A 57,466-nucleotide genomic window follows, 5' to 3' on the forward strand; every position below is an offset into this window, starting at 1 on the left:
CGTTGTCATTATGGATGGTGCGGGATGGCATACTGAAGATATTGCGGATAAATTTGAGAACATTAGCCTCATTAAACTTCCACCCTATTCGCCAGAGTTAAATCCAATCGAACAAGTGTGGAGTTGGTTAAGGCAACACTGTCTAGCCAATCAAAGCTTCACAGATTACGGTGACATTGTTGATGGAACCTGTTTTTGACGAGTCCCCAAAGGGTATCAAAAATGTGTTCAAGAGAGTGGATCAACCTGACCAGTTAATTTTCCAGTTTGGTATTACTGCAATATCTGCCTTGAAACAACGATTTTTCCAGCGCAAATACTTGATCAACTACTTATCCAGTTTGGTATTACTCAAAAGTAAATTTTGAATCGCCAGATAAACAAAAAGCGCCGCCCGAGGGCAGCGCTTTTGCAAAGATTGAAACAATCTTACTTCTTGATGCGAAGAACTGGAGTTTCACCCACAGTTGTTGCGCCAGAAAGCTTGTTCAGCTCTTTGATTTCGTCCATGTTAGAGATAACAACTGGAGTAAGAGTTGATTTCGCTTTCTCTTCTAGAAGTGCTAGATCGAATTCGATAACAGTGTCACCAACTTTAACTGTCTGGCCTTCCTCTGCGATGCGAGTGAAGCCTTCACCTTTAAGCTCAACAGTGTCGATACCGAAGTGAACGAATAGCTCGATGCCGTCGTCAGACTCGATAGAGAAAGCGTGGTTTGTTTCGAAGATCTTGCCGATAGTACCGTTTACTGGTGCAACCATTTTGTTGCCAGCAGGTTTAATAGCGATACCGTCACCAACGATTTTCTCTGCGAAAACAACATCTGGCACATCTTCGATGTTTACGATTTCACCAGAAAGTGGTGCGATGATTTCGATAGCACCAGTTTCAGCGTTGTCATCAGAAACCAGCTTCTTCAATTTGTCAAACAGACCCATATCGTTGCTCCTAAGCGTTTTTATTCTATCTGCAGCTATATTAGCAGATGGTCTTTTCTGCGATGAATTTTTCTACGTGAGCTTCAATTTCAGCAGCAGTCGGCATAGCAAGCGCTTGCTCAGCCATTGCTTTAACATCAGCGAAATTAGCGTTGCGGATAATCTTTTTAATACGTGGAATCGAAATTCCGCTCATGCTGAATTCGTCCAAACCCATACCTAGAAGCAGTAGGGTTGCACGCTCATCACCCGCTAGCTCGCCACACATACCTGTCCATTTGCCTTCTTTGTGAGAAGCGTCGATAACTTGCTTGATCACAGTTAGGACTGCAGGTGATAGTGGGTTGTAAAGGTGAGAAATCAGCTCATTACCACGGTCAACAGCAAGAGTATACTGGGTTAAGTCATTAGTACCAATACTAAAGAACTCAACTTCTTTTGCCAGGTGGTGAGCGATTGCTGCAGCAGCAGGTGTTTCAACCATTACACCGATTTCGATGTTTTCGTCGAATGGCAAGCCTTCAGTGCGAAGTTCTGCTTTGTATTCTTCAATCGCTGCTTTTAGTTCGCGGATTTCTTCAACAGAGATAATCATCGGGAACATGATGCGGATCTTGCCGTGCGCAGATGCACGTAGGATACCACGAAGCTGGTCACGTAGGATTTCGCGACGGTCAAGACTGATTCGAACCGCACGCCAGCCTAGGAATGGGTTCATTTCTTGTGGCAGATCCATGTACGGTAGATCTTTGTCACCACCGATATCCATAGTACGGATGATCACTGGCTCGCCATGCATTGCTTCGGCAACGTCTTTGTATGCTGCGTATTGCTCTTCCTCGGTAGGAAGTGCATCGCGGTCCATGAACAGGAACTCGGTACGGTACAGGCCAACACCTTCACCACCGTTACGATTAATACCGTCACAGTCTTTTACTGTACCGATGTTACCGCAGACTTCCACTTGCTTGCCGTCAAGAGTGATAGCTGGCAAATCTTTCAGTTTTGCTAGCTCTTCTTTCTCGGCAATGTTTGCATCACGGATCGCTTTGAATTGGGTTACTTCAGCGTCAGATGGGTTGATAACAACCTTGTTGTTGATTGCATCAAGAATCAGCATATCGCCGTTCTTAACCTGAGCTGTAATGTCGTTTGTACCTACGATAGCAGGTAGCTCTAGAGAACGGGCCATGATAGAGGTGTGCGAAGTACGACCACCGATATCAGTGATGAAGCCAAGTACGTAATCTAGGTTGATTTGCGCAGTTTCAGAAGGTGTCAGGTCGTTTGCAACCAGGATAACTTCTTCATTGATTGCGCTTAGGTTGACGATGCTGATACCCAGTGCGTTTTTCACAAAACGGTTACCGATATCGCGGATGTCGGTAGCACGTTCTTTTAGGTATTCATCATCCAATGACTCAAGCGTTGCTGCTTGCTCTTCGATAATGCTGTAGATAGCAAGATCAGCAGAGGCATTGTTTTCTTTAATGAAGGCTATGATTTCTTCTTCTAGCTCTTCATCTTCCAGCAACATGATGTGGCCTTCAAAGATGGCTTCCTTCTCTTCACCGAAGGTCACACGTGCTTTTTCTTTGATAACTTCTAGTTGCTCAGAAGATTTTTTTCGAGCGTCGAAAAAACGTTGAATTTCGCTCTCAACTTGGTCCGCAGTGATTGGCGTTTTGTTTAGAACAATCGCTTCTTCCTGCAAAAGTAGTGCTTTACCAAAAGCAATACCAGGAGACGCCAGGATACCTGAAATCATAGCCTTACCTTAAAATATACTTGAAACTAGGGGAAGTAATAAACAGACTGCGTATTAGTGCAGTTCGTCCATTAGAGCAACTAGGTGGTCAACAGCTTGTTGAGCCTGAGCACCTTCAGCAGCGATAGTTACTACTGTGCCTTTAACTAGACCTAGAGTCTGAAGCTTGAATAGGCTCTTAGCGCTTGCACTTTTGCCGTTTGAAGTCACTGTGATGTCAGCGTCGAAAGATTTTGCTTCTTTAACGAACTGAGCAGCTGGACGAGTGTGTAGACCGTTTTCTGCAGTGATCTCAACTTGCTTCTGATACATTTTTCACCCCGATATAGATATTATTTATTTAATATTAACGTAACTGAAAGTAAGCTTAACCTGTTTACGCTAAGCTCGCTAACTGGGATTATAAACTACCCAACAGTTCGGTGTTTGAGATTAATCCAAGTCAATTTTTAGTGACTTTTCTCGCTTTTCTAACTTCGGCCAGTTTGTTTTTTGACCTTTTATTTTGAAGCTGGAAATAAACACAACGGATTTATATTAAAGCTACGACCAAAATGCAACAAAAAGCCCCCCCGTAGGGAGGCTTTTTAGGCGAATTTGGAGTGGTAACACCTAAAAGTGTGATCACTGTTGGGTTTCTTTGTCGGTGAAGATACCGGCAAACAATGCAGTTGAAAGGTAACGTTCACCTGAACTTGGTAGCACAACAACGATGTTTTTGCCGGCAAATTCCGTACGTTCGGCGATGCGATTTGCTGCTACCACTGCCGCGCCAGAAGATATACCAGCCAAGATGCCTTCTTCTTCCATTAGGCGGCGTGCCATATCAATCGCATCTTCTGAGCTCACAAGCTCAACTTCGTCAATCAAATCAAGTTCAAGGTTGCCAGGAATGAAGCCTGCACCAATACCTTGGATTTTGTGCGGAGCCGGTTTGATCTCATCACCATTAAGCGCCTGGGTGATAACCGGTGACTCGGATGGTTCGACAGCAACCGTCGTAATCGCCTTGCCTTTCTGCTGTTTGATATAGCGGCTAACACCGGTCAGTGTACCGCCGGTACCGACACCTGAAACGAACACATCAACGTCGCCTTCGGTCGCATCCCAAATTTCAGGACCGGTTGTTTTTTCGTGGATTTCAGGGTTGGCTGGGTTATTGAACTGCTGAAGCAACAGGTATTTATCAGGGTTGGAAGCGACAATTTCCTCTGCCTTCTCGATAGCACCTTTCATGCCTTTTGGTGCTTCGGTCAGAACAAGGTTTGCACCTAGCGCCTTTAGCAGCTTACGGCGCTCAAGGCTCATGCTCTCTGGCATGGTTAGCGTTAGCTTATAGCCTCGGGCTGAAGCAACAAACGCAAGAGCAATACCTGTGTTACCACTTGTTGGTTCAACAAGCTCAACACCTTCTTTTAAAATACCTTTCTTCTCGGCGTCCCAAATCATATTGGCACCGATACGACATTTAACGCTGAAGCTAGGGTTACGGGCTTCAACTTTAGCCAATACGTTTCCTTTACTGACTCGGTTAAGGCGAACGAGCGGAGTGTTACCAATTGTCAGGGAGTTATCTTCGTAGATCTTGCTCATTGTTGTCGTTCCTTCGTAACGCGTTTAAAAACATAAGACACGTTAAGCATAACCTTTAAACGACGTTTGCAAAGTAATTTGTAGTTATATCTTATTGTTATATGGGACTACTAGGAATGACAAACTGGTTTCTAGAGAAGGAGAGGAAAGTGGGATCCTAGGAACTCTATATCGAGGAACTAGGACCCAACGCTTTTCTTAATAGTGACGGTGCAGCTCGCGGTAGTGGTCGACCCACATGGCGGTTGCGCCACACACCGCAACCGGCATTACAAACAAGTTGACGATAGGGGTCATGGTGCACACCATGACTAAACTACCAAAGCTCAATGATGTACCGCGTTTGGTTTTCAATGCGTCGCGCATGGTCGTGAAAGGGACCTTGTGGTTGTCAAACGGGTAATCGGCGTACTGGATACTCATCATCCAGGCACTGAACAAGAACCACAGTATCGGGCCAACAGTCTGGCCTACGGCGGGGATCCACAGCAAAATGAACAGCCCGAGTGCTTTGGGCAGGTAATATTTCAGCTTGATCCATTCACGGTGCATGATCCGCGGAAAATCTTTCATTACCTCGGTGATACCAGTATCGGGTGCCTTCTGGCCTGTCAGCTTGGCTTCGAGGTGTTCGGCGAGGAGTCCATTGAAGGGCGCGGCGATCCAGTTGGCTATTGTACTGAACAGATAGGAGAAGGTGACCAAGGTCGCAATGGCAAGCAGTGGCCAAAGTAGGTAGGACAGCCAATCGAGCCAGCTTGGCAGCTGGTTCATCCAACCGTCTATCCATGTTCCTAACTGGCTTAGCACTAAACCAAATGCCGTACCGAACAGAACGATATTAATCAGTAGAGGGAAAAGCACGAAGCGTCGTGTGCCTGGTTGGGTTGCCAGCGAAATTCCACGAAAGAAATAACCGGCACCACTCAACGGGGCTGAAAGTTGGGGGTGGGGCTGCCGGGACGATTGCATATTGGCTCCTTGGCAAATAATCAGAATACAGACATAAATGATCAGTGTTGGCAGTGATAGTAACGGTGATTAATAGTTATAAGCAAATTAACGCCGCATAGCGTCGGCTGGATATTGGCAAAAACGGTCAAAGCTTGTTCATTTTTGTGCTCGGTAGCACTATCTTGCACGAATAACGACATTCGTCTTCTCATTCTGATTTGAGTTTTGATACATTAGAGTAAAGTTAAGTCCATAATGAATGTTGTAAACGACTTCACTGAAGGACTGTCGTTGGTTTTTTAATTTGCACTTTATTGTCATAATGTCATGTCAGTTTGTGATAAAAAGTGCCAAGCTAAGTCGTTGAGGTTACACACTGGCTTGCCAGTGGATGTAATCCAGATATTGATTTGCCCGGTTATGGGTTACAAGTAAATTCAGAGTATTCATATGCAGGAATTGCGTCTGGTTCTTATTATTGTCGGTGCGCTCGCTATTGCAGGATTGTTGCTTCACGGATTGTGGAGTAGTCGGAAGGAAAAGCCTGCAAAATTTGGTGAGAAGCCACTGGGTAAGTTGAACAAGGCTTCCCGAGATTCGGAAGGTTTTGATAAGGATGGTGTAGGCAGCGTTAGGGTCTTAGGCTCTGAAAATGCGTCTGCTGAAGCGCCTCGTCAGGAAAGGAAAGAGCCAGAATTGCACTTTGGTGCGAAGCTGGATGCTGACCCGCTATTGGACGGACAAGTCGTTGCGACTCCAGCACCTGCGCCTGTACAAAGTGAAACGACGTCTGTTTCTGAAGCTAAAAACATGCCAGCCGAAGAGCCTGTGGTAGAAAAAGTGGTTGTGCCTGCGTCTTTGGATAATTCGGTGCCAGCCGAACCACAGTCTCATGCTCAAACTGAGCCGCAAGCCTTGAAGCAAGAGCTGATCGCGCCACAGCCTCCTATCCAGCAGCAGCCTAACAAGAAGGCCGCTGAAAAGGTCGAACCTGTTTTAAATGTTGAAAGTGCTGAGCAAGTTACTTTTGATGAAACTGCATCCATTGAGTCAATCGAAAGTAATCAGCAAGTTGTTCAACACACAGTTAGTTTAACTGAGCAAGAGCAGAATGTTTCTTCTGCAGAGGTTGAGGTTGCAGCCCCTGAATTGAGACAGCCTGCCGATACAGTTGAAATGGCAGCGCCTGAGCCTGTCGTTGAACCGACTTTAGAAGAAGCCTCGAAGCCAGTCGAAGAGCCAAAACAACCAGCGGAGGCCGAAGTACTTCCTCCTGACTATCTGGTGCTGAATATCCATGCTCGAAATGGTGAGTTATTCCGCGGTAGCCGACTTTTTAACGCTTTTGAGCAAAACCACCTGATTTTTGGTGAGAACTCAGTCTATCATCGCCATGTTGATGCGGCTGGTACAGGGCCTGCGATCTTTAGCGTTACTAACATGGTCCATCCGGCGCATTTCCCTGAAGGCGGTAGTGATAGTTTTGAAACGCCGGGAGTTGCATTTTATTTGATGCTTCCTTGTGCGGTTGGTCGGGCAGATCAGAGCTTTAACATTATGTTGCAAACCGTTCAGCGTATTGCGGATAGCCTTGGTGGTGATGTGCTTGATCATGAGCGTAACCTGATCACCCCCCATAGGATCAGTGGCTATAGAGATAAAGCCCAGCGCTATACTGTTAACTGATCCGCTATAACCACATTGAGTGGAACGAATACAAATTGGCCCTTTATACGTTTTGGTATAAGGGGCCTTGTTTTTTTATATCCTTTTCCGAGCTAGCCCTAGAGGGTAAAGCGACTTGGTATTAGAACAGGTACATATATGAGTCACGACATTCAGCAGCAACTTGACGAGTTGCGTGAACTTCTCGCCTATCACGGTCACCGCTATTACGTAGAAGACAACCCGGAAATTCCTGATGTTGAATACGACCGTATGATGCAGCAGTTGCTGGCACTTGAGGCTGAATCTCCGGAGCTTGTAACTGTGGATTCCCCAAGTCAGCGAGTCGGTGGCAAGCCGCTTGACGGCTTTACCCAGATCACCCATGAAATTCCGATGCTGTCGTTGGACAATGCGTTCAATGATGATGACCTTCATGCCTTTGAAAAGCGAATGTTGGATCGCTTGTTGTCGGAATCCTCGCTGACTTACTGCTGTGAGCCGAAACTAGACGGCTTGGCAGTAAGTTTGATGTATGAAAATGGCGTATTGACCCAGGCTGCCACCCGAGGTGATGGCGCTACGGGGGAAAATATTACTGAGAATGTGCGTACTATCCGCTCGATACCGTTGAAACTTCGCGGTGAAGGTTGGCCGGCTCGTCTTGAAGTACGTGGCGAAGTCTTCATGCCGAAAAAAGGTTTTGAAGCGCTGAATGAAAAAGCGTTGAAGAAAGGCGAAAAGGCTTTTGCCAATCCTCGTAATGCAGCGGCAGGTAGTTTGCGTCAGCTTGACTCAAAGATCACCGCGACTCGCCCTTTGAGTTTTTATGCCTACTCCGTGGGTGTCGTTGAAGGTTTGGAGTTGGCACCAAGTCAGTATGAACGCTTGGTCCAGCTTAAAGGATGGGGTCTGCCGATGTGCCCGGAAATTCGCCAGTTGGCCAGTATGGATGAGGTGATCACTTACCATCAGATGATCGGCGATAAGCGTGAAGCCCTGCCGTATGAAATCGACGGTGTGGTGATCAAGATTGATGATGTTGCGCTTCAGCAGAAGCTAGGTTTTGTCGCTCGTGCTCCTCGCTGGGCCATTGCCTATAAATTCCCAGCTCAGGAAGAACTCACAATATTGAATAACGTCGAGTTCCAGGTGGGTCGAACCGGTGCAATTACCCCGGTGGCAAAATTAGAGCCCGTCTTTGTTGGTGGTGTGACTGTCAGTAATGCAACGCTACACAATGCCGATGAAATCGCCCGTCTTGGCGTAATGGTCGGTGATACGGTAGTGATCCGCCGGGCCGGTGATGTGATCCCACAGATTGCCTCTGTTATTGAATCCCGTCGTCCAGCCGATGCAAAGCCGATTGTTTTTCCTGAATCTTGCCCGGTGTGTGATTCAAAAGTTGAGCGAGTGGAAGGTGAAGCGGTTGCTCGTTGTTCTGGCGGTCTATTCTGCCAGGCACAACGAAAAGAAGCCTTGAAGCATTTTGTATCTCGTAAAGCATTGGATGTGGATGGCTGTGGCGTAAAAATCATTGAACAACTGGTTGATCGCGAAATGGTGGCAACGCCTGCTGATCTGTTCAAGCTATCAGCGGGTGTCGTCACTGTGTTAGAAAGGATGGGGCCGAAGTCTGCACAGAAGCTAGTGGATTCACTGGCTGCCTCTAAGCTAACCACACTTGCACGTTTCTTATATTCGTTAGGTATTCGAGAAGTGGGCGAGGCAACAGCGGCTAACTTGGCTGCTCACTTTGAAACCTTGCCAGCGATTGAAGCCGCAAGCAAAGAGCAGCTAATTGAAGTCTCAGATGTCGGTGAGATAGTTGCTGCCCATGTTTATAACTTCTTCCGTGAGGCGCATAACCTGGCTGTGATTGAGGATCTTATTGCGGTAGGAATCCATTGGCCGGCGATTGAAAAGCGCGATGATGATGTTGAATTACCCCTAGAAGGGAAAATCGTTGTTTTGACCGGCAGCTTGTCGCAGTTAACGCGTTCAGATGCGAAGGCTGCACTGCAAAACCTGGGTGCCAAGGTAACCGGAAGTGTTTCTAAAAAGACGGACCTACTGGTTGCTGGTGAAGCTGCAGGGTCAAAATTGACCAAAGCTCAAGAGCTTGGCATCGAAATCTGGGATGAACAGCAGCTTGTAGACTTCATGGCTCGTTAAAAACGTTAAAATATAATTTATTGACGGAATTAACGTTAAGCAGCTCTAAGGCTATGTCCTTAGAGCTGTTTTTTTATGGTTATAGTATTTTTTTGTAGTTATTTTTCGTCTCGAAATCAGAGGGGCTTTTCAGCTGTTATGGGACTGTCAGAAAGGATGTAATCAATTACAAAGGAATGTGTCAAAAACATCCCCAAACAATAAACAACAAGAGGTAATGCAATTAAGTGTTTGTTTTTATTGATTTACTAGTTGTTGCTTGCTTTTGAATGAGCTGGGTTGATCCGGATCACTAATCGCCCCAAAGTTTGCACTGAGTCATATTTTTTAAACAATAAATTAAGTTCTGTTTGATGTTTTTTGCTGTGAAAGTAGTCTTAGGGGGGAAGTTAGACAGCAGTTCAGCTTAAAACGAAAAAATATGAATTGGTCGGGAAACTACCCGGCTAACATATCGGGAGAGTTACTTGTTGCCCACGGCGGCCAACCTTTTGGGCACAAGTAAACACAGCTAGTATTTTTAGGAGTTTATTCCATGGATAAGATGTTCAAACGTTCTCTATTGGGTGCGGCTATTGCAATGACCGCAGTAGCAGGCAATGCGAATGCAGCAATCGAACTTGCTGGTGAGAGCGTAGTGCTATACGGTCAGGCAGCAGGTAGTTTGCAATTATGGCAAGCTGATGCAAAAGGTGCAGAAGACAACACTGTTGTTGAAATCGAATCTCGTCTAGGCCTACGTGGTAAAGTTGCCTATGACAACTTTGGTCCTGCTTTCATCTACCAGATTGAAACAGGTAACGCTTGGAACCGTGAAGGTAACGGTGATGGACAAGGTTCGTTTGGTGGTCGTGATACATACCTAGGTCTAGAGTTTGATAACTTCGGTCAAATTAAAATCGGTCGTCAGCTAGTCGCTGCTTACGATTACGTCGATTGGCCTCACTCAAACCCAGGTCTTGGTAACGTGTTCGATTGGCACAATGCTATGGACGTTGGCTTCCAAGACCGTGCTAACGACGTTGTCCGCTACGACTCAGCTAACTGGGGCGGCTTCAAGATGCAAGCGACCCTAAGTGGCATGACAGAGACAAACGATGCACTAGTATCAAGTATCGCTGCAGGCTACACCACAGACATGTTCAATATCCATGCGGGTTACTACAACCAAGCATCGTACACGGACAGTGATGGCGAAAAAGCTGGCGATGTGTCTTATGCAATCCTTGGTGGTACTTTGTGGGTCGGTGACTTCCAATTCACCGCGGCGTATAAGCCAATGTGGGATGATAAGACTGACAATCAGCAAGACGCCTACTCTGCAACTGCACAGTACATCATGAACGATAAGTGGGTATACAAGCTGGGTTATGCTGCTACAACGGATGCCGATAATGCTATAGACCTTGAAGATGGTCGTGGCCTCACAAAAGACACTGCATCTCAAGCAATCACAGGTCGCCTAGGTTACTTACTACCAAGCACTTACCTGTTCTTGGATGTTCGTAACTACGACATGTTTGGTAATAGCGATGAGCATGACGGTACACGTATTCTATTAGGTGCTGAATACTACTTCTAAGTCATCTTAGACATGGTATAAACACAACTGCGAGCATCGGAATCAGGTGCTCGCTTTTTTCTTCTAGGGGTAGATATGATAAACACACTGAAAACCTTTATTGCCACTACTGCTTTACTATCTGCTGGAATAGCCAACGCGGCAGTAGAGGTAACATTTGATAAAGACTTGGAATTGCTGGTGGCCAATGGGGAGTCGATGGGACTTCTTGCCAAAAGCCCTGAATCAATAACGTTGGATAATGGCGCTAATCAATTAGTGGTCCGAGTATCGAAGCTTGTGTCATATAGCGGTGAATATAAAAAGCTCATTTCAGAACCCGTCGTGCTGACGTTTGATGTTGAAGACACTGAATTATCAGTCGGCCCAACCAGGCATATTGTCCGTGACCATCAAATCAATGGCTTTGATAAAAATCCTGTGATGAAAATTGATGAAGGAAGCCAATCTTTTGACTCTTTTCATCAAGGTATTCTACTTCGCACGTCAGGTATGATGCGCGATTATGTCAAAGAGCTTGACGATTATAACCTTGCTCAAGGCTTTGTTGCTAAAGATGTAAGACCACAGTTACTTCTAACCAGCGCATCAGGGCCAGCTGTTGCGACTAAGCCACAACAAATCCAGCCTGAAGTTTCATTAGCGGTAAATGATAACGCTTTGATCCTTCTGCAGGCCGATTATCTTCGCCTGACGGCTGAACAGAAACAAACCTTCCTGCATTGGGCACAGTCTCAGTAACTGCAGAAAAATTCTACGGGAGTGGGGGTATGATTACCACTCCCTATTCAAAGTGCTATTTAACTTTGCCATTCTTCTGAATCTTGCAAATCATCAGTGGCATATACTCAACTTTACCATCGGGCAGGATACAGTCGATCCAAGGGCCAGCAGCTGAAGAGGCTTTTGCACCACCAGAGCTTGAGTTAGCCATTGCATTACCTGATAAAAATAAGAATGTTGCCATTGCTATAGCAATTACACTTTTCATAATAACCTCAACTTTATTAGATGAATTAGAGTAAGCCTTCCATTGCTTAAATTCAGATAATTAACTCCGTTGCTTATCTCTCCAATTCAGTTTATGTATAGGATAAGTGAAAGGTCAAAAAAATTTCGAAAATTAACCTAAATTTATACAAATAAATAAGTCTGGCGATTTATTTTTGTTTTGTCCTTATAGATCAATCTCTTATGTCTTTGGTTTGTTATCGGTCAAACCTATTAAAATAGATATTCTTATTTTTAAGATGTGATTTTTTTTGTCGTTTAAATTTTATTTATTCGTTTATTTAGCTTGACGAGTATTTTTATTAAGTAAATTAACAAGGAAAAATAATAGTTAATTCATACTCTTTCGGTTGTTAAATAAAGTTTATGAAAACTGCATGTTATTTTGTATTTGGTTTTTCCTTTAAAACACCAGAGATCCGTTTTTGTCATTAGCGATAGCAGAACCTTAAGGTTTATTAGATCTTGTAACCTTTTCTTTACTGTTTTGCCTGCGGGCATGTGGCTCGACACGCTTATGTATGGTCAGGGTTGATAGAATCGCCCCTCCAGGTGAGCTTGCAGCCTATTGAACTACGCTGAAGAGATAAGATTGTAGATTTGCTTAACAATGATAGAATATCAGCCATATTTTTTCGCAGTGGTACGCTTTCGGTACTGCTGCTCCTTCATAAACTAGGTAATGTTCAATGACGGTTAAAACTCGCTTTGCACCGAGCCCAACAGGCTTTTTGCACGTTGGTGGTGCTCGTACGGCTCTTTATTCTTGGTTGTTTGCTAAACATATGGGTGGCGAATTTGTTCTTCGTATCGAAGATACTGACCTAGAGCGCTCTACACAGGAAGCGATCGACGCCATTCTTGAAGGTATGGAGTGGCTGGGTCTGAATTGGGATGAGGGGCCTTACTACCAGACCAAACGTTTTGATCGTTACAACCAGCTTATTGATCAGTTGATGGCTGAAGACAAGGCGTATAAGTGTTACTGCCCGAAAGAGTTACTAGACGAACTTCGTGAAGAGCAGATGGCGGCAGGTGTAAAACCTCGCTACGATGCAAATCATCCAAAAATTGTCGCGGCAAATGCTGCAGCAACGGAAGACTCGCCATTTGTTATCCGTTTCCGTAACCCGAAAGAGGGAACGGTAGTATTTGATGACCACGTTCGTGGCCGTATTGAAATTGCTAACAGCGAACTGGATGATCTTATCATTCGCCGTACCGATGGCAGCCCAACCTACAACTTCTGTGTGGTTGTTGATGACTGGGATATGGGTATTACTCAAGTTGTACGTGGTGAAGATCACATCAACAACACGCCTCGTCAGATCAACATCTATGAAGCGCTTGGTGCACCGGTACCAGAGTTTGCTCACTGTGCAATGATCCTGGGTGATGACGGTGCCAAGCTTTCTAAGCGCCATGGTGCGGTAAGCGTGATGCAATACCGTGATGAAGGTTACTTGCCTCAGGCCCTTCTGAACTACTTGGTTCGCCTGGGTTGGTCTCACGGTGATCAGGAAATCTTCTCGCTGGAAGAGATGATCAAGCTATTTAGCCTCGATTCAATCAGTAAGTCTGCCTCTGCATTCAATACCGACAAACTGTTGTGGTTGAATAACCACTACATCAAGACGGCTGAACCAGAGTACGTTGCAGAGTATCTGCAGTGGCATTTGGATCAAAAAGAAATTGCTATTACAGACGGCCCAGCAATCACTGACGTGATTAAGTTGGTGGGTGAGCGTTGTAATACGCTGATTGAATTAGCTGAGCAGTCACGTTACTTCTACCAGGACTTCAGCGAGTTTGAAGCTGGTGCTGCGAAGAAGCACCTACGCCCAGTTGCTAAAGGTGCGCTTGAACTGGCGCTGGCAAAAGTTCAAGCACTTGAAGAGTGGACGACTGAAAACCTTCACAATGTGATTAAAGAAACCTGTGAAGAGTTGGAACTTGGTATGGGTAAAGTGGGTATGCCATTACGCGTATCGGTTACCGGTCAAGGCCAGTCACCATCTGTTGATGCCGTTATGCAGTTGATTGGTAAAGAGCGCGTTGCGGCTCGTATCAAGATGGCACTGGCATTTATCGCAGAGCGTGAAGCAAACAGCTAAGCTTATTTTTCTGTCACAAAGATTAAACGGAAGGGTTATGGCCTTTCCGTTTTTCTTTGTGCCGAATGGGTTAGTTATGGCTATAAGAAATTTGGTGTGACAAAAATCACGAAACCATGATTGAAGTGACAAACTCCCAAATGCATCTATTGACATGATTTAACTAAGTTTTTATTATCAATTCCACAATTTGGGGCTATAGCTCAGCTGGGAGAGCGCTTCGCTGGCAGCGAAGAGGTCTGCGGTTCGATCCCGCATAGCTCCACCAAATTTTAAAACCTCGCTTAGGCGAGGTTTTTTCGTTTTAAGACTTCTTTGTTACTCCGCTTTATACCAACCTGGATAAGTAATTGATCTATGTATTACGCAGGAAAAATGGTTGTTATCAAGGCAGAGATTGCAGTAACTAGTGGCTCTAATTACAAAATCTCTAACATAGATAGCAGCGATTTTAACCAGTAAAACTGATCAAATACTTATTTAGGTTGGTATTATACCAATCTGGATTAGTAGTTGATCTTGGATTTGCACTGGAAAGAGTATGAGTTGGGTAACCTATACATCAGTATTGATTTTACGATGTAAACAACAAGCTAGAATGAAAAAGGCCCAGCTACGTGATGGTAGCTGGGCCTTAGAATATGGCGCTCCCTGCAGGAGTCGAACCTGCGGCCTTCCCCTTAGGAGGGGGACGCTCTATCCAGCTGAGCTAAGGGAGCAACAAGCATTGCTTGATTCCACCATTATACAAAAAAATACCAATAAATTAAGTGATTACTACTAATCATCAATCTGTTTGGTTAGCAAATCACCAGGTTGGATGCTGTTGGCAAGCTCAGCTTGCTCAACGCTTAGCTCTGCTGACTTCTCGTAAACCCGATCTACCACCAGAGTGATATCAGTTTGGACCATACGGTTTCTTGGGATCCCGTTCTGATCAATAAACCCAGCGCTGTGCCATAGAGCGAGTTGATCACCTTGCTTGACGCCATGCTTGCGGCCTTGGTTGATATGAACGGTATTACCATGGTTACGCACGACTTCAGGCAAGTTGGTGCGGCAGGCTAGATTGCTTTCAAGATCCAGCATCATGTTCTGACTGACTCGCTGTACAGCTTGGCCGTAAGCCGATTGCCAGAAACGTGCACTACCGGTATCGACTTGGCTGGTGCGTGAAAACGGCCAGTTGGCGACTTCACGGTATTGGTTCTGCATGAGTATCTCGCCAGTCTTGCCATCAAGTAGCTGAAGCTCGGCAGCAAATTGCCGATTGATTGTATCGCTACGCAAAAGATTCTGATCCAAAGTGGATGTAAGATCAGTGATTTGGCCACTGATAATGTATTGGGCGTCATTATCTTCTGCAAGCATGACCATTTGGCTTGGGTAGCCTGGGTTGATTTGAACGCGGGTAGTGCCTGAGACCACAAAACTTTGTGAGCGGGTTTCTAGTTGCCGCTTCAATACAGAGGTAAAGTTGTCTCCGAGTTGGTAGATCCCGCCAAGTGAGGCATGCTGCGGTGAGCGGATATCAAACTCGCCCAGTAGCAAGCCTTTTTTATATTGTACCTTGTGGCAAGTTCTTGCCGAGGGGAATACCTCGACTTGTGCCGTTAGGTAAAGGTTGCCGCTTTTCTTATTCGTTTTAGTTACCGTAATTTGACGCAGCTCACTACCACTGAACTGGTAATGTTCACGGCTGTTTTTGAGGTAGGGCTTAACGCGATTGAAGGAGGAAAGATCGGCACCGGCATAGCGGATCACCTGTAACACGGCATCTTCCAGTGCGCTCTGTCGGGCTTGATCCTCGCTTTGCAGGACAACGGCTGAGCCGGTAACTTCATACCATGCGGCATTGACTGGCAGGGTAATGACTAACCAGAGACAGCTTAGGGTGAGGAGGATCTTTTTTCTCATGTCTTCCACTTTAGGTATAATAATTGCTTATCTACTGTAAGTTGAATGCGTACAAGTAGAAGCGAGAGTGCCACTATCGGTAACGAGATTGAATGGCGGCTTTCATAGTATTCAAAGGGTAATGCAAAGAGCATTCCCGAATTTTTGACTTTAACAATAAAGTTTTTGTTTGAGCCTACGATAACAAGCTATGGGTCTGAAGTCTCTTTTCAATTGGAGCTGTAAATTATGAAAAAGTGGGCAATTGTGTTGATGGCAATGTTGGTAACATCATGCGCCTATTCTCCCATTTACAACGGTAAAGAACCTTATACAGGTAACCGGCACAGTTTGGATGAGATGCCGCGGCATACCATGGACTTCTTTATTGAGGGGATGGCGACCAAACTGATTGAGTCCAACCAATATTTAACTGCTCGCACACCGTTGGCCGTGACATCGTTTGTTGATCTCCAAGACATGGATGAGACCAACTGGCTAGGCAATACTGTCTCAGAAGGTCTGATTTATCAGATGCAGCAGCGTGGTTATACCGTGGTGGACTATAAGGTCACGGGTGGGATCAAAGTAACCCCTGATGGCGATTTTGCACTCAGCCGCGATTGGCAGCAATTACCCTCTGAACAACCAGTCGATTACGTGCTGGCTGGGACTATGTTACGCCAATCGGCAGGTGTGCTGGTAAATGCCCGTATTATCGGTATTCGCTCTCGGGTGGTGATTGCCTCGGCACAGGGCTTCTTGCCGGCAGACCGAATTGGCCGTGATCTTGATAGCTTGAACAGAATGCGAATGGATAATGGCTGGATCATCCGCGATGAAACGCTGTCCCACGACAGAAATACCATTGTTATTAAACCTTAGGAGTAGAAATGCGTTATTGGTATCTGTTGGTTTTATCTTTTCTTGTCGGGTGTCAGCCTTTGGTTGAAACACGCAACACAGATATTATTACAGCAATTGGCTATGCATCGATCAGCGAGCAATCTGGTAAGAACATAGAAGAGAAACGGATGCGTGCAATGCGGGCATCAAAACTCGACGCCTACCGCGAGCTGACTGAGCAGGTGTACGGGATCCGTATTTCTGCCCGTTCCGAGATGGATGACCAACAGTTGAATTTTGAAAGCAATGATAGCTCGGTCGATGGAAGTATCCGTGGAGCTGAGGTGATCCGAAGTTATCCGCTGGGCGACAATTATGTGACCGAAATGCAGCTGGATATCAACAGGATGGAGCGATTAAAGGGAAGTGCAGAAATTTATGCTGTTCCCCAAAGCCAAGAGATCATGTTCTAAGCGTGTTCTGCAGACATGATGTATTGGGTTTAGGCTTTGAGATCGGTGCCTAGAGTGCGGGTATTCTGGGTGGCCCCTTCGCTGTTGTAGGTCATTTGGTGCTTGCCGCGGCTTTGTTGCAGCAAGTTGTTGAGCTTGTGGAAGCTGAGCTGGGCACGCATTAGGGCTTCACCATTGACCTCGTTAGTCGACTGGCAATCATTGGTTTGGGCCTTCAATGACTTAACCGTAGTCGCCAAGTCTCCACCTTCCATAAGCCTTGCTTTGTCTGGGTGAACAGAAAGCTGATGATCGACCAGTTTGATATTGTTGATTAGCGCCATTTTTTTCTCGGCACACTCAAGGATCTGCTCGGACTGGCGTTCGACAATTGCTTTTTGCTCCTGTTCAAGCAGGGTAGCCAAAGAGGTAAGGTTCTTCTGTTGCTGTTCAAGAAGTTGCTCTATAGAAGTAGACATACACTCTCATCCGTTCCTTAAAGGCCTTTTAAATCGTCTTCTAGCTTAATCATATTAGCCGCTAATTTATCGGCATCAATAACGTAGGAGCCATTAGCAATGGCTTCTTTGATCGCGTTCACTTTCTCATTATCAAAGGATTCTTGAGTCGCAAGCTGCTGGTGGATCTGGCCCACAGATTGGCCTTGGCTACTCAGGGAGACAGAATCCGAATCGGTAGCGCTGGTTTTGGCTTCAGCCGTCGGTTTGCCTTTGCCCGTTTCGGCATGGCTAACATTGCCGCCACTGGTCATTGGCTGGTTAGTACGTATGTTGTTGATAGTAGGCATTAGAAACTCCTTGAACGTGCAGTTTGGCTCTATAGCTACTGTATTATCGACAACGATAGCAAAACCTTTAGGGATTGTACGTAAAATTTCGGTAATTAATACTTCACCTTTTCGCTATTTAATACCTGACGGTGACTTCACCGACAGCACTCACCACACCGGTTATCACTTTTTTCGAGCGGTTGTTCTGTACGCGGATCTGCTCACCCAGCGAACCATCTGAAAGTGCCTTTCCTTCTGTGATAATGGATAGCCCATCATTTCCGGCTTTAATTAGCACCGTATCATTTCGACATACCAAGCAGATGTCGCTGGCCAATATGATTTCCCCTAGCCGGACAGGGCGCTTTACTTTAGAACCAATGAGTTGCTCGGGAGCCGAGAACGAGGCACCTCGCTGCCGTCTTAGTTCAATCTCTTCGACATTGATATCAGCAGCGGTAATGACGCTGCCTCTTGGTAGCGGCGCTTTAGCGACGACCCGGTTGAGGACTTGCTGGACACGGACCGGAACGTAGATCTGCCAATTTAACGGCTCGCAGCGCACCAGTACCGACACCGTACCGCTGAGTGAGTTGGAGTTGGGAATATCGGTTACCAGAGGCTCGGGGCACTCAGGCAGGCGAAGGCGGTTATCGAGGCTAGGGGGGGTGATGGTATAGCGACCGTTGGCTTGCTCGGTTAGGTGAGCGACATGGTCTTGTGCGGCTTGGCTGATCGCTTCGGGTGCCATGGTGGCGGCCTCCTGGCTGGCCAAAACCGGACGAATACCGCTAAAGAAAAAGAGCTGAAGGCCGATAAAACAAATTATATGAATGTTAAGCCACTTGCTAAGCACGTAATTATCTCTTTAATGTCGCTAGTCACAATGGGATACTGCGTCACACCGTAGGTGTTTCAGAAAAGCAGTTTTAATTGGCTATGATATGTGATTTAACCACCTGTTTCTCTAGTAAACACGTATCAAATTATAAAAACAAACAACAAGGAGACGTCTAAATATGTCGGGGATATTGGATTCGGTGAATCAACGTACCCAACTGGTTGGTCAAAACAGGCTAGAGTTGCTCACTTTCAGGCTTAATCGACGTCAACGTTACGGGATCAACGTATTTAAAGTTAAGGAAGTGCTTCAGTGCCCGAAACTCACGGTGATGCCCAACCTGCATCCGTTGGTGAAAGGGATTGCCCATATCCGTGGGCAAACTATTTCCGTTATTGATATGAGCCTGGCAACCGGTGGCCGTCCTATTGACGATCTTGATAACTGCTTTGTGATTATCTCGGAATTCAACCGTTCGATTCAGGGCTTCCTGGTTTCCTCGGTTGAACGCATTATCAATATGAACTGGGAATCAATCCTTCCTCCGCCGAAGGGCGCGGGTAAGGCCAATTACCTGACGGCAGTGACGGAAATCGATAATGAGCTGGTCGAGATCCTCGATGTCGAGAAGATCCTTGATGAAATTTCCCCGGTTAATACCAATATTACCGCAACGGTGCTGGAAGAGTTGATTGAAGATCTGCCTGATATCAGAAGGATACTGGTTGCTGATGACTCCAGTGTGGCGCGCAAGCAGGTACAGCGAGCTATTGAGGCGATCGGTTGCGAGTGTGTTCTGGTCAAAGATGGTAAAGAGGCCATTATTAAGCTGCGCGAAATGGCTCAGGAAGGGGATATCTACAAGCAGTTGTCATTGGTGATTTCGGATATAGAGATGCCGGAAATGGATGGCTATACCTTAACTGCAGAAATCCGTAATGATCCTCGACTTAAGGATCTACATGTTATTCTTCATACCTCATTGAGTGGGGTCTTTAACCAAGCCATGGTTGAGCGTGTTGGGGCTAACGCCTTTATTCCTAAATTTAATCCTGACGAACTCGGTGCTGCGGTGAAAGCGGCAATGCCAAAATAAAAAGCATACTCGAGCACAGAATAACCATACTAGAGCAGTAGATGACAGTTATAACAATAAACGATCAGGAATACCGTGAATTTTGCCGATTCCTCGAAGCCCAGTGTGGCATTGTCCTGGGCGACAGTAAGCAGTATTTGGTAAGAAGCCGGCTCAGTCCTTTAGTCAGTCAATTTTCATTATCTTCATTATCTGAACTGTTGCAGGTGGTTAATACTGGGCGTAATCGGGAGCTGCGGGTGGCGGCAGTTGATGCCATGACAACCAATGAAACGCTGTGGTTTCGTGATATATACCCTTATACAGTGCTGTCCGACCGTATTTTGCCAGAACTGGCGGCGAATAAGCGGCCGATCAAAATTTGGTCGTCTGCCAGCTCATCGGGGCAGGAACCATACTCTATAGCGATGACGGTTCTGGAGACCCAGAATCGCAGGCCGGGGATGTTGGCGAACCCAGTACAAATCACCGCGACCGATATCTCCCAGACCATGCTGGAGACCTGCCGTTCCGGGGCTTACGATAACTTGGCTCTTAGCCGCGGGTTATCAATGGAGCGCCGGCGGATGTTTTTCGAAGACAATGGCGATGGTCGGCTGAAGGTCAATGACAAGGTCAAGCGGATGGTGAACTTCCGTCCTCAGAATCTCAAGGACAGCTATGCGTTGCTCGGCAAGTTTGACGTGATTTTCTGCCGCAATGTCTTGATCTACTTCTCGCCTGAGATGAAAGCGAAAGTACTCAACCAAATGGCTGCCAGCCTCAACCCGGGCGGTTATCTGCTGCTGGGGGCGTCGGAGTCGCTAACAGGCTTGACCGATAAGTTTGAGATGATCCGTTGTAACCCGGGTATCATTTATAAGCTTAAGTAGTCTTTGGCTAGAGGCTAGAGGAAAAGCAAAGAGTAGAAGCAAGAGCTTGACATGGTCAGGCTCTTGCAAAAAATTTGGATCGCCCATCGCCCATCGCCCATCGCCCATCGCCCATCGCCCAACCTCCTAATTTCCCTTGCCTTACATTCTTGGCACACCCTTTGCTTTCTATCTGGTAACGAATTTTGGAGGCAGACATGTCCATTTCTTTTGATAAAGCATTAGGCGTTCACCAGCATACCGTTGGCGTACGTGCCAAACGTGCAGAAACGCTGGCGAGCAACCTTGCCAATGCCAATACGCCGGGGTACAAGGCGAAAGATATCGACTTTCAGCGGGCTCTCAATGCGGCAACCTCGGAGGCAAAAGTTGGCCTCAGCCGCACTGACGGTCGGCATATCTCTGCCTCCACTCAGGTCATGGGTGAGCAAAAGTACCGCGTACCTACCCAGCCGGACACCGGTGACGGCAATACCGTTGACTCCCAGTTGGAGCAGAACCTGTTTATGCAGAACTCCATTGAGTATCAGGCATCGCTGGATTTTCTTGGATCAAAATTCAAAAACCTGAGCAAGGCACTGACGGGGAATTAATGAATGAGCTTATTTAATATTTTCAATGTATCGGGTTCGGCGATGAGTGCAGAATCGGTACGTCTTAATACCACTTCCAGTAACCTTGCCAATGCCAACAGCGTCAGCAGCTCGGCAGAAGAAACCTATAAAGCAAGGCATCCGGTATTTGCCGCTGAGCTTCAAGGTGCCAGCTACAAGCGCAGTGATAGTGTGCCGGTTCAGGTTAAAGGGATTGTCGAGAGCGAGAAGCCGTTGAGTGCAGAGTACAACCCAGATCACCCGTTGGCCAATGCCGAAGGTTATATCTATAAGCCGAATGTCAATGTGATGGAAGAAATGGCCAACATGATCTCGGCATCTCGTTCATACCAGAACAATGTGCAAGTGGCTGATGCCAGCAAGCAGATGCTGATGAAAACACTGCAGATGGGTAAGTAGGCTAGGGAGTGATGACAATGAGCAGTATTAATGGTGCAGGTTCCAATAACCTCTCTTACCTTGACCAGTTAAAGTCGATGCAGGAAAAGAAGGTTCAGGAAGACCAGAAAGTCACTGGGCAAAATCAGTTACAACAAGAAGACTTCCTGTCTTTGTTAACCAAACAACTAGCCCAACAGGACCCATTTGAACCCGTAGGCAATGATCAGATGATTGCCCAGATGGCATCGTTTGCCACCGTTGACGGCATCGGCCAGATGAACGAGCAGTTCGGTCTGCTAAATACCGCCATGACGTCTAACCAGGCACTGCAGGCATCGACCTTGGTTGGTCAGGATGTACTGGTGCCGAGTGCGACCGGGATGAAAGCTGAAGAGGGCGGGTTAAGTGGCCGTGTGCGCCTGACCAATTCGCTTGACCAAGCCATGATGCGGGTTGAAACCCCACAGGGTGAACTGGTTAAAACCATTAATCTTGGTGCCAAAGCGGCCGGAGACCACGATATCGAGTGGGACGGCAAGAACGATCAAGGCAAGGTGATGCCGGAAGGACAATACACAATTCGGGTATCGGGTCTGGTCGGTGGCGAAACACAGAACTATGACGTATTTACTCATGCCAACGTTAACAGCGTGGTGATGGGGCAGGGAGATGGTCAGGTTCTATTGAACTTAGCCGGTCTCGACAAGCAATTTAACTTGGCTGATGTACTTCAGGTCGGAAAAGCACAAGCGAAAGGATAATCAACTATGAGCATGAATATTGCCTTGAGTGGCCTGGGTGCAGCTCAGAAAGATCTCAACACTACCAGTAATAATATCGCCAACGCCAACACCTATGGCTTCAAGGAATCAAGGGCTGAGTTCTCTGATGTGTATTCGAACTCGATTTTCTCTAACTCGAAGACCACGACCGGTGGCGGTGTTCAGACTGCGACGGTTTCTCAGCAGTTTCATGAAGGCTCCAGTATTTACACTAACAACCCACTGGATTTACGGGTATCGGGCACCGGTTTTTTTGCCGTAGCTCCGAATAAAGCTGAGCCAGCGAACAATAACCTGACTCGCAACGGTGCTTTTCACCTCAATAACAACAACGAGATTGTTAACGCAGAAAACAACTACTTGTTGGGTTACGAGGTAAACCAAGATACTAACTCTGTGGCATCGTATGAGCCGAAGCCGATGACCATTGATGATACTTTTGGTCAACCAAGTATGTCGAATAACGTGAATATTTCGATGAACTTACCAAGTGGTGAGGAAAAGCCCGCTGTTGCACCATTCGATTTCAACAATTCTGACACTTACAATAAGTCAACCTCTTCAACAATTTACGACTCATTGGGTAACCCGCTGAAAATGACAGCTTATTATTCGAAGAGAAACGATAATGTATGGGATGTCTTTTATACCGTTAGTGATAGTGGTGGTGAAAAAGAACTGAATATTGACTCAGGGGTCGATAATGGCACTGGCCACTTAGGCCACCGTTTACGTTTTGATGAAGGTGGGCAGTTAACATCGGGGAACTCGCATACATCAACGTCTTTTCAGGCTGCGGGGCTACAACTTGGTGGTGCAGATGGTACCCAAACGTTGACGTTTAATTATGACGATCCTACTCAATACGCGGCACCATTTGAAATTCGTAAGCTGGAGGATGAGGACGGTGCTACCACCGGTTATCTGTCCAATGTCGATATAGACTCTGACGGTAATATTCAGGCGTCTTACTCGAACGGTAAAGATAAGGTGATTGGTCGTGTTGCTATGGCCCGTGTTGCTAACGAGCAAGGTTTGGCCCAGCTAGGTGGTACTATGTGGAATGCTACCCAAGACTCTGGTGCTACTGTCTGGGGCGATGCCTCACAGGGCTCGTTTGGTTCAATCAAAAACGGTACCTTGGAGCAATCCAATATCGATATGACCCAGGAGCTGGTGGACTTGATCTCTGCCCAGCGTAATTTCCAGGCCAGCTCACGTGCCCTGGATGTGAACAACCAGCTACAGCAGAACATTTTGCAGATCCGCTAATCTTTTTCTGTAATAACCTCCTGCTGAAATAGCGCCGAGCCCATAACACTGGCTGTTATGGGCTTTGGTCAATTTATTGACACCTAAACCATCAAATTGGAAGTCATGATTAATTGACTAAGCATGACCGCCAATGAAGCGGCAACGTTTTTCCCCTTCATGTTTGTCACTCTCCATTTTTTGCTTTTATTCTTATGTAAATCAATGTCCTACCTGTTACCGGTTTTGATGGTATGCTTTTTGCATTAATACTGCCTATCGATAGAGGGGATTGATAGATGGATCGCGCATTATTTCTAGCCATGAGTGGCGCCAAGCAAGACATGTACGGCATGCAGGTTGCGGCCAACAATTTGGCGAACGTGAATACCACCGGCTTTCGTGCTGATTTGCAGCAGGCGAGAAGTATGCAAGCGTATGGCGAAGGGTTGCCAAGTCGAGTATTTGCTATGACGGAACGTCCAGGCAACAACTTTGAGCAGGGAGCGGTAAAAATGACCGGTCGTGCAATGGACGTGGCCGTTGAAGGCAACGGTTGGCTGGCGGTTCAAGATGTGTCGGGACAAGAAGCTTACACCCGTGCTGGCCATTTGAAGATTGATGAGATGGGTATGCTGCAAAACAGCAACGGCCAGCTTATTTTAGGTGACGCCGATGCACCGATTTTTGTCCCACTCCCTATCAACAAAATTGAAATCCAAAAAGACGGCACGGTCAGCATTTTGCCGCAGGGGGCACCACCGGAAGCCATGGTCGCTATCAATCGGATCAAATTGGTTAACCCCAACAACAGTGACTTGTACAAGGACGTCGATGGTTTGTTCAAGCCAACGACCCCGAACCCTCAGGGCTTGGAAGCCGATGCAAGCGTAACCTTGCTCAGTGGCGCTTTGGAAGGCAGTAATGTGAATGCTGTGGGTGAAATGGTCAGCATGATTGATCTTCAGCGCCACTTTGAAATGCAAGTCAAATTGATGAAAACCGCAGAAGACATGGATAAATCGTCTTCATCTTTAATGCGAATCGGATAATAGCGAGGAGTTAACGAATGCATCCAGCTCTATGGGTTAGTAAGACTGGTCTTGATGCCCAGCAAACCAATATTTCAACGGTTTCCAATAACCTAGCTAACGCCTCGACAATAGGTTTTAAGAAAAGCCGCCCAGTTTTTGAAGATCTTTTTTACCAGAATATTAACCAGCCTGGCGGTCAGGCAACGCAAGATACTACCTTGCCATCAGGCTTGATGCTGGGTGCCGGCTCAAAAGTGGTCGCCACTCAGAAGGTCTTTACTCAAGGTAATACCCAAACCACCGACAATGCGCTCGATATGATGGTCGAGGGCGATGGCTTCTTCCAGGTTATGTTGCCAGACGGCAACATCGGCTATACCCGTAACGGCCAATTTACCGTGAGTAACGAAGGCCAGATTGTGACCTCTGGCGCGGGTTATGTTCTGGAGCCTGAAATTGTGGTGCCAGACAATGCGGTTGCCATTACAGTCGGCACCGACGGTGAAGTCTCTGCCCGTATTCGAGATCAGCAGGAAAATCAGGTGCTGGGCCAGATCAACCTGACCAACTTCATTAATCCAGGCGGTATGGAGCCGATTGGTCAGAACCTTTACCTACCGACAGGGGCAAGTGGCGACCCGCAAGAGGGGATCCCCGGGCTTGATGGTTTCGGCAGTGTTCGCCAGTCGATGCTGGAAACATCCAATGTGAATGTTACCGAAGAACTGGTCAATATGATCGAGGCACAACGGGTTTACGAGATGAACTCCAAGGTGATTTCTACCGTGGATCAGATGCTGAGCTACGTTAACCAGCAGCTATAACAGGGAGTAAGGTATGGGCAAATATTGGCTGGTTTTACTGGTTGCAATGCTATCGGGTTGTGCGCAGAACTTTGATACTGGCTCTGATCTTGATAGTGCGGTCAGTGAGGTTGATGCGGTTGAAGGCACGACTGAGCAAAGTGATGGCATTATTGGTTTGGTCAGGCAGCGGGAAGACGCGGTACAGGGCGATCCTAACTGGTCTTCTGTTCGTCCGCCTGAGAAGCCGGAGCACTATGCCACTTCTACCGGTTCACTATTTAATACCACCAGCGCCATGGGGCTTTACAACGATTCACGTCCGACTGGGCTCGGTGATATTGTCACCGTATTGCTTGAGGAGAAGACTCAGGCAAGAAAGAGTGCCAGTTCAGATTTGGGCAAATCGACAGATATGAGCATGGAACCGATCATGCTTGGTGGACGTCCGGTGAATATTGGTAACTATGATTTGTCCTATGCCCTTACCAACGATAATTCATTCTCAGGCAGCCTTTCCTCGGATCAAAGCAACAGCTTTTCCGGTTCTATTTCGGTTGAGGTGATTGAAGTGTTACCTAATGGTAACTTGCTGGTACGAGGAGAAAAGTGGCTGACACTGAACAGCGGTGACGAATATATCCGGGTGAGTGGTACTATTCGCCCAGATGATATCGATTCGGACAACGCTATTCCCTCAACCCGTATCTCCAATGCGCGGATTCAGTACTCGGCGACGGGCGATCGTCAGGATACCCAGGACCCAAGCTGGTTTGGCCGATTCTTCAATGCAGCGATGTAAGACATGAAAAAGTTAATCCCAACCCTGTTATTTAGTCTAATACTGACACTTGTCTTGCCTGTGGTTGCACCGCAAGCTCATGCTGCCCGCATTAAAGATGTCGCTGGCGTTGCCGGAGTCAGGGATAACCAATTAGTTGGTTATGGCTTGGTAGTCGGTCTGCCAGGAACCGGTGAGTCATCTTCAGCGTATTATACCGAGCAGAGCTTCCGTGCCATGCTGAATAACTTTGGGATTAATATCCCCGAAGGTGAGCGGTTCCGCACCCGAAATGTCGCGGCGGTGGCCGTCCATGCCACGTTGCCACCTTTTTCCAAGCAAGGTCAACAAATTGACATCACCGTCTCGTCGGTCGGCTCAGCCAAGAGTTTGCGCGGCGGTACGCTCCTGCAAACTTTCCTGAAAGGCTTAGACGGCAATATTTATGCGGTCGCGCAAGGTAGCCTTGTAGTCGGCGGTTTTACTGCTGACGGTGCTGACGGATCGCGAATTGTCAGCAATACCCCAACCGTGGGGACGATCCCTTCTGGCGCGATTGTCGAACAAGAAGTGCCAAACCCGTTTGGCCGTGGTGACTTTCTGACGTTTAACCTCTTCGAGCCGGACTTCTCCACCGCGCAGAACATGGTAGATGCGATTAATAATTTCCTTGGTCCTGATGTGGCTTCGGCCATGGATGCGGCGTCGGTGCGGGTGCGTGCCCCGCGTGATGTTAGCCAGCGTGTGGCTTTCCTTTCAACCATTGAAAATGTGGAATTTGAAACCGCGGATTCAGGGGCGCAAATTATCGTAAATTCGCGCACTGGAACCATTGTTATCGGCCAGCATGTTCGGTTGAAACCAGCCGCCATTACCCATGGCGGGATGACCGTATCCATCAAAGAAAACCTGTCGGCTAGCCAGCCGAATGCCTTTGCTGGTGGGCAAACCGTGGTGGTACCCGATAGCGAAATCACCGTTACCGAAGAAGATTCGCGGATGTTCTTGTTTGAACCGGGTGTGAGTCTTGATGATTTGGTTCGTGCCGTGAATCAGGTAGGGGCTGCGCCGTCAGATCTGATGGCAATTTTACAAGCATTGAAACAAGCTGGTGCCATTGAAGGCCAGCTGATCATCATTTAAAGGGAGAGCAAGGTGAAAAGTCCGACCGACACCAGTTTTGTTCTTGATATATCAAGCCTTGATCGCTTGCGAGCCGGGGTGAAAACTGGCAAAGAAGGTGAGAAGGCGAGTCTGCAGGCCGCTGCCGAGCAGTTTGAAGCCATCTTCACCCAGATGATGTTCAAATCGATGCGAGAAGCAAACTCCGCTTTTGAGTCGGACTTGATGAGTAGCCGCAACGCAAAATTCTTTGAACAGATGCATGATGAGCAGATGGCCAGTGAGTTGAGCCGCAGCAATTCACTGGGTCTTGCTGATATGATTGTTCAGCAGCTTGGTGCCCACCAAGATGAGAGCGCGGTGAAGCAAAGTGATGGTACGCTAAATAAAGAACAGCCGTTTGTTGAGCTAGACAAAGGCGGCAAGACCCTGCCCTTTGAGCGGCAAGATAATCGTACCGAGATGAATAACCAAAGCATTTCACCTGAAATCCATAAAAATACCTTATCTGAATCATCCATGAGCGAAGAAGAGATTACTCAGATAGCCAATAAAGCGATTGCCCAGCGTAATATGGCGAATAGTGCTCCTGCTCCTGTCTCTGCTATGCAAGCAGAAGGAGCACCAATGCCAGAAAGCTTTGATTCTCCGCAAGCCTTTGTTTCACATATGGCCCCCTATGCTCGTCGGACCGCTAATGTGTTGGGGGTCGATCCTGCGGTATTGATAGCCCAAGCCGCTCTTGAAACAGGGTGGGGCAAGAAAGTGATCAGTAATGCCGCTGGTAACAGCAATAACCTGTTTAACATTAAGGCTGATCCAAGCTGGAAAGGGGATAAAATGGCGACGCAAACCTTGGAGTATCATCAAGGTATTGCCGTGCAAGAACGTGCAGCATTTCGTTCTTATGACTCTTTCGATGAAAGCTTTAATGATTATGCGCAGTTCTTAAAGCGGAACCCAAGGTATTCGGTTGCGCTAGAAAATACGCAAGATCCGAAAGCGTTTATTAATGAGATCCACAAAGCCGGTTATGCGACCGATCCGAGCTACAGCGATAAAGTGATGCGGGTATTTGATCAGGTCAGTGACTTGATGGATAAAGAGCAGCAATAAAAGATAAAATTTAAACAAACACATCTACAATTGATGAAATGATATTCAGTGTGTCCTCACTTTCAGACAGGGCAGATTTAATTTCATTCGTCTGTACTTTTTCTTGGTTGCCCTCCCGAATATTATCTAACACCACAGGTGCAATAATCTCTTTGATAGCATAGCCGAGTAATGTTGCAAGGCCAATGTTCATAATCACCACCAATGGTTTTTTACTGATTAGATAAAGTAATTATATAGACAAGTTATACTGATTATCTAGTGTAAATTAGTGTAAATCGAAATAAATTGTAAATGTTAGGTCGGGTTAACGGTGGTGTTGTGTTGTTAACTTGTATCTTTGTCGGTGATTTAGCCATGATTCCCCGTTGATTATTGATGGGGCAACAATTATTTTATCTTTTATAATAAATTCAATGGTTTATTTTTTGTTGGTGAGGGTCGTATATGGCTATGTATCACGTTTGTCAAAATAATGGCTATTTTTTGTCAGTTGATATTCACAAAGAATAATATCAACAGTTGACTTTTTAATTTATTATTCAGTCCTCTAATTTAGTTAATGATTTTAATCTTAAATTAAATATAAGGTATGGGGTACTGAAAAGAGTTTAGGCTGTTTCTTAGTACCAATAACCTCAAAATATGTCTCTTTAGTTGGCGTCAAAAATACCGCTGGAAGCTAATATATTACGGCTATTTTCAATCTAGCCAATGCTGCTTGATTAACTTCCTGTAATTTCGCTATTCAATTCATTGACTTTAAGTGCGTTGGCCTGTTTTTTGCATCAGTCTATTTTCTTGTTAGGGTGATTGGTGTGATTGCCGCTGGAGTTGGCTGGAGGTAAAGGTATGGCGCTAGATTTATTAAATATAGGCATGAGTGGGCTGAGAACGTCTCAGAAGCAGCTTAATGTCACCAGCCATAATATCAGTAACGTCAACACGCCGGGATACAGTCGCCAGAGCGCTGAGCAAAAAGCAGATGACGCTCACTGGATTGGCGGAAGTCAATATGGCACTGGTGCTTATATTGATAACGTCCGCCGTGCCTATGATCAGTTTGCCGCAAGGGAGCTGACCCAGTCGACCACTCAGCTGAATCATGCCAATGAAAGTCATGCCCAACTTGCGGTGATGGACGAATTCATCTCCAACAATGCCAGCAAAACCATTACTAGTATGAACGATTACTATGATTCGGTAAAAAGCTTGGCGGATCACCCCAATGACTTGGGTTCAAGAAAAGCGATACTGGAAAATGCCTCGCTTGTCAGTCAAACCGTCAACAGTACCTACGATACGCTTTCTAGTATGCAGCGTGATGTGAATGATCAATTAGTGGCAACGGTTGACCGAGTGAATTCCCTAGGGCAAGAAATTGCCACCTTGAACAAGCGGATCCAGGAAAACCCTGCCGGCGAAAAAAATGACTTGTTCGATAAACAGCAAAGCTTAATCAATGAATTGGCCCAGTACACGAAAGTGACGGCTCTAAAGGGTAAGGATAACCTTGCCAATACCGTTATTATCGGTGATGGCCAAACCTTGGTTTCGGGAACCGAATCGTCTCGCCTAACAGTGATCCCCGGTGAGCCAGATCCACTGCAGACCCGAATCGCGGTGGATGATGGCCACAATGCAACCCCTCTTAATGCTGAAAATATGGGTGGCATTTTAGGTGCGATGATTGGCTTTCGCACTGACGTAGTGGAACGGAGCATCGATGAAGTGGGCCGTATGGCAATAGGGTTTGCAGGACAGGTTAATACCATTCAGCGTCAAGGCTTGGATTTAAACGGAGATACAGGTAAAGAACTGTATGCCGATGTTAATGACCCTAGAGCCATGGCTCAGCGAGTACTTAAGCCTCTAGGTAGCGCAGCAGATTTGGCCGTAGGGATTGAGGATGTGTCAAAGCTTCAACTTGGCGACTATAAATTGCAGGCGACCGATAACGGTGGCAGCTACCGATATCAGGTGTTTAATAGCCAGGGAGAAGAAGTATTCAGCGAAAACATTGATGCGGTTGACCCGCAGGTTATTCGGGTCGATGGGATGAAGATTGATGTCAGCCAGCCTCCTGCTGATGATGAAGTCATCACCCTGAGGCCTGTTAGGCTTGGTGGTGCGCAAATGGCGATGAGTGCAACGGAGCCAGCAGATATTGCTGCCCAGCGTATCGTTTCTCCCGCGGCGGAAAATATGGGGAACGGCCAGCTTGAGGCACTCGATACAGCACAAGTGTTCGGGCAATATGACGTGGTGATTAATGAAAATGGTAACCGCTTATCTGTCTACGATAATGAGGGTAAAAAAATAGATTTGGTTGAGGTTGATGTAAACGGTAACCCTACAACAACCAAGAATATTAAATACCCGATACATGACAATGTCATTCGGTTTGCTGACACCTCAATGGTGCCAGACCCTAATGGTTTTGAAACCTTGACGTTGACAGGGCAGGCACAGGGTAACGATCGTTTTACTGTCCACCTGAATGCAGATAAAGCCGAAGGTGACAATAGCAACCTGATGACCATGCAGCACTTGCAGACGAACAAATCGATGAATAATGGTCGCTCTAGTGTCATTGACTTGTTTCAGAACCTCACAACCGACGTGGGTATCCAGAAGATGAACGCTGAAAAATTCGGCCAAATCAGCCAGCTTGATTTTGACGCGGCAACAGAACGAGTGTCGAGTGTCTCTGGGGTAAACTTGGACGAGGAAGCGGCCAACTTAATGAAGTTCCAGCAGGCTTATATGGCCTCATCGCGGATTATGAGCGTGGCCCGTGAAACCTTCGATACGCTGATGCGTGCGGTGTAAAGCGAGGAGCAATTATGATTAATCGTGTATCGACATTCTCTCAGTACCAAAATTTGACCTCTAACCTGATGCGCAAGCAAGGGGCAGTGAATAACACCAATGAGCAACTGGCTACCGGTAAGCGGATCAAGACCGCCGGAGATGATCCGATTGCTTCTGTTTCGACCCAAAACTACAAGCAACAATTGGTGCAAATAGAACAGTTTCAAAAGTCGATCACATTGGCCAATAACCGTTTAGGGACGCTCGAAACTTCACTGAAAAATGTCGAATCCCATATCGATAGCTCTAAGCAAAAAGTGATTGGGATGATAAACGGTGCTATGGGGGGGGATGATAAGACCGCCTTTAAAAATGAGTTAGAAAGCTTGTATGAAGGGCTGCTGAACCTCGCTAACACCCAGGATGAAGGTGGGAACTATGTGTTTTCCGGTCACCAAGTACGCTCTCAGCCCTTTGTCGAAGATGACAGCGGTAAAGTGATATATAAGGGCGATAGTGGCCACCGTGAAGCACGTATTGATACCTCGGTACATGTAGATACCAGCCAGCCTGGCGATCTGGTTTTTATGGGCATTGATAACCCATTTGGCGACTATCGACCAGATTATGCAGGGCTTCAAGCTGAATCAGGGTTGTCATTACTTTCTGCTACCAACCAGGATCTCAATGACCCAACCACATACAGCGTGACGTTTGTCGATGATGGTCAGGGTGGCTTGAACTACGAGCTATACGGGAATAACCAGCTACTTGATACTCAAGGCTACGATCCTGCCAAGGGGGTTCAGTACACAGACCCGAATCCAGAAAGCCAAATCCATCTTGATTTTCAGTTTAAGGGGGATATCAAAGCTGATGATAGTATTACCTTGGATAAGGCTCCGACGATTGACTTGTTCCAGACAATGAATGATGCCATTAATTATTCAGAGTATGACACTGAATCCCCTGAAGCACGAGCTAGCCTGCAGCGCTCAATAGAAGAGCTTAACGGAGCGTATGTCCATATGAACCAACGCCGTTCGGAAGTCGGCACAGGCCTAAAAACGCTGGAAACTTATGAAGCACAACATAAAGATTTCGAGTTGAGCCTTAACAAAGCCAAGGGCAGCCTTGAGGATTTGGACTATAGCAAAGCTATTATTGAGTTGAACGAAGACATGCTGGCTCTTCAGGCCTCCCAAGCGGCATTCAATCAAACCAAGCAGCTTAGCCTGTTCAACTATATGTAATCAGAAACCATGTTTATAAAGCGGCAGTGTCTTGCCGCTTTATAAACATCTTTTTGTTAAAATGATTAAAGCGGCAAAAAAATCCTTGCTAGTTCGAAATGGTGGTTGATATTTTCTCGCCCATCGCCCATCGCCCATCGCCCATCGCCCATCGCCCATCGCCCATCGCCAGCAAAAACTTTTTTTAAAAAAATCCTAAAGGTATTTTTATCCGTGCCGTTAACAGAAGTACTTAAACAAAAATAGATATTTACCCCCTGCTAAGGCTGGGTTGTAACTCAACAAGGAGCGAAATATGTCTGTTACCGTAAATACTAACGTTTCAGCGATGACGGCCCAGCGTCACTTAGGTTCAGCAACGAATAACGTAAGCAGCAGTATGGAGCGTTTGTCTTCTGGTTTGCGTATCAACAGTGCTGCTGACGATGCAGCGGGTCTGCAAATTTCTAACCGTCTAACCAGCCAGACCAACGGTTTGAATGTGGCGATGCGTAACGCCAACGACGGTATCTCAATTGCCCAAACTGCTGAGGGTGCGATGCAGGAATCGACGAACATTATGCAGCGTATGCGTGATTTGTCACTTCAATCTGCTAACGGCTCAAACTCTTCGGATGACCGTGCGGCACTGCAGAAAGAGGTGTCTGCACTTCAGGATGAATTGGATCGTATTTCAGATACAACAACTTTTGGTGGCCAGAACCTGCTTGATGGTTCATACGGTACCCAAGAGTTTCAGGTTGGCTCAAATGCCAACGAAACTATCTCTGTGACACTGAGTGATATCTCATCTGCGGCACTAGGCGCCTCAATTGCTGAAGGTACCACTGAAGGTACTATTTTTGGTGGTGATGCTGGTGCTGTTGGCACTGCCGGTGTAATCACTACTGCAGAGACCTTAACGATTAATGCTGGTGGTCAAGACACGGATGTTGAGATTGCAGTAGATTCAAAGGCGACAGAAGCAGCGAAGGCAATCAATAATGCCAAGTCTGGTGTTACTGCAGATACCCTTGTCGAAGCTGAAATCGATAATGTCACAGACTTTGCTGGTACCATTGAAATAGGATCTACATCAGTAGAGATTCTATCCTCAGATAATGAACAGGCGATTGCTGATAAACTTAGCAATGCTGGTATTGACGCTGTAAATAATTCAGGCACGATTTCGCTATCGGCATCAGGCGTTGACGGTATTGAAATTACTCAGACATCTGGTTCTTTGGAATTGGCTAATGCGCCAGGTGGTACTGCAGGTACTGCATATACTATCGATGATACAAATTCTGATGGCTTCGCTTCTGCTGCTCTAACATTCTCATCGAATACTGATTTTAGTGTCTCTGGTGGTACTGAGGCTACTGGTGATGTAACCGCCACAGCTGAATTTAATCGTGTCAGTGAGGTTGATATCTCAGATGCTGCTGGTGCACAGAGTGCAATCGATGTATTGGACGGTGCTATTGCTCAAATTGATGAACAGCGTGCAGACCTCGGTGCGGTTCAGAACCGTTTCAACCACACGCTGAACAACCTAGCAAACATCAACGAAAACGTGAATGCGTCTAATAGCCGCATTAAAGATGTTGACTTTGCAACAGAAACCACTGACTTGACCAAGAACCAGATCCTACAGCAGGCATCGACATCAATTCTTGCTCAGGCGAAAATGAATCCTCAGGCGGCACTAAGTTTACTGTAATTTATCGGCCTACTGTAATTCAGTAAAGGTGGCATGGCCGAACAGGGCTGTGCCACAGCTTCATTATAGATATTGAACAAAGGGAGATGTGATTATCATGGACAAGATTTCAGATAACATCGCGGCTTCTTCTCTTCCTTCACTAAAGCCCACCACTGCAGCTAAGCAACTTTCAAATGAGTTGCAACTAGCAACAATCAAAACAGAGCTTTCGTCTAGTTATGATGTTCTGCATACAGAAAAAAGCGAACCTGTAAAAAAATCTGCAAAAGAGTCTTGTTCTGAACTTCGAGAAATTCAGCAAGAGCAGATTGACGCTCTCGCTAAACGGATTAACCGAGAATTGAAGTTTGAGTATGATGAAGAGCATGGTGAGCAGATCGTCTACATCTACGACAAGACTAGCGGCGATTTAATTCGTCAGATCCCGTCACAGGAATTAATGGAACTTAATTCTAATTTGGCTCAATATCCGGTCAATTCAATTAATAAAAAAGTTTAATCTTGGCTTGAAAATTGCTTTGTTTTATATGTTTGTTTCAGATGGCAACTTTGGTTGTTTGAACTTTTAGGAATATTGAATGGCTGGTTTATCGGTAGGCGGGTTAGGTTCAGGCCTGGATGTTACGGGCATGACACAGCAGTTGGTGGCTGCTGAGCGTATGCCCAAAGAACTCCGGATCACTGATGAAAAATCAAAAGTTGATGCCAGCCTCAGTGCCTATGGTCTGGTAAAGTCATCAGCGAGTACTATGCAGGACATGTTTGAAGAATTTGCTGATGACGAGGCCTTCTCGAGTAAATCAGCATCGACATCAGATTCAAGCTACCTCAGTGTTTCTGCTGAAAGCCATGCTCAAAATGGTAACTATTCTATCGAGGTCAAGCAACTAGCTCAAAGCCATAAGATTGCGAGTTCAGAGAGCTTTAATGCTGATCCAGGTTACAGTATGGGCAGTGGTCCTCTTGTGATCGGTATCGGTGGCAAAGAGATGACGGTTGATATTCGTGTCAGCAGCAGTGATCTTAAAAGTGTGGTTGAGGAAATTAATAGTCACCCTGAAAATCCTGGTATTTCGGCCACCATCATTACCGATAATGATGGGGCAAAAATTGTTTTTGCCAGCAGCAAAACCGGAGAAGACAATCGTATTAGTATTGATGCAAGCGGGGCAGCCGGCGATTTAAACCGACTATCGTATACCTATGACCCTGATTTACCTGAGCCTGGTGAGCCTGGTTACCCAAACCCACCACCGGATATGATGCAAATGCAAGCGTCTCAAGATGCTGAAATTGTCATCGATGGTTTTTCAACCATAACCAGTGAAACCAATAAATTTGAAGATGCTATTGATGGGGTAACACTGGATGCAAGCAAATTGACAGGGACATATGGGACCGGAGATGATACTGATGATATCGAAGTTAAAAGTGTCAATATTGAAATTAGTTTTGATACCGCGAAACCCAAAAACGCAATTGAAAGTTTTGTAGAGGCCTATAACAGTTTACATGAAATGGTTGCCTCCCAATCAACCTATGATGTCGAGACCGAAACTGGGGGACCACTGGTTGGTGACAGTGTTTCTAGATCATTGCTGAGCCAACTACGAAATTTACTTAATGAACCTGTGACTGTCAGTGGCCAAGATTACTTATTGGCAGATCTTGGATTGACAACAACGCGTGAAGGTAAGCTTGAAATTGATAATGATTTACTCGATAGCGCTATTGAGGAGAATTTCACAGCCTTTGGGCTTTTTTTTGATGGTGATAATGGTTTTTTATCCAAAGTCGATGGTTTGCTTGAAAGTTTTGTCGGTAGTGACGGTACCATTACCAGTCGTGAGGATAGTTTAAAAGAACAACAAAACAGACTTGATGATGATCTAGCGACGCTTGATGAGCGGATGAAAGCCTACGAAGAGCGCATGTATAAACAGCTGTCGGCCATGGATGCCGCCATCTATAAAATGAACAATGAACTCAGCACCATGATGAGTATGCTGGTTTTCTAAGGGTAACAATATGCAAGAGTTAGCAAATTTAGAACGACATACCAAAGCCTTGCTAGAGCTTGAGGAATATCCGGAAGACTTTTCAGAGCAACTGGAAAAGCTTGTTTCCGAGCGCCATGAGCGCGTCAAAATGATCTTGGCAGACCAAGAGCGGTTAAGCCGGGAAACCTTTGAGGACGTCCAGCAGCGTACTCGCGATTTGAAAGTACTACTAGAACAAAATAAAGCCCGTATCAGGCAGAAACTCCTGACCGCCAAGCAAGGCAAAAAATCAGTCTCTGTCTATAAAATGTATCAAAAATAAATAGGAAATAGCTATGCGTGGTTCGCTTCAGGCATATAAACAAGTCTCCGTTAACTCTCAGTTGGCCAGCGCATCGCCACACCGTGTAGTACTAATGTTACTATCAGGTGCGATTGAGCGTTTGGTTCAAGCCAAAGCGGCGATGGAGCAGGGGAATACGTCAGTGAAAGGTGAGCGAGTGTCTAAGGCACTGGCGATTATCGGCACATTGCGTGACAGCTTGTCGATGGAAGATGGCGGCGATATCGCAACCAACCTTGATAGCTTGTACGACTTCATGATGCGCCATGTGATTGAGGGCAACTCTAACAACCAGCCGGAAAAGTTCACCGAAGTGGTCGATTTACTACGTGAAATTAAGTCGGCGTGGGAGCAAATCCCTGCTGAATTTCACCACTTAGCAGAAGAATCATAACAGCCTGCCAATGCGGTTGTGGGGTTTTTCTCGATTCTCTCCAGTATAAAATCTACTCGATAGCTATCTCAGCTTATTTTTCACTGGGATAGCTTCACAGCTTTTGCTCACCGTTGGTTGCCTTATTCTGTACTTTAATTACAATGGTCGGATAAGATTTGAAGTGGTTTCTCGTCGCATTAGGCAGTGTTTTTCATAGTTTTGAATATGAAAGTCGATAATGTTAGTACGAAATAACTCTTAAGTAGGCAGGCAAACTCTTTTCTATGCAAGTTCATACCCTCGTTATTGATGATGACCAACAGCATCGCCATGATTTAAGCGTGATCCTTTCCTTTATTGGTGAGCAGTATGAGGCATATTCGTCTCTAGAGGTTAACAGTACGCACGGTGAAAAAGAGTGGGGGGCATGTTTACTTGGCAAGGTCAGTTCCAGTCAGTCATTGAGCACGCTGCTTAATTTTTTGCGCACCCATAACCACATTCCAGTGATCTCCATGAGCGATCATGAAAGTGAGCTGGCATCTTTACCCAATTATATCGGCAACCTCGACAAGCCATTGCACTATGGCCAATTGATGGATGCCTTCCGCCATTGCAAAGAGTTTTTGGGCAAGCAAACTTTCCAATTACCCTCTCTGGGCCGCAAGAATACTTTGTTCCGTAGTATGGTTGGGCGCAGCGAAGCCATTAGCCAGATCCGCCATTTGATGGAGCAAGTCGCTTCAACAGATGCCAGCGTATTGATTTTCGGCGAGTCAGGCACGGGTAAAGAGGTTGTCGCGCGTAATATCCATTACCACTCGACGCGAGGCAAAGGGCCATTTGTGCCGGTTAACTGTGGAGCTATCCCCCCCGATCTGCTGGAGAGCGAACTTTTCGGTCATGAAAAAGGGGCTTTTACCGGTGCAGTTTCTACGCGTAAGGGCCGCTTTGAGCTGGCCGAAGGTGGTACCTTGTTCCTGGATGAAATTGGCGACATGCCAATGTCCATGCAGGTGAAGCTGCTGCGTGTATTGCAGGAGCGCTGCTTTGAGCGTGTGGGTGGTAGTGAAACGATTAAAGCGGATGTGCGTATTGTTGCGGCAACGCATCGTGATCTCGAATCAATGATTGCCGGTGAAAAATTCCGTGAAGATCTGTATTACCGCTTGAACGTCTTCCCGATTGAGATGCCGGCCCTTCGCGAGCGAATGGAAGATATTCCTTTACTGCTGCAAGAGCTATTGGCTCGGATGGAAGCCCAAGGTGCTAAGCCTATCCACTTTACTCCTCGCGCTGTCACCTCTTTGATGGAGCATGATTGGCCAGGCAATATTCGTGAGTTGGCTAACTTGGTTGAGCGTTTGATCATTCTTTATCCGGGCGAAATGGTAGACATCAGTCACTTGCCGATGAAGTATCGCTACAGCCAGTTCCCAGAGTTCCAGCCGGAAGAAAACTTCCTGTCGGTAGACGATCATGAAAGGCTGGCATTGGCTGATATGTTTAGCAGCCATAGTTCGGAGCTGGATGATGCTCAGGGTCACAGTGATTTACCGCCGGAAGGGGTGAACTTGAAGGAAATGCTGGCAGAGCTAGAAATTGACATGATCAGCCAAGCTCTGGAAGCGCAGGGCGGGGTTGTTGCCCGGGCAGCTGATATGCTGGGAATGCGCCGCACCACCTTGGTTGAAAAAATGCGCAAATATGGTTTAAGTCGCTAGTCAAAATACCATCATTCCTAAGGCGCCAAATTATTGGCGTCTTTTTTATCTTCCCCTATAGATAACGTGCTGATAATAAAGATATAATTATGGCACTATTCATGCATGCTTCTTGTTCTTGGCATTTTATAATGGCATTTTTTGACAGCGTAGTGCTGGATGTTCCACGCCGAGCTCGTAGCTCATTTCTTTCTTTACGCGTCGCGATGTGCCCATTTTCGTTTTATTAGGTTTTCCATGGATGATAATCAGCCAGCCCTGAGTACCCCGCTTACTTCAAGTTCCGCTTTGGGGACATTGTCACAGCAAGTTAGCCGCTATCAGCAGGTGCTGGAAGTGATGCCATCTGGGGTGATTTTTTTGGATCCGGGCGGTATTGTCCACGAGGCCAACCCCGAAGCGATTCGTTTGCTTGGCGAGCCGCTACTGGACCAGCGCTGGGTCGATGTTATCCATCGGGCTTTCTCTCCACGTGACGATGACGGCCATGAGATCTCACTGAAAAACGGCCGTAGGGTGAAACTGGCTATCTCGGCATCGAACAGCGGCCAGCTGATTTTCATCACCGACATGACAGAAACTCGCCTGTTGCAGTCAAGGGTCAGTGAAATGCAGCGTCTGTCATCACTTGGCAAAATGGTGGCGTCATTAGCACACCAAGTAAGGACGCCGTTATCCAGTGCGATGTTATATGCCTCTAATTTGGCCGCACCGAATTTGACGGCGCCAATGCGAGAGCGTTTTCAGGGCAAGCTTGTCGATCGCTTGCATGACTTGGAAAAGCAAGTAAATGACATGTTGTTGTTTGCCAAAGGTGGCGACAACAAAGTGGTGGAGTGCTTTAGCCTTGAAACCCTGCTCAATGAACTGGATAGCATGGTCGAAGCACAGGTGCTGGGTAACCACGTTGATTTCAGTATTGATTGTGACGACGAATCTTTGCAGCTATTGGGCAATGCCAATGCATTGGCGAGTGCGGTCAGCAACTTGATCACCAATGCCATCCAAATGGCGGGCAAGCAGTGCCGGGTCGCGGTAAAGGTTATCGAGCAAAGTGGTTGGATCCACTTGGCGGTATTGGATAACGGACCGGGCATCGCCCCTGAGATGCAACAGAAAATCTTGGAGCCTTTTTACACCACGCGCCAACAGGGAACCGGACTTGGATTGGCGGTAGTGCAAATGGTCGCCAGTGCCCACAAGGGACGGTTGACCGTAGAATCTGAGCCCGGAAAAGGGGCTTGTTTTACCTTATCATTGCCGCAAGCTGGTGCCGCTCAAGAAGAGCACAATGAACAACAATTGGATCCGACAGGAGTAACACTATGAACCCAAACCGTGTTTTGGTTGTCGAGGATGACGAGGGGTTACGCGAAGCCTTGGTTGATACACTGGCATTGGCCGGTTACCACTCGCTGGAGGCTGATAGCGCCGAACAGGCCCTTTTGACGCTCAAAGCCAATACGGTCGATATCGTCGTGTCGGATGTTCAAATGGCCGGAATGGATGGCCTGGGTTTGCTACGCAGTATCAAGCAGCACTGGCCCAAATTGCCGGTTTTGCTGATGACTGCATATGCCAATATCGAAGATGCCGTCTCGGCGATGAAAGACGGCGCGATTGACTATATGGCCAAGCCATTTGCCCCTGAAGTGTTGCTCAATATGGTCAGTCGCTATGCGCCGGTGAAAAGTGAAAACGGCCATACCGTTGCCGCTGACGAAAAGTCATTGAAACTACTGGCATTGGCTGAGAAAGTCGCCAAGACGGATGCGAGTGTGATGGTGCTGGGCCCCAGTGGTTCGGGAAAAGAAGTGATGTCACGCTATATCCATCAGCACTCGAACCGCAGTGACGGTCCTTTTGTGGCGATTAATTGCGCCGCCATTCCAGACAATATGCTTGAAGCGACCCTGTTTGGTTATGAAAAAGGGGCGTTTACCGGTGCCATTCAAGCGTGTCCAGGCAAGTTCGAGCAAGCTCAGGGCGGGACAATTCTGCTTGATGAAATCAGCGAAATGGACTTGAACTTGCAGGCCAAACTGTTAAGGGTATTGCAGGAGCGTGAGGTTGAACGCCTGGGTGGCCGTAAGAGTATCAAGTTGGATGTCCGCGTTCTGGCAACCAGCAACCGTGATTTGAAAGAGTATGTTGCGCAAGGTCATTTCCGTGAGGACTTGTATTACCGTCTCAATGTGTTTCCGCTGTTGTGGCCGGCACTGTCCGAACGGCCGGGTGATATTGAGCCGTTGGCGAAATATCTGATGGCGCGCCACTGTAGTAAGCAGGGGCAGCCGATCCCTGATTTTTCACCCACGGCAATGGGTAAGCTCAAGCAGTACTCCTGGCCGGGCAATGTTCGGGAGCTCGACAATGTGATTCAACGGGCGTTGATCTTGCGTCATGGTCAATCGGTGGTGGAATCTGATATTTTGCTCGAAGGGCTGGACTGGCTGCAGGCCGATGGCTTACAGACGTTGATTGAACCCATGGCGGGCACGCACTTTGGTGATGAAGCAACCGGTGTGTCACATGCGGTGCCGAATGTGGCAACGGAGCAACAGGCTGCTGAATCAGCAAAAATGGCAACACCAGCGGATGGGTTAGGAAATGAGCTGCGGGAACAAGAGTTTTCGATTATTCTAGACACCATTCGTGCCTGCGATGGACGGCGCAAGGATGTTGCGGAAAAATTAGGGATCAGTCCAAGAACGCTGCGCTATAAATTGGCAAAAATGCGTGATGCTGGAATAGATATCCCAGTTTGAATACCGTAATGATGGACGAATTCCTTCATACTTAACGTGATAATATTTATAAAATTATTCGGCGACAACATTTTGACGGGTAGGAGAGAGTAATGAAAGTAAATGGACTTCAGGCCGAAATGCAGGCCATGCAACTGGAAGCAACCAACGCATCCCGCCCGGCAACCGGTCAACAGGTCAGCGCTGATTTCGGGGCCATGCTGGGCGATGCCATCAAAGGCGTCAACCAAGTGCAGTCACAATCCAATGATTTAGCAACACGTTTCGACCAAGGCGACCGCAGTGTTTCCCTGTCTGATGTCATGATTGCGCGTAACAAATCCAGCGTTGCCTTCGAAGCGACGGTACAGGTACGTAATAAAATGGTCGAAGCGTACAAAGAACTCATGAATATGCCGGTCTAATTTAGGAATATAGTGCGTGTCGGAACCATCAACTAACAACGAGCTCGCGGTAGCTGGCAATTCACCATCGACAGCGATGATGGCGGACAGCGATTCAATGCTTCAGAGCCCAGATGCTGAAGAAAGGGGCGCCTCACGTGTTGATAACATGCTGGGGAACCTAGATGTGCTGCGCCAGGTCGTTCTGGTTCTGTCGGTCGCTATTTGTGTCGCTTTGATCGTCCTTGTCGTTTCCTGGATAAAAGAGCCGGAAATGCGGCCGATGGGAACCTATGAAACGGCAGAGCTGATCCCGATCCTTGATCACTTCGATCAGAAAAAAATCAACTATACCCTTGATGGCAACACCATCCGCGTCCCTGCGGACGATTTTTCCGCGATTAAGTTGGAATTGACCCGGGCGGGCTTGAACCAAGCAACGGCCATGGGCGATGACATCCTGTTGCAGGACATGGGTTTTGGTGTGTCACAACGCCTTGAGCAAGAGCGTTTGAAGCTCAGCCGAGAGCGCCAACTGGCGCGGGCAATTGAACAAATTCGTCAGGTTCGTCAGGCTCAGGTGTTGCTTGCGATGCCAAAGCAAAGTGTATTTGTTCGTCATAACCAGGAAGCGTCAGCCACGGTATTTCTGACCTTGTCTACTGGTGGCAGCTTAGGTCAGCAGGAAGTTGATTCGATTGTCGATATGGTTGCCACGGCTGTACCTGGACTCAAACCGACCCGTGTGACGGTTACCGATCAGCACGGCCGACTGCTCAGTTCAGGCACGGCCGATCCGCAGGCAACGGCTCGCCGCAAAGAATATGAACTGGAGCGCAAGCAAGAGCAGGCGCTGCGCGAGAAAATTGATGCGATTTTGATCCCGGTATTGGGGCTTGGCAACTATACCGCCCAGGTTGATGTGTCGATGGACTTCAGCGCGGTGGAAGAAACCCGCAAGCAATATGATCCGGCGTCTCAGTCAACCCGCAGTGAATATACATTAGAAGACATCAACAACGGCAACATAGTCGCGGGTATTCCTGGCGCCTTGAGTAACCAACCACCGGTCGACAGTGCGATTCCGCAGGAAGTGGCTGAACTACAGTCGGGCGGCCGTACCGGGAATAACTCTGTTCACCGAGAAGCGACCCGAAACTATGAGTTGGATACTACAATCAGGCACCGCCGGGCACAAACCGGTACGGTTGACCGCCAGACAGTGTCCGTTGCGATCGATTACAAACAGGTACTAAACCCAGAAACCGGAGAGCTAACCCGAGTTGCACTGAGTGAGGCGGAACTGGCAAAAATATCCCGCTTGCTCAAAGGTGGCGTCGGTTTCTCTGAAATGCGTGGTGACATGCTGGAAGTGATTTCAGTGCCGTTTGCCGTACCTGAAGAGCAAATGGTGGCGGACCTGCCGATTTGGGACCATCCGAATTTCAACACCTGGGTTCGTTGGCTTGCCGCCGCTCTGGTGATTATTGTGATCATGGTCGTGATGGTACGCCCAGCGATGCGCAAGCTACTGTATCCAAATCAATCGGCTGACGGTACACCATTGGATGAAAATGGTTTGCCTATGCCGCCTGGTCGTCATGAGTCTGTTGACCTGATTGGCAGTGAACTTGATGGCGTCGAATCGCTTGAATTAAGCAGTAGCAATCTGGATCTACCAAACCTGCATAAAGATGAAGATTTGCTAAAAGCGGTACGTGCCCTTGTGGCAAACGAACCGGATCTGGCAGCGCAGGTTGTTAAAAGTTGGGTAACTGAAGATGGCTAATGAAATCGCAACCACAGACAATAAGAAATTTGATATCACCACCCTGACCGGGGCGGATAAAGCTGCAATTTTGCTGCTGAGTCTCAATGAGCAGGATGCTGCCAGTATTATCCGTCATCTTGAGCCCAAACAAGTGCAACGGGTCGGTGGTATGATGGCGCAAATGGCAGATCTAAACCAAGAAAAAGTGTCTGCTGTTCATCGCCATTTCCTGGAGGATATCCAGAAATACACCAGTATCGGTATGGGCAGCGAAGACTTTGTCCGGAATACCCTGATCGCAGCACTGGGTGAAGATAAGGCAAATAACCTTGTCGATCAGATCTTGATGGGCAGTGGTTCGCGAGGTCTTGATTCCCTTAAGTGGATGGATCCAAGGCAGGTGGCCAGCATTATCCTTAACGAACACCCACAGATCCAAACCATTGTTCTGTCGTACCTCGAGCCTGAGCAGTCAGCGGAGATTCTGGCGCAGTTCCCAGAACGGGTGCGTTTGGATTTGATGATGCGAATTGCCAACCTTGAAGAAGTTCAGCCGGCGGCACTGCATGAGCTGAACGATATCATGGAGAAACAGTTTGCCGGTCAGGCCGGTGCACAGGCGGCGAAAATTGGCGGCCTGAAGGCAGCAGCCGAGATCATGAACTACCTCGACAACAATGTTGAAGGCGTACTCATGGATCAAATTCGTGACAATGACGAAGATATGGCGACCCAGATTGAAGATCTGATGTTTGTTTTCGATAACCTTGCTGAAGTGGATGACCGCGGTATTCAGACACTGATGCGCGATGTACCGCAAGACCTATTGCAGAAAGCCCTTAAGGGGGCTGATGATATGTTGCGCGAGAAAATCATGCGTAACATGTCCAAGCGTGCTGCTGAAATGCTGCAAGATGATCTTGAGGCAATGGGACCAATTCGTGTGGCCGATGTTGAGTCTGCCCAAAAAGAGATTCTATCGATTGCCCGTCGCTTGTCAGATGCTGGCGAGCTTATGTTGACCGGGAGCGGTGCAGATGAATTCTTGTAATAACCCACAGAGCCTACGCCGTTTAAAGGCTGCTTATGTCTAGTGACCGTTCGATGGAGCGCCGCCGCGGTTTCCTTCGTGTACCTGAACATCAGGCGCAAGAGCTTGAACGCTGGGCCTACCCGGATTACTCCTCTGAACATGAAGGCATCTCTGAAAATGCGTTTAATTACGAACCCGAGTGGCAGGTAGAGCCGCTTGACGAAGAGCCTGAAGTGCCGCCGCTAACTGCGGCTGATTTGGATGACATCCGCCACTCAGCCTATGAAGAAGGCATTAGTGAGGGCCGTTCTGCGGGTCATGCTGAAGGCTTTGAACAAGGCATGCAGCAAGGGCTAGAGCAAGGGCAGCAGCAGGGTTTAGAGCAAGGCCTGGCTCAAGGTTTAGAGCAGGGCTTAGCGCAAGGTAAAGCGCAAATAGACGAGCAGGTTGGTTATCTAACCCAGCTGGTAGAAAAATTAGCAACGCCGTTGAAACAAGTGGATGACGCGGTTGAGCAGCAGCTGGTTCAGCTTGTTACCAGCTTGGCCCGAGAGTTGGTGCAGGTCGAACTGAAAACCAACCCTCAGGTGATGTTGCAAACCCTGCGCGAAGGGATTGCTGCACTGCCGATGGCCGCGCAGAAAACCACGATTCAACTTCACCCCGATGATCTGGATATTATCAAGCAGGCATACGGTACTGAGAACTTGACAGAGCGGCAGTGGACGCTTCAGGCCGAGCCGGCAATGAGCCGAGGGGATTTGTTTGTTGAATCAGGCAATTCGCTCATCGACTATAAGATGGAAACCCGTTTGCGCCATTCGCTTGAGCAATTTGTTGGCCTCAATAGCCAGCCTCAGCCTACCGCTTGTAAAGAAACAGGCAAAGAGCCCGGGGAAGCCTAATGGCCAACCTGGCTGAACGTTTATCCCGCTACCAAACTGCCAATACGACATGTCGGCCGGTGGCCTCTGGCCGTTTGGTACGCGTCGTTGGCCTGACCCTGGAAGCGGTCGGGTGCCGGGCTCCTGTTGGTAGCCAGTGTAAGGTAGAAACCCTCTCTGGCGAGATGGAAGCAGAGGTGGTCGGTTTCTCCGGCGAAACCCTATTTTTGATGCCCAGTGAACAGCTGACCGGCATTATGCCCGGCGCAAGAGTCACGCCAATCACCGAAGCCGGGGGGATCCCGGTGGGTATGGAACTGCTTGGCAGGGTCATCGATGGTGTCGGTAATCCACTTGATGGTTTGGGTGATATCTATACCGGCCAGCGGGCGGCATTTAATGCCGAACCGATAAACCCGCTGGCCAGAAAACCTATTAAAGAACCGCTGGATGTCGGTTTGAAGGCTGTTAACGGTCTGCTGACTGTCGGCAAGGGGCAGCGTATCGGCCTATTTGCCGGTTCAGGTGTCGGTAAGTCTGTGACCTTGGGGATGATGACCCGGGGCACCACGGCACAAGTTGTGGTCGTTGGCCTTATCGGCGAGCGAGGCCGAGAAGTTAAAGAGTTTATTGATGAGATCCTTGGCACTGAAGGGCGACAGCGAGCGGTCGTCGTGGCAGCTCCTGCCGATGCTTCACCACTGATGCGACTGAAAGGCTGCCAAACGGCCTTGACGATCGCGGAATATTTCCGTGACCAAGGGTTGGATGTTTTGTTGCTGATGGACTCACTGACCCGGTTTGCCCAAGCTCAGCGGGAAATTGCCCTCTCTGTTGGCGAGCCGCCAGCCACCAAGGGTTATCCGCCTTCGGTATTTGCCAAATTGCCAGCACTGGTTGAGCGGGCAGGTAATGGTGGTGAGCATCAGGGCTCTATTACCGCTTTTTTCACCGTGCTGACCGAAGGGGATGATCTGCAAGATCCGATCGCCGATGCGTCTAGGGCCATTTTGGATGGCCACATCGTATTATCACGAGAACTTGCTGATGCAGGCCATTATCCAGCGATCGATGTCGAGCGCTCGGTGAGCCGTGTGATGCCAGCGATTGTGAGCGAAGAGCATCTGATGATGTCCAAGGCGGTACGGCAAGTGCTGTCGATTTGCCGCAAGAATCAGGATTTGGTGTCAATTGGAGCCTATAAGCCCGGTACCGATCAGGCTATCGATCAGTCATTTGCCCTGAAACCGCGGTTGGATGGGTATATGCAGCAATCAATGAAAGAGTCAGTACCCTACGAGATGTGTGTCAACATGTTGCGTTCTGTCCTTAGCGGGCAATAAATAACGTGCCGATGACTATTTTTGAAGAAAGTGATGGGTCAGGAGAAAGTGATGGCAGCGGATAGTGCACTAGAGCTGATTTTAACCCAGAGTGCAGATGCTGAACATAAAGCATCACTGGCACTGAACCAAGCCCGTATTGAGCGCGAAAATTACTTGCAGCAGCTGCAACAGATAGAACAATATCGCTTGGATTACTGCCGCCAATTATCAGAGCGGGGCCAGCAGGGGTTAACTGCCAGCGCGTATAATCATTTGCAAAAATTCTTGAATCAGCTTGATGAAACCTTGGTCAAGCAGAGAAGTGCTGGCGCTCATTTTGACCAGCAGGTAGAGCAATGCAGTCGGCATTGGCAAGAAATGCGTAAACAACGGCGCTCCATTGAGTGGTTAATTGACAAAAAACAGACAGAGCGGCAGCGCTTGCTGGATAAGCAAGAGCAGAAAATGATGGATGAGTTTGCCACCATGCAATATGCCCGTCGCCTGATGGGCCACTAGCGGATGGCGTGTTTGTCAGTTGCCCATATTATGGGTGCTAGTCTCCAAGACTCTTTTGTTGGCGTATTTTTTGCATTAATACGGGTATAGGCCACTGTCAAAGCGCGATCTTCATTATGTTTTTATCTCACTTATTCAAAACGGATACCGTTCCGGCCGCACCGACGGGCGCATCCAAGTCCTCTGCGGCAACAGAGAGCCTGCCGGGCGAATTGGACGCGGCACCGGAAAAAGGCTTTAGCCAAACCCTGCAAGGGGCGATGGGTAAAGAGGCGACAGCGGAACCGGTTTCGCTGGACGCCGAGGCGAAAACCACAGGTGAAGATGGCAACGTTGCTAGCACGCAAAAGCCACCTGTGGGCGCGAGTGAAGCCACTGATGATGTAGCACAGCATATTGATAAAAATGAACTAATTCAGGATGGCAGTCTGGAGGCTGAAGGCCTAGATGAGTCGGATGGCAAAAAGGCAGGGCGCTTATTAGACAATCAAGCAGGCAGTCCAGCCGACGATGAGCAACCCGCTGACGATTCAGCTGCAAGTGCTGCTGGTCACATTGCGGCTTCATCTCTAGCCAAGCCTGACAACGCCAAGTCATCAATGAGCGAAGGCGAAGAGCTGCTTCAGCGCTTAACAGCATCACGCAGTCAACTCTCGGGTACCTCTGCGGGGACAAATGCACAGGCCGCAAACGGCGAGGTAGCCGGAGCGGGAACAGATGGCAAGTTGTTGCCGCCTGGTGCCGAAGCATTATCCGAAGAGGCTGTAGCTGAACAAAACGACTTGGTTGGAAAAGATGGCTTGGTTGGAAAATACGGTAAGGACGCGGTTAATAAAGCTGCTGTGAGTATCGATGGGCTCGTGGCACAAGAGAAAGATGGCGCGGCACAGGCCGATGGCAAGCAGGTAAAAGGTGAGCACTCGGGCAAGTTTGCTTTATCGGGGATGGCATTGACCAATGGTGAGTCTGCCGAGCTTAAGGCCGTCCAGGGTAAATCACCATTTCAATCAGCGCCAAACAGCGAATTAGCGGCCTTGATGGGCCAGTCATTGTCATCCGGTTCGTTGAAGGATTCGCTGGAAGCGAAGGGCAATGCAAGTGCATTGGCTGCTACTTCACTGGATGACGGCTTAAGCAGTCAGGGTGAGGTACATGGTTCTCATGCCGTGCATCGAAGCGCGGCGGCAGGCATATTGACGTCCGAGGGCGAAAAGCCGGGAACGGCCCAACCCCCTTTGCTGCTGAGCAAAGAGCAAGCCGGGGAGCAGTTGGCGGACAAGGTTCAGGTGATGATGTCAAAGAACCTCAAGCATGTTGATATTCGCCTTGACCCGCCAGAGCTTGGTAAATTGCAGATCAAGCTATCAATGAACAACGATCAGGCGTCGGTGCAAATTACCGTGGCCAATCAGCAATCGCGGGACTTGGTCGAACAAGCTATGCCCCGCTTACGTGAACTGCTGCAACAGCAAGGGCTGCAGTTAGCACAAAGCACGGTTCAGCAGGATAGTAGTCGCCAGTTTGCTGGCGGTTCGCAGCAGCAAGCCAATGGTCAGCCGGGCTCTTCCCCCCAGCATGGTAGTCAGGGAAGTGGTCAAGCGGATCCTCATGGTTTGGCACAGGGTACCGCTGCACACTCTCATTCTGCTGATTTGTGGATGACGGCACCAAAAGACGGTGTTGATTATTATGCCTAAGTGTTCAGTCTGTTAAACTGGCCGAGTACGGTAATGAACAAAGACAAAGGACGAATTAAAGATGGCAGGTGAAGCGCCACCAGGCGGAAAGAAAAAGCTCATTATTATTGCCGTGCTGGCGGTTGTTCTGCTCGCTGGAGTCGGTGCTGGAGCATGGTTTTTCTTCAGTGACTCATCGCCGGAGCCTGACACCGCACAGCCTGGCTCGGCGAGCCCATCAGCACCGGCAGTGCTGGAATCCGCCTACTATGTCATTTTGCCCCAACCTTTCATTTTTAATGTTAGTGGTGATGCGCGTGACAGGCTGGTGCAGGTAAAAGTTCAGCTAATGGTCAGGGGGGATAGCAATGACGCTGCCGTCCGTCAGCATATACCGCTGATAGAAAGTACGTTGTTGCAGACATTTGGTGCAGCAACTGTTGAGCAATTGAGAACGCCGACAGGACGATTGGAGCTGCGTAGCCAGTCGTTGGCGGCTGTTCAAGAGGCTCTGCTTAAGGTATCCGGTCGACAAGCGGTTGAACGGGTGCTGTTTACTGGTTTTGTAATGCAATAGGTTTTATGTGAGTGACTTATTAACTCAGGACGAAATTGATGCCCTCTTACACGGTGTCGACGATGTCGATGATGACGATGGCCTGAGTGAAACTGGCATCATCGCTTTTGATTTTTCATCACAAGACAGGATAGTCCGTGGGCGGATGCCCACACTGGAGCTGATTAACGAGCGTTTTGCCCGCCATATGCGGATCAGCTTGTTTAATATGTTACGAAAAACAGCCGAAGTTTCTATCAACGGGGTACAGATGCTCAAGTTTGGCGAGTATCAGAATACCCTGTATGTCCCGACCAGTTTGAATATGGTGCGCTTTCGCCCGCTCAAGGGCACAGCACTGATCACCATGGAAGCCCGGCTGGTCTTCATTTTGGTGGAGAACTTCTTCGGTGGCGATGGCCGGTTTCACGCCAAGATTGAAGGGCGTGAATTTACGCCAACAGAGCGTCGTATTGTTCAGATGCTGCTGAAGCTGGTGTTTGAGGATTACCGCGAGGCATGGTCACCGGTGATGGGGGTGGAATTTGAATACCTTGACTCCGAAGTGAACCCGACGATGGCCAACATCGTCAGCCCGACTGAGGTTATTGTTGTCAGCTCGTTCCATATCGAGGTGGACGGTGGCGGTGGTGACTTCCATGTCGTGATGCCTTACTCCATGGTTGAACCGATCCGCGAATTGCTCGATGCCGGTGTCCAGAGTGACAAGATGGATACCGATGTTCGTTGGAGCAAGGCATTGCGTGATGAAATCATGGATGTGCCGGTGAATATGCGGGCCAAGTTACTCGATGTTGACCTGACCCTGCGTGATTTGATGGAACTTCAGCCGGGGGATGTGATCCCGATTGATGTGCCGGAAGCTGCTACGGTCTTTGTCGAAGACTTGCCAACCTACCGCGCAAAAATGGGGAAATCGGGCGAGAATATCGCACTGAAGATCACCGAAAAATTAAAGCGTCCGGATATGGTGAAAAGCGACTTGGCTTTCCTCGATCGCGATGAACTAGGCTCGGCACTGTTGAATCTTCACAGTGACGATACAGACAATTAAGGACGAGATCCGAATAGGTACAAACATGTCTAATAATGATCAACAAATTGCCGACGATTGGGCGGCGGCTTTAGCTGAGCAGGCGACTGACGAAGGGGCGCAGCCTGCGCCGCTGGAAGAGCTGACCGATGAATCCCCTCCAATTGGTGAAGATGAACGGCGCAAGCTCGATACAATCTTGGATATCCCAGTGACTATCTCGATGGAAGTTGGCCGGACGCAAATCAGTATTCGAAACTTGCTGCAACTTAACCAAGGCTCAGTTGTAGAGCTTGATCGTGTCGCCGGTGAATCACTGGATGTGATGGTTAACGGTACCCTGATCGCCCACGGCGAAGTCGTGGTGGTCAATGACAAATTCGGTATCCGTCTGACAGATGTGATCAGTCAGACCGAACGGATCAAGAAGCTGCGTTAATGATGGCACCTGAATTGAATTTGGCGACCACGCTCGCCTCCTTGTTGTTGGTTTTGGCGGTTATCGTTCTGTTGGCTTGGCTGATCAAAAGGATGAAGCTACCCGGCTTGCAGGGTGGCGATAGCGCCATTCGTATCTTGCGTCAACTGCCGGTTGGCCAGCGCGAACGCATCGTTCTGCTGCAGGTCGGCGAAGAGCAGATGCTGGTCGGGGTGACCCAACATAATATTTCACTGCTCGGAAAACTCGATAACCCGATTGTTGCGGAGCAAGGTCAGGATGGCGGGGAGTTTGCCAGCCAGCTGGGAAAGCTGTTGAGAAAAAATGATAAGAACTAATTTCATTGCCGCCTTATTGGCGGCTTTTTCGCTTCTGCTGGTGTTTCCTGCTGCGGCAGAAACGGCGGCGGGGTTGGTTGATGGCGTCGCTGCTCAACCGGGCGCGACATTGAGCGAGATGCAAAACGAAGCGGGCTCAACCGCGATGGCACTGACCCAAAGCGGGGGAAGTGGTATACCGGCCTTTTCGGTGACAGTAAACCCGGATGGCAGTGAAGATTATTCGATAACCCTGCAAATCTTGGCGTTGATGACTGCCTTGGGGTTCTTGCCGGCCATCGTGATCCTGATGACCTCTTTTACCCGGATTGTGGTGGTCATCTCAATATTACGTCAGGCGATGGGCTTGCAGCAGACGCCGTCGAACCAGGTGATTATCGGTATTGCCATGTTCATGACCTTTTTCGTGATGTCACCGGTGCTCGACAAGATCAATACCGAAGCTGTTCAGCCTTATATGAACGAACAGGTGAGTGCTTCCCAAGCGCTGGAAGCGGCCCAAGATCCGCTGCGCCAGTTCATGCTCAAACAGACGCGGGTTAAAGATTTAGAAACCTTTGTCGAGATGTCGGGCTCGGACGCTACCGATCCGCAGGAAGTACCGATGACGGTACTGATCCCGGCCTTTGTGACCTCGGAGTTGAAAACGGCGTTCCAGATAGGCTTTATGCTGTTTCTGCCCTTTTTGATCATTGATTTGGTGGTGGCATCGGTGTTGATGGCCATGGGTATGATGATGCTTTCGCCGATGATCGTTTCTTTGCCGTTTAAGCTAATGCTGTTTGTGTTGGTGGATGGCTGGAACTTGATCCTATCAACCTTGGCTGGGAGTTTTGGGACGTGACACCGGAGTTTTTTGTCGAAATCTTCCAAGATGCACTCTACATGGTACTGATCATGGTCTGTTCCATTGTGGTGCCGGGCTTGTTGATTGGTTTGGTGGTTGCTGTCTTCCAGGCGGCAACCTCGATAAACGAACAGACCCTGAGCTTCTTGCCAAGGTTGATCGTGACCTTGCTGGCTCTGATGTTCTTCGGCCACATGATGACCCAGATGCTGATGGATTATTTCCACCAGATGATTGATTACATCCCGCAACTGCTGCACTAATGATGAATTATCCTGCACCCTTGCTATTGGAGTGGCTGGCAACGATTTTCTGGCCGCTGACCCGGATCTCATCGATGATGATGGTGATGACGTTTTTTGGTGCTCGCTATGTCGCACCTAAAATTCGTCTCTATGTTTCATTGCTGTTTACCTTTGCGCTGTTACCGGTCTTGCCGGTTGCCCCGGTTGATATTCCCTTGATGTCGTTGCAGGGGTTCATCACCACTGGCCAGCAGGTGATCATCGGTGTGGCGATGGGGATGGTGACGACGTTTGTCACCCAGACTTTCATTCTGCTGGGACAGATCCTCGGTATGCAGTCGAGCTTGGGGTTTGCCTCTATGGTCGACCCGTCCAACGGGCAGAATACCCCGGTGCTGGGCCAGTTTTATATGTTTCTGGTGGTGATGATTTTTCTGGCCACCGATGGCCATTTAGTGATGCTCAAACTGGTGGCGATGAGCTTCCATACGCTGCCTGTGGGTGAGTCGATGCTTGATGCTGGTGATTACTACCAGATGGCGCAATGGTTTGGTCATATGTTCAAGTTTGCTCTGAGTATGGCAATTGCCGGTGTGGTGGCCTTGCTGGTGGTCAATATGTCGTTTGGTGTCATGACCCGGGCAGCGCCTCAGCTGAATATTTTTGCCCTTGGCTTTTCATTTGCCCTTTTGCTGGGTTTTGTGATCAGCTGGTTCTTGATTGCAGGTATTCTGCCGCACTACGAAGCGATATGGCAGGTCGGTGTCGAGCAAGTGTGTAGTTTAATTCGGTTGGATTGTTAATGGCTGATTCTGACGGACAAGAAAGAACCGAAGAGGCCACGCCCCGAAGGCGGGATCAGGCCCGCGAAAAAGGACAGGTTCCCCGGTCGAGGGAACTGGCATCGATTGCTGTACTGGTGGCTGGCGCCGTCGGTATGATGTGGTTTGGAGAAGCGCTTGGCCGGGGGATCGGCGAGGTCATGACCAGACTGTTTAGCCTAACCCGAGAGGAAATATTCGATCTGTCACAGCTGTTTGGCTTGATTGTGTCGGCTCTTGGTAACCTGCTGCTTCCATTATTGACCTTCTTGCTGTTTGTTTATGTCGCCGCGTTTATTGGCGCCACGGGCTTAGGTGGGATCCGCTTTTCGTCCCAAGCGGCAGCCCCGAAGTTGTCCAAGTTGAATCCGCTAAGTGGCTTCAAACGAATGATGGGCAAGCAGAGTTTGGTTGAGCTGATCAAGTCGATCCTCAAAGTTCTGTTGGTGGTTGGGGTGGCTTTCTTCCTACTCAAGGCTCACCTGACCGATTTCTACCAACTCAGCCGCGAGGTGTATCCGAAAAATATCGCTCACGCGCTGGATATTTTACTCAATTTCATTTTTTTGATCAGTTGCTCCTTATTGGTGGTGGTGGCCATCGATATCCCGTTCCAGATCTGGCAGCACAATGAACAGCTCAAGATGACCAAACAGGAAGTGAAGGACGAATTCAAGGACTCGGAAGGTAAGCCGGAAGTGAAGGGCCGTATCCGTATGCTCCAGCGTGAAATGGCACAGCGGAGAATGATGGCCGATGTCCCGCAGGCCGATGTTGTCATTACCAACCCGGAGCACTTTTCTGTCGCACTGCGCTATGACTCTAAGATAGACTCGGCACCGGTGGTCATTGCGAAAGGAACCGATTTCTTGGCATTGAAAATCCGTGAAATTGCCAACGAACACGAGATCGAAATAGTCCCTGCGCCGCCATTGGCCAGGGCCCTGTATCACACGACCGAACTCGAGCAGCAGATCCCCGACGGGTTGTTTGCCGCCGTGGCACAGGTGCTGGCGTATATATACCAGCTTAAGCAATACCAGAAAGGGCGTGGGCGTAAACCCGCCTTGTCCAAGGAAGCCTCGGATATCCCTAACGAATTCCGTTATTAATTATTTATCCTGGTTAGTATTTACTATCAACTGCACATTTCTGCTAAAAAAGTCAAGAAAATGACACTTTTTAAGGCATGATAATTGCTTGTTAGCTAGCGTCGGTTGCTTTTTGTTTACCGGTGAAAACGGTACAATAACCAATACCAAATTCTTATAACTACCCCTCACAGATCCCACTAGATACAGTGTCGTCACATTGACTGCCGGTATATTGAAGGTGTCTTGGTTTAGCGGGAACAGAACCATTACAGACATTGCATGAAGCTATCTTTACCTTTTACCGATAAGTTCAATCCAGCTCGTTTACAGTCGATGCCTGCGATAGGTGCGCCTGTCTTGGTACTGGCAACTCTGGCAATGATTATATTGCCAATGCCGCCATTACTGCTGGATATGGCCTTTTCCTTCAATATCGCACTTGCCCTCGTGGTACTGCTGGTGACGATTTATACTCGTCGTCCCCTTGATTTTGCTGCCTTTCCGACAGTATTGCTGATAGCGACTTTGCTCCGCTTGGCATTGAACGTTGCTTCCACCCGAGTCGTATTGCTTTATGGCCATGACGGGCCAGATGCTGCGGGCCAGGTTATCGATGCCTTCGGCTCGGTGGTGATCGGTGGTAACTACGCGGTTGGTTTGGTGGTTTTCCTGATCTTGATGATTATCAACTTCATGGTGGTAACCAAAGGTGCCGGCCGTATTTCCGAGGTAAGTGCCCGCTTCACCCTTGATGCCTTGCCGGGTAAGCAGATGGCAATTGATGCGGACTTGAATGCCGGTTTGATTGACCAGGATCAGGCCCGCACCCGTCGCTCTGAGGTCACCAAAGAAGCGGACTTCTACGGTTCGATGGATGGTGCCTCTAAGTTTGTGAAAGGGGATGCCATTGCCGGTATCCTTATCCTGTGTATCAATATTGTCGGCGGGCTGGTCATTGGTATGAGCCAGCACGGTCTTGGTTTTGGTCAGGCGATTGAAATCTACAGCTTGCTGACCATCGGTGACGGCCTTGTGGCCCAAATTCCTTCGTTGCTGTTGTCCATTGGTGCCGCCATGATGGTAACGCGTCAAAATACTGACGAAGACATGGGCCAGCAGATGATTTTCCAGATGTTCAACAACCCGCAGGCGTTGATCATCACCGGTGGGATCCTGTTTGTGATGGGTATCGTGCCGGGTATGCCGCATATCCCATTCTTGTTACTGGCTGCGCTTATTGGCGGGGTCGCTTATTGGCGCATCAAATCACAGCGCGAAGCAGCTGAAATCAACGAGCAGGAAGCCTCGAGCGATGTGGTCGCACCGCAACTGCCAAAAGAGTTGTCTTGGGATGACGTCAAACCGATTGATGTCATCGGCCTCGAAGTGGGCTACCGCCTTATTCCTATGGTCGACAAAGACCAAGGCGGCGAGTTGCTGGAGCGAGTCAAAGGTGTAAGGAAGAAACTGTCGCAGGACTTTGGTTTCTTGATCCCGGCCGTTCATATCCGCGATAACCTCGAGCTACCGCCCAATACCTACCGTATTAGCTTGATGGGTGTTGCCTGTGGTGAGGCCAATATCCATCCTAACCGCGAATTGGCAATAAACCCGGGCCAAGTGTTTGGTAGTGTCGACGGCGAGCGCACCGTCGATCCGGCTTTTGGTCTTGAAGCCGTATGGATCAATGACTCCCAACGCGAACATGCCCAGGCCCTTGGCTACACCGTGGTCGATTCTTCGACGGTTCTGGCAACCCATCTTAGCCAGATCTTAACTAACCGTGCAGCTCAGCTGATTGGCTACGAAGAAGTCCAGAACCTGCTCGACTTGTTGGCCAAGTCTGCGCCGCGTTTGGTGGAAGGTTTGGTGCCGGATCTGCTTAGCTTGGGTGTCATTGTTAAAGTGCTGCAGAACCTGCTTAATGAGGAAATCCCGATTAGGGATGTTCGGACAATTGTGCAGACGTTGGCGGAATATTCCACCAAGAGTCAAGATCCTGACATTCTTACGGCGGCTGTTCGTGTCAATTTGAAACGACTTATTTGCCAGGAAATCAATGGTATAGAGCCTGAATTGCCTGTTATTACTCTTGTTCCAGAGTTGGAGCAAATCTTGCATCAAACGATGCAGTCTTCCGGCGGTGAGTCGACCGGTATTGAGCCTGGCCTGGCTGAGCGCCTGCAGCGCTCACTGGTCGATGCGACCCAGCAGCAAGAGCTGAAAGGTGAACCTGCCGTGTTGCTGACATCGGGGGTACTGAGGCTGACACTCGCGAAATTTGTAAAAAACACCATTCCTTCATTACGCGTGTTGTCTTATCAGGAAGTACCTGATGAGAAACAGATCCGTATTGTCAATGCAGTAGGGAATTCATAATGGCGGTAACGGCGATGACGATGACGGAGATGGTCTTAGGACTGTCATCACCTCACGGCCTGAAATTACGGGAAGGTCACATTGAAAATTAAACGTTTTTTTGCCAAGGATATGCGTGCTGCGCTCACCCAAGTTAAGGAAGAGTTGGGTGCGGATGCGGTCATCATGTCGAATAAAAAGGTTACCGGTGGGGTGGAAATTGTTGCAGCGCTGGACAGTGAGGATCCTCGTGGCCAACTGTCATCAGCTGCCAGCAAAACCCGCGAAGAGCTCGCCGAACGGCTTGATAGTGCTAAGCGGCAGCTGGCGGATGATAAGGTTCAGCTGCAATCGCCATCAAGCCGGTTTGCCAAAGTGCTAAACAATTTTACCGGCCAGTCTGGTGATGCTGAGCAAGGCAGTGGTCAAGGCAATGAAGCCGACTCGTTGTCCGCGCTGTTGCAGCGCCAGTCCAAGCATTATGGTGACGAGCCGCGTTATGGCCGCCACGATGAGCCCCAGCAATCTGCCAGTCCGTCATATGGTGAACGCCGCTATGCTGCTGGCGGTGGCAGGGCACAAGAGTCACAGCGTCGCCAGCCGGAGTCTTATTTCAATGATCCTGCTGCTCGTCAGACACCAAGCCGGCATTCAAGCCATCA

At 48.1% G+C, this 57,466-nt stretch carries 57 protein-coding genes, 2 tRNA genes and 1 pseudogene (1 of these 60 cut by a window edge); 47 read left to right on the forward strand and 13 right to left on the reverse strand.

Annotated features, from left to right (window positions below):
* Window positions 1-258 (forward strand): annotated as a pseudogene (locus NHN17_RS09370) (transposase); the annotation flags it as partial.
* 171 nt (window positions 259-429) lie between these two features.
* Here the strand turns inward: NHN17_RS09370 and crr are convergent.
* From crr to cysZ, 5 genes are all read right to left on the reverse strand, one after another.
* Window positions 430-939, reverse strand: a complete 510-nt coding sequence (gene crr / locus NHN17_RS09375) for a PTS glucose transporter subunit IIA (protein ID WP_255042107.1) — start codon at window positions 937-939, stop codon at window positions 430-432.
* A gap of 40 nt (window positions 940-979) precedes the next feature.
* Entirely contained in the window at window positions 980-2,707 is a 1,728-nt protein-coding gene (gene ptsI, locus NHN17_RS09380; protein WP_255042108.1) for a phosphoenolpyruvate-protein phosphotransferase PtsI, read from the reverse strand.
* Window positions 2,708-2,761: 54 nt separating this feature from the next.
* A complete protein-coding gene (locus NHN17_RS09385; protein ID WP_255042110.1) occupies window positions 2,762-3,019 on the reverse strand; it encodes an HPr family phosphocarrier protein in 258 nt (85 codons plus the stop codon).
* Window positions 3,020-3,331: 312 nt separating this feature from the next.
* Window positions 3,332-4,300 carry a cysteine synthase A gene (gene cysK / locus NHN17_RS09390; protein ID WP_255042111.1) on the reverse strand — a complete coding sequence of 323 codons (969 nt, stop codon included), beginning with the start codon at window positions 4,298-4,300 and terminating at the stop codon, window positions 3,332-3,334.
* A gap of 198 nt (window positions 4,301-4,498) precedes the next feature.
* The gene (gene cysZ, locus NHN17_RS09395) at window positions 4,499-5,272 is read right to left on the reverse strand and encodes a sulfate transporter CysZ (RefSeq protein WP_255042113.1); all 774 of its coding nucleotides are present in this window, start codon (window positions 5,270-5,272) and stop codon (window positions 4,499-4,501) included.
* 432 nt (window positions 5,273-5,704) lie between these two features.
* On the opposite strand from cysZ, the gene zipA reads away from it, so the two are divergent.
* From zipA to NHN17_RS09415, 4 genes are all read left to right on the forward strand, one after another.
* Window positions 5,705-6,940, forward strand: coding sequence for a cell division protein ZipA (gene zipA, locus NHN17_RS09400; protein ID WP_255042114.1), 1,236 nt, complete (start codon window positions 5,705-5,707; stop codon window positions 6,938-6,940).
* A gap of 138 nt (window positions 6,941-7,078) precedes the next feature.
* Complete coding sequence (ligA, locus tag NHN17_RS09405) at window positions 7,079-9,094, forward strand: NAD-dependent DNA ligase LigA (protein WP_255042115.1); 2,016 nt, start codon at window positions 7,079-7,081, stop codon at window positions 9,092-9,094.
* Between the two features lie 535 nt (window positions 9,095-9,629).
* Entirely contained in the window at window positions 9,630-10,676 is a 1,047-nt protein-coding gene (locus NHN17_RS09410) for a porin (protein WP_255042116.1), read from the forward strand.
* A gap of 75 nt (window positions 10,677-10,751) precedes the next feature.
* Window positions 10,752-11,417 (forward strand): DUF2057 family protein, encoded by a 666-nt coding sequence (locus tag NHN17_RS09415; protein WP_255042117.1) that lies wholly within the window; start codon window positions 10,752-10,754, stop codon window positions 11,415-11,417.
* Between the two features lie 55 nt (window positions 11,418-11,472).
* Here NHN17_RS09415 and NHN17_RS09420 read toward each other — a convergent pair whose 3' ends face one another.
* Window positions 11,473-11,667, reverse strand: a complete 195-nt coding sequence (locus NHN17_RS09420; protein ID WP_255042119.1) for a hypothetical protein — start codon at window positions 11,665-11,667, stop codon at window positions 11,473-11,475.
* A 709-nt stretch (window positions 11,668-12,376) separates the two neighbouring features.
* On the opposite strand from NHN17_RS09420, the gene gltX reads away from it, so the two are divergent.
* The gene (gltX, locus tag NHN17_RS09425) at window positions 12,377-13,801 is read left to right on the forward strand and encodes a glutamate--tRNA ligase (RefSeq protein WP_255042120.1); all 1,425 of its coding nucleotides are present in this window, start codon (window positions 12,377-12,379) and stop codon (window positions 13,799-13,801) included.
* Window positions 13,802-13,993: 192 nt separating this feature from the next.
* Window positions 13,994-14,069, forward strand: a tRNA-Ala gene (locus NHN17_RS09430).
* Between the two features lie 374 nt (window positions 14,070-14,443).
* Here NHN17_RS09430 and NHN17_RS09435 read toward each other — a convergent pair.
* Together NHN17_RS09435 and NHN17_RS09440 are read right to left on the reverse strand one after the other, a co-directional pair.
* Window positions 14,444-14,520 (reverse strand) — tRNA-Arg (locus NHN17_RS09435).
* A gap of 61 nt (window positions 14,521-14,581) precedes the next feature.
* Entirely contained in the window at window positions 14,582-15,718 is a 1,137-nt protein-coding gene (locus NHN17_RS09440; protein WP_255042121.1) for a flagellar assembly protein FlgT, read from the reverse strand.
* Between the two features lie 228 nt (window positions 15,719-15,946).
* Here NHN17_RS09440 and NHN17_RS09445 point away from each other — a divergent pair, with 228 nt between their 5' ends.
* Both NHN17_RS09445 and NHN17_RS09450 read left to right on the forward strand, forming a co-directional pair.
* Window positions 15,947-16,582 (forward strand): FlgO family outer membrane protein, encoded by a 636-nt coding sequence (locus NHN17_RS09445; RefSeq protein ID WP_255042122.1) that lies wholly within the window; start codon window positions 15,947-15,949, stop codon window positions 16,580-16,582.
* Between the two features lie 8 nt (window positions 16,583-16,590).
* On the forward strand, window positions 16,591-17,016 hold the full coding sequence (locus tag NHN17_RS09450) for an LPP20 family lipoprotein (protein ID WP_255042123.1): 426 nt from the start codon (window positions 16,591-16,593) through the stop codon (window positions 17,014-17,016).
* Between the two features lie 29 nt (window positions 17,017-17,045).
* Here NHN17_RS09450 and NHN17_RS09455 read toward each other — a convergent pair whose 3' ends face one another.
* The 3 genes from NHN17_RS09455 to flgA all read right to left on the reverse strand — a co-directional run bounded on the left by NHN17_RS09455 (window position 17,046) and on the right by flgA (window position 18,536).
* Complete coding sequence (locus tag NHN17_RS09455) at window positions 17,046-17,474, reverse strand: flagella synthesis protein FlgN (RefSeq protein WP_255042125.1); 429 nt, start codon at window positions 17,472-17,474, stop codon at window positions 17,046-17,048.
* A 17-nt stretch (window positions 17,475-17,491) separates the two neighbouring features.
* Window positions 17,492-17,803 (reverse strand): flagellar biosynthesis anti-sigma factor FlgM, encoded by a 312-nt coding sequence (flgM, locus tag NHN17_RS09460; RefSeq protein WP_255042127.1) that lies wholly within the window; start codon window positions 17,801-17,803, stop codon window positions 17,492-17,494.
* Window positions 17,804-17,921: 118 nt separating this feature from the next.
* Window positions 17,922-18,536 carry a flagellar basal body P-ring formation chaperone FlgA gene (gene flgA / locus NHN17_RS09465; protein ID WP_255042130.1) on the reverse strand — a complete coding sequence of 205 codons (615 nt, stop codon included), beginning with the start codon at window positions 18,534-18,536 and terminating at the stop codon, window positions 17,922-17,924.
* 268 nt (window positions 18,537-18,804) lie between these two features.
* Here flgA and NHN17_RS09470 point away from each other — a divergent pair, with 268 nt between their 5' ends.
* Both NHN17_RS09470 and NHN17_RS09475 read left to right on the forward strand, forming a co-directional pair.
* Window positions 18,805-19,722, forward strand: coding sequence for a chemotaxis protein CheV (locus tag NHN17_RS09470; protein WP_255042132.1), 918 nt, complete (start codon window positions 18,805-18,807; stop codon window positions 19,720-19,722).
* A 41-nt stretch (window positions 19,723-19,763) separates the two neighbouring features.
* Window positions 19,764-20,594, forward strand: coding sequence for a CheR family methyltransferase (locus tag NHN17_RS09475; RefSeq protein WP_255042134.1), 831 nt, complete (start codon window positions 19,764-19,766; stop codon window positions 20,592-20,594).
* 55 nt (window positions 20,595-20,649) lie between these two features.
* On the opposite strand, the gene NHN17_RS09480 is transcribed toward NHN17_RS09475, so the two are convergent.
* Window positions 20,650-20,793 (reverse strand): hypothetical protein, encoded by a 144-nt coding sequence (locus tag NHN17_RS09480; protein ID WP_255042135.1) that lies wholly within the window; start codon window positions 20,791-20,793, stop codon window positions 20,650-20,652.
* Here NHN17_RS09480 and flgB point away from each other — a divergent pair.
* The 9 genes from flgB (at window position 20,792) to flgJ (ending at window position 28,478) form a co-directional block, all read left to right on the forward strand.
* Window positions 20,792-21,187: a flagellar basal body rod protein FlgB gene (gene flgB, locus NHN17_RS09485; RefSeq protein WP_255042136.1), complete on the forward strand. Its 396-nt coding sequence runs from the start codon at window positions 20,792-20,794 to the stop codon at window positions 21,185-21,187. The genes NHN17_RS09480 and flgB overlap by 2 nt on opposite strands.
* A gap of 3 nt (window positions 21,188-21,190) precedes the next feature.
* Complete coding sequence (gene flgC, locus NHN17_RS09490) at window positions 21,191-21,607, forward strand: flagellar basal body rod protein FlgC (RefSeq protein WP_255042137.1); 417 nt, start codon at window positions 21,191-21,193, stop codon at window positions 21,605-21,607.
* A 17-nt stretch (window positions 21,608-21,624) separates the two neighbouring features.
* Complete coding sequence (locus NHN17_RS09495) at window positions 21,625-22,350, forward strand: flagellar hook assembly protein FlgD (RefSeq protein WP_255042138.1); 726 nt, start codon at window positions 21,625-21,627, stop codon at window positions 22,348-22,350.
* Window positions 22,351-22,356: 6 nt separating this feature from the next.
* Complete coding sequence (gene flgE / locus NHN17_RS09500; RefSeq protein WP_255042139.1) at window positions 22,357-23,643, forward strand: flagellar hook protein FlgE; 1,287 nt, start codon at window positions 22,357-22,359, stop codon at window positions 23,641-23,643.
* Between the two features lie 278 nt (window positions 23,644-23,921).
* Window positions 23,922-24,674, forward strand: coding sequence for a flagellar basal-body rod protein FlgF (flgF, locus tag NHN17_RS09505; RefSeq protein ID WP_255042140.1), 753 nt, complete (start codon window positions 23,922-23,924; stop codon window positions 24,672-24,674).
* A 17-nt stretch (window positions 24,675-24,691) separates the two neighbouring features.
* A complete protein-coding gene (gene flgG, locus NHN17_RS09510; RefSeq protein ID WP_107351471.1) occupies window positions 24,692-25,480 on the forward strand; it encodes a flagellar basal-body rod protein FlgG in 789 nt (262 codons plus the stop codon).
* 13 nt (window positions 25,481-25,493) lie between these two features.
* The gene (locus NHN17_RS09515; protein WP_255042142.1) at window positions 25,494-26,261 is read left to right on the forward strand and encodes a flagellar basal body L-ring protein FlgH; all 768 of its coding nucleotides are present in this window, start codon (window positions 25,494-25,496) and stop codon (window positions 26,259-26,261) included.
* Between the two features lie 3 nt (window positions 26,262-26,264).
* Window positions 26,265-27,383, forward strand: coding sequence for a flagellar basal body P-ring protein FlgI (locus tag NHN17_RS09520; RefSeq protein ID WP_255042143.1), 1,119 nt, complete (start codon window positions 26,265-26,267; stop codon window positions 27,381-27,383).
* Window positions 27,384-27,395: 12 nt separating this feature from the next.
* Complete coding sequence (gene flgJ / locus NHN17_RS09525) at window positions 27,396-28,478, forward strand: flagellar assembly peptidoglycan hydrolase FlgJ (protein WP_255042144.1); 1,083 nt, start codon at window positions 27,396-27,398, stop codon at window positions 28,476-28,478.
* Between the two features lie 10 nt (window positions 28,479-28,488).
* Here flgJ and NHN17_RS09530 read toward each other — a convergent pair whose 3' ends face one another.
* Complete coding sequence (locus NHN17_RS09530) at window positions 28,489-28,671, reverse strand: hypothetical protein (protein WP_255042145.1); 183 nt, start codon at window positions 28,669-28,671, stop codon at window positions 28,489-28,491.
* A gap of 659 nt (window positions 28,672-29,330) precedes the next feature.
* Here NHN17_RS09530 and flgK point away from each other — a divergent pair.
* From flgK to flhF, 27 genes are all read left to right on the forward strand, one after another.
* A complete protein-coding gene (gene flgK / locus NHN17_RS09535) occupies window positions 29,331-31,310 on the forward strand; it encodes a flagellar hook-associated protein FlgK (protein ID WP_255042146.1) in 1,980 nt (659 codons plus the stop codon).
* 14 nt (window positions 31,311-31,324) lie between these two features.
* Complete coding sequence (flgL, locus tag NHN17_RS09540; RefSeq protein WP_255042147.1) at window positions 31,325-32,545, forward strand: flagellar hook-associated protein FlgL; 1,221 nt, start codon at window positions 31,325-31,327, stop codon at window positions 32,543-32,545.
* Between the two features lie 295 nt (window positions 32,546-32,840).
* Window positions 32,841-34,247, forward strand: a complete 1,407-nt coding sequence (locus NHN17_RS09545) for a flagellin (RefSeq protein ID WP_255042149.1) — start codon at window positions 32,841-32,843, stop codon at window positions 34,245-34,247.
* Window positions 34,248-34,344: 97 nt separating this feature from the next.
* Window positions 34,345-34,749, forward strand: coding sequence for a flagellar protein FlaG (locus NHN17_RS09550; protein WP_255042151.1), 405 nt, complete (start codon window positions 34,345-34,347; stop codon window positions 34,747-34,749).
* A 79-nt stretch (window positions 34,750-34,828) separates the two neighbouring features.
* Window positions 34,829-36,268, forward strand: a complete 1,440-nt coding sequence (gene fliD / locus NHN17_RS09555) for a flagellar filament capping protein FliD (protein ID WP_255042152.1) — start codon at window positions 34,829-34,831, stop codon at window positions 36,266-36,268.
* A gap of 10 nt (window positions 36,269-36,278) precedes the next feature.
* The gene (locus NHN17_RS09560; RefSeq protein ID WP_255042154.1) at window positions 36,279-36,572 is read left to right on the forward strand and encodes a flagellar biosynthesis protein FliS; all 294 of its coding nucleotides are present in this window, start codon (window positions 36,279-36,281) and stop codon (window positions 36,570-36,572) included.
* Window positions 36,573-36,585: 13 nt separating this feature from the next.
* Window positions 36,586-36,987: a flagellar export chaperone FliS gene (fliS, locus tag NHN17_RS09565; protein WP_255042155.1), complete on the forward strand. Its 402-nt coding sequence runs from the start codon at window positions 36,586-36,588 to the stop codon at window positions 36,985-36,987.
* Window positions 36,988-37,253: 266 nt separating this feature from the next.
* Window positions 37,254-38,693 carry a sigma-54 dependent transcriptional regulator gene (locus tag NHN17_RS09570; RefSeq protein WP_255042156.1) on the forward strand — a complete coding sequence of 480 codons (1,440 nt, stop codon included), beginning with the start codon at window positions 37,254-37,256 and terminating at the stop codon, window positions 38,691-38,693.
* Between the two features lie 237 nt (window positions 38,694-38,930).
* The gene (locus tag NHN17_RS09575; RefSeq protein WP_255042157.1) at window positions 38,931-40,022 is read left to right on the forward strand and encodes a sensor histidine kinase; all 1,092 of its coding nucleotides are present in this window, start codon (window positions 38,931-38,933) and stop codon (window positions 40,020-40,022) included.
* Entirely contained in the window at window positions 40,019-41,461 is a 1,443-nt protein-coding gene (locus NHN17_RS09580; RefSeq protein WP_255042158.1) for a sigma-54-dependent transcriptional regulator, read from the forward strand. Before NHN17_RS09575 ends, NHN17_RS09580 begins: the two co-directional genes overlap by 4 nt.
* Window positions 41,462-41,553: 92 nt before the next feature.
* Window positions 41,554-41,865 (forward strand): flagellar hook-basal body complex protein FliE, encoded by a 312-nt coding sequence (gene fliE / locus NHN17_RS09585; protein ID WP_255042159.1) that lies wholly within the window; start codon window positions 41,554-41,556, stop codon window positions 41,863-41,865.
* Between the two features lie 16 nt (window positions 41,866-41,881).
* The gene (gene fliF, locus NHN17_RS09590; RefSeq protein ID WP_255042161.1) at window positions 41,882-43,633 is read left to right on the forward strand and encodes a flagellar basal-body MS-ring/collar protein FliF; all 1,752 of its coding nucleotides are present in this window, start codon (window positions 41,882-41,884) and stop codon (window positions 43,631-43,633) included.
* Window positions 43,626-44,666, forward strand: coding sequence for a flagellar motor switch protein FliG (gene fliG, locus NHN17_RS09595; RefSeq protein WP_255042162.1), 1,041 nt, complete (start codon window positions 43,626-43,628; stop codon window positions 44,664-44,666). The genes fliF and fliG overlap by 8 nt, the downstream gene beginning before the upstream one ends.
* 35 nt (window positions 44,667-44,701) lie before the next feature.
* Window positions 44,702-45,553, forward strand: coding sequence for a flagellar assembly protein FliH (gene fliH / locus NHN17_RS09600; RefSeq protein ID WP_255042163.1), 852 nt, complete (start codon window positions 44,702-44,704; stop codon window positions 45,551-45,553).
* Window positions 45,553-46,875, forward strand: a complete 1,323-nt coding sequence (gene fliI, locus NHN17_RS09605; protein ID WP_255042165.1) for a flagellar protein export ATPase FliI — start codon at window positions 45,553-45,555, stop codon at window positions 46,873-46,875. Before fliH ends, fliI begins: the two co-directional genes overlap by 1 nt.
* Window positions 46,876-46,926: 51 nt before the next feature.
* Complete coding sequence (fliJ, locus tag NHN17_RS09610) at window positions 46,927-47,376, forward strand: flagellar export protein FliJ (RefSeq protein WP_255042166.1); 450 nt, start codon at window positions 46,927-46,929, stop codon at window positions 47,374-47,376.
* 116 nt (window positions 47,377-47,492) lie between these two features.
* The gene (locus NHN17_RS09615) at window positions 47,493-49,073 is read left to right on the forward strand and encodes a flagellar hook-length control protein FliK (RefSeq protein WP_255042167.1); all 1,581 of its coding nucleotides are present in this window, start codon (window positions 47,493-47,495) and stop codon (window positions 49,071-49,073) included.
* A gap of 61 nt (window positions 49,074-49,134) precedes the next feature.
* Complete coding sequence (fliL, locus tag NHN17_RS09620) at window positions 49,135-49,629, forward strand: flagellar basal body-associated protein FliL (RefSeq protein ID WP_255042168.1); 495 nt, start codon at window positions 49,135-49,137, stop codon at window positions 49,627-49,629.
* Between the two features lie 7 nt (window positions 49,630-49,636).
* Window positions 49,637-50,683 carry a flagellar motor switch protein FliM gene (gene fliM, locus NHN17_RS09625; RefSeq protein WP_255042169.1) on the forward strand — a complete coding sequence of 349 codons (1,047 nt, stop codon included), beginning with the start codon at window positions 49,637-49,639 and terminating at the stop codon, window positions 50,681-50,683.
* Between the two features lie 25 nt (window positions 50,684-50,708).
* Window positions 50,709-51,101: a flagellar motor switch protein FliN gene (gene fliN, locus NHN17_RS09630; protein ID WP_255042171.1), complete on the forward strand. Its 393-nt coding sequence runs from the start codon at window positions 50,709-50,711 to the stop codon at window positions 51,099-51,101.
* The gene (gene fliO, locus NHN17_RS09635) at window positions 51,101-51,439 is read left to right on the forward strand and encodes a flagellar biosynthetic protein FliO (RefSeq protein WP_255042172.1); all 339 of its coding nucleotides are present in this window, start codon (window positions 51,101-51,103) and stop codon (window positions 51,437-51,439) included. Before fliN ends, fliO begins: the two co-directional genes overlap by 1 nt.
* Window positions 51,426-52,283: a flagellar type III secretion system pore protein FliP gene (gene fliP / locus NHN17_RS09640; RefSeq protein ID WP_255042173.1), complete on the forward strand. Its 858-nt coding sequence runs from the start codon at window positions 51,426-51,428 to the stop codon at window positions 52,281-52,283. The genes fliO and fliP overlap by 14 nt, the downstream gene beginning before the upstream one ends.
* On the forward strand, window positions 52,280-52,549 hold the full coding sequence (gene fliQ, locus NHN17_RS09645) for a flagellar biosynthesis protein FliQ (RefSeq protein WP_255042174.1): 270 nt from the start codon (window positions 52,280-52,282) through the stop codon (window positions 52,547-52,549). The genes fliP and fliQ overlap by 4 nt, the downstream gene beginning before the upstream one ends.
* A 2-nt stretch (window positions 52,550-52,551) precedes the next feature.
* On the forward strand, window positions 52,552-53,334 hold the full coding sequence (gene fliR, locus NHN17_RS09650) for a flagellar biosynthetic protein FliR (protein WP_255042210.1): 783 nt from the start codon (window positions 52,552-52,554) through the stop codon (window positions 53,332-53,334).
* Entirely contained in the window at window positions 53,334-54,464 is a 1,131-nt protein-coding gene (gene flhB / locus NHN17_RS09655) for a flagellar biosynthesis protein FlhB (RefSeq protein WP_255042176.1), read from the forward strand. The genes fliR and flhB overlap by 1 nt, the downstream gene beginning before the upstream one ends.
* Before the next feature lie 261 nt (window positions 54,465-54,725).
* Window positions 54,726-56,825 (forward strand): flagellar biosynthesis protein FlhA, encoded by a 2,100-nt coding sequence (flhA, locus tag NHN17_RS09660; RefSeq protein WP_255042179.1) that lies wholly within the window; start codon window positions 54,726-54,728, stop codon window positions 56,823-56,825.
* An 81-nt stretch (window positions 56,826-56,906) separates the two neighbouring features.
* Window positions 56,907-57,466 carry the 5' end (the start) of a flagellar biosynthesis GTPase FlhF gene (gene flhF / locus NHN17_RS09665; RefSeq protein ID WP_255042180.1) on the forward strand. It continues 1,171 nt past the right edge of the window, so the window shows 560 of its 1,731 coding nt (coding positions 1-560); the start codon lies at window positions 56,907-56,909; its stop codon lies beyond the right edge, outside the window.

The sequence above is a fragment of the Photobacterium pectinilyticum genome (genome assembly GCF_024357955.1).
Lineage (GTDB): Bacteria > Pseudomonadota > Gammaproteobacteria > Enterobacterales > Vibrionaceae > Photobacterium > Photobacterium pectinilyticum.

Coding starts and splice junctions, on each gene's coding strand:
- crr (WP_255042107.1), bottom strand. CDS start 939: ATGGGTCTGTTTGACAAATTGAAGAAGCTGGTTTCTGATGACAACGCT.
- ptsI (WP_255042108.1), bottom strand. CDS start 2,707: ATGATTTCAGGTATCCTGGCGTCTCCTGGTATTGCTTTTGGTAAAGCA.
- NHN17_RS09385 (WP_255042110.1), bottom strand. CDS start 3,019: ATGTATCAGAAGCAAGTTGAGATCACTGCAGAAAACGGTCTACACACT.
- cysK (WP_255042111.1), bottom strand. CDS start 4,300: ATGAGCAAGATCTACGAAGATAACTCCCTGACAATTGGTAACACTCCG.
- cysZ (WP_255042113.1), bottom strand. CDS start 5,272: ATGCAATCGTCCCGGCAGCCCCACCCCCAACTTTCAGCCCCGTTGAGT.
- zipA (WP_255042114.1), top strand. CDS start 5,705: ATGCAGGAATTGCGTCTGGTTCTTATTATTGTCGGTGCGCTCGCTATT.
- ligA (WP_255042115.1), top strand. CDS start 7,079: ATGAGTCACGACATTCAGCAGCAACTTGACGAGTTGCGTGAACTTCTC.
- NHN17_RS09410 (WP_255042116.1), top strand. CDS start 9,630: ATGGATAAGATGTTCAAACGTTCTCTATTGGGTGCGGCTATTGCAATG.
- NHN17_RS09415 (WP_255042117.1), top strand. CDS start 10,752: ATGATAAACACACTGAAAACCTTTATTGCCACTACTGCTTTACTATCT.
- NHN17_RS09420 (WP_255042119.1), bottom strand. CDS start 11,667: ATGAAAAGTGTAATTGCTATAGCAATGGCAACATTCTTATTTTTATCA.
- gltX (WP_255042120.1), top strand. CDS start 12,377: ATGACGGTTAAAACTCGCTTTGCACCGAGCCCAACAGGCTTTTTGCAC.
- NHN17_RS09440 (WP_255042121.1), bottom strand. CDS start 15,718: ATGAGAAAAAAGATCCTCCTCACCCTAAGCTGTCTCTGGTTAGTCATT.
- NHN17_RS09445 (WP_255042122.1), top strand. CDS start 15,947: ATGAAAAAGTGGGCAATTGTGTTGATGGCAATGTTGGTAACATCATGC.
- NHN17_RS09450 (WP_255042123.1), top strand. CDS start 16,591: ATGCGTTATTGGTATCTGTTGGTTTTATCTTTTCTTGTCGGGTGTCAG.
- NHN17_RS09455 (WP_255042125.1), bottom strand. CDS start 17,474: ATGTCTACTTCTATAGAGCAACTTCTTGAACAGCAACAGAAGAACCTT.
- flgM (WP_255042127.1), bottom strand. CDS start 17,803: ATGCCTACTATCAACAACATACGTACTAACCAGCCAATGACCAGTGGC.
- flgA (WP_255042130.1), bottom strand. CDS start 18,536: ATGGCACCCGAAGCGATCAGCCAAGCCGCACAAGACCATGTCGCTCAC.
- NHN17_RS09470 (WP_255042132.1), top strand. CDS start 18,805: ATGTCGGGGATATTGGATTCGGTGAATCAACGTACCCAACTGGTTGGT.
- NHN17_RS09475 (WP_255042134.1), top strand. CDS start 19,764: ATGACAGTTATAACAATAAACGATCAGGAATACCGTGAATTTTGCCGA.
- flgB (WP_255042136.1), top strand. CDS start 20,792: ATGTCCATTTCTTTTGATAAAGCATTAGGCGTTCACCAGCATACCGTT.
- NHN17_RS09480 (WP_255042135.1), bottom strand. CDS start 20,793: ATGTCTGCCTCCAAAATTCGTTACCAGATAGAAAGCAAAGGGTGTGCC.
- flgC (WP_255042137.1), top strand. CDS start 21,191: ATGAGCTTATTTAATATTTTCAATGTATCGGGTTCGGCGATGAGTGCA.
- NHN17_RS09495 (WP_255042138.1), top strand. CDS start 21,625: ATGAGCAGTATTAATGGTGCAGGTTCCAATAACCTCTCTTACCTTGAC.
- flgE (WP_255042139.1), top strand. CDS start 22,357: ATGAGCATGAATATTGCCTTGAGTGGCCTGGGTGCAGCTCAGAAAGAT.
- flgF (WP_255042140.1), top strand. CDS start 23,922: ATGGATCGCGCATTATTTCTAGCCATGAGTGGCGCCAAGCAAGACATG.
- flgG (WP_107351471.1), top strand. CDS start 24,692: ATGCATCCAGCTCTATGGGTTAGTAAGACTGGTCTTGATGCCCAGCAA.
- NHN17_RS09515 (WP_255042142.1), top strand. CDS start 25,494: ATGGGCAAATATTGGCTGGTTTTACTGGTTGCAATGCTATCGGGTTGT.
- NHN17_RS09520 (WP_255042143.1), top strand. CDS start 26,265: ATGAAAAAGTTAATCCCAACCCTGTTATTTAGTCTAATACTGACACTT.
- NHN17_RS09530 (WP_255042145.1), bottom strand. CDS start 28,671: ATGAACATTGGCCTTGCAACATTACTCGGCTATGCTATCAAAGAGATT.
- flgK (WP_255042146.1), top strand. CDS start 29,331: ATGGCGCTAGATTTATTAAATATAGGCATGAGTGGGCTGAGAACGTCT.
- flgL (WP_255042147.1), top strand. CDS start 31,325: ATGATTAATCGTGTATCGACATTCTCTCAGTACCAAAATTTGACCTCT.
- NHN17_RS09545 (WP_255042149.1), top strand. CDS start 32,841: ATGTCTGTTACCGTAAATACTAACGTTTCAGCGATGACGGCCCAGCGT.
- NHN17_RS09550 (WP_255042151.1), top strand. CDS start 34,345: ATGGACAAGATTTCAGATAACATCGCGGCTTCTTCTCTTCCTTCACTA.
- fliD (WP_255042152.1), top strand. CDS start 34,829: ATGGCTGGTTTATCGGTAGGCGGGTTAGGTTCAGGCCTGGATGTTACG.
- NHN17_RS09560 (WP_255042154.1), top strand. CDS start 36,279: ATGCAAGAGTTAGCAAATTTAGAACGACATACCAAAGCCTTGCTAGAG.
- fliS (WP_255042155.1), top strand. CDS start 36,586: ATGCGTGGTTCGCTTCAGGCATATAAACAAGTCTCCGTTAACTCTCAG.
- NHN17_RS09570 (WP_255042156.1), top strand. CDS start 37,254: ATGCAAGTTCATACCCTCGTTATTGATGATGACCAACAGCATCGCCAT.
- NHN17_RS09575 (WP_255042157.1), top strand. CDS start 38,931: ATGGATGATAATCAGCCAGCCCTGAGTACCCCGCTTACTTCAAGTTCC.
- NHN17_RS09580 (WP_255042158.1), top strand. CDS start 40,019: ATGAACCCAAACCGTGTTTTGGTTGTCGAGGATGACGAGGGGTTACGC.
- fliE (WP_255042159.1), top strand. CDS start 41,554: ATGAAAGTAAATGGACTTCAGGCCGAAATGCAGGCCATGCAACTGGAA.
- fliG (WP_255042162.1), top strand. CDS start 43,626: ATGGCTAATGAAATCGCAACCACAGACAATAAGAAATTTGATATCACC.
- fliH (WP_255042163.1), top strand. CDS start 44,702: ATGTCTAGTGACCGTTCGATGGAGCGCCGCCGCGGTTTCCTTCGTGTA.
- fliI (WP_255042165.1), top strand. CDS start 45,553: ATGGCCAACCTGGCTGAACGTTTATCCCGCTACCAAACTGCCAATACG.
- fliJ (WP_255042166.1), top strand. CDS start 46,927: ATGGCAGCGGATAGTGCACTAGAGCTGATTTTAACCCAGAGTGCAGAT.
- NHN17_RS09615 (WP_255042167.1), top strand. CDS start 47,493: ATGTTTTTATCTCACTTATTCAAAACGGATACCGTTCCGGCCGCACCG.
- fliL (WP_255042168.1), top strand. CDS start 49,135: ATGGCAGGTGAAGCGCCACCAGGCGGAAAGAAAAAGCTCATTATTATT.
- fliN (WP_255042171.1), top strand. CDS start 50,709: ATGTCTAATAATGATCAACAAATTGCCGACGATTGGGCGGCGGCTTTA.
- fliO (WP_255042172.1), top strand. CDS start 51,101: ATGATGGCACCTGAATTGAATTTGGCGACCACGCTCGCCTCCTTGTTG.
- fliP (WP_255042173.1), top strand. CDS start 51,426: ATGATAAGAACTAATTTCATTGCCGCCTTATTGGCGGCTTTTTCGCTT.
- fliR (WP_255042210.1), top strand. CDS start 52,552: ATGAATTATCCTGCACCCTTGCTATTGGAGTGGCTGGCAACGATTTTC.
- flhB (WP_255042176.1), top strand. CDS start 53,334: ATGGCTGATTCTGACGGACAAGAAAGAACCGAAGAGGCCACGCCCCGA.
- flhA (WP_255042179.1), top strand. CDS start 54,726: ATGAAGCTATCTTTACCTTTTACCGATAAGTTCAATCCAGCTCGTTTA.